This is a genomic window from Ruegeria sp. N10 (assembly GCF_056531545.1).
Window position 1 is genome coordinate 56549 of the sequence record NZ_JBQFLY010000014.1, and the last position, 56863, is coordinate 113411.

General features: G+C 56.4%; 55 protein-coding genes and 3 pseudogenes (2 of these 58 cut by a window edge). 28 read left to right on the forward strand and 30 right to left on the reverse strand.

Annotated features, from left to right (window positions below):
- The 3 genes in view from ACR0JI_RS16920 to ACR0JI_RS16930 are tightly spaced (at most 3 nt apart) and all read left to right on the forward strand, a layout consistent with a single transcriptional unit that may run on beyond the window.
- Nucleotides 1-392 carry the 3' end of a carbohydrate ABC transporter permease gene (locus tag ACR0JI_RS16920; protein WP_480477838.1) on the forward strand. It extends 526 nt beyond the left edge of the window, so only the last 392 of its 918 coding nucleotides appear in the window; its start codon lies beyond the left edge, outside the window; the stop codon is at nucleotides 390-392.
- Nucleotides 392-1273 (forward strand): carbohydrate ABC transporter permease, encoded by an 882-nt coding sequence (locus ACR0JI_RS16925; RefSeq protein WP_480495230.1) that lies wholly within the window; start codon nucleotides 392-394, stop codon nucleotides 1271-1273. Before ACR0JI_RS16920 ends, ACR0JI_RS16925 begins: the two co-directional genes overlap by 1 nt.
- 3 nt (nucleotides 1274-1276) lie before the next feature.
- Nucleotides 1277-2392 carry an ABC transporter ATP-binding protein gene (locus tag ACR0JI_RS16930; RefSeq protein ID WP_480495232.1) on the forward strand — a complete coding sequence of 372 codons (1116 nt, stop codon included), beginning with the start codon at nucleotides 1277-1279 and terminating at the stop codon, nucleotides 2390-2392.
- Nucleotides 2393-2494: 102 nt separating this feature from the next.
- On the opposite strand, the pseudogene ACR0JI_RS16935 reads toward ACR0JI_RS16930, so the two are convergent.
- Nucleotides 2495-3229 (reverse strand): annotated as a pseudogene (locus ACR0JI_RS16935) (IS5 family transposase).
- 566 nt (nucleotides 3230-3795) lie between these two features.
- Between ACR0JI_RS16935 and ACR0JI_RS16940 the strand changes: the two are divergent.
- Nucleotides 3796-5787 (forward strand): DEAD/DEAH box helicase, encoded by a 1992-nt coding sequence (locus ACR0JI_RS16940; RefSeq protein ID WP_480495234.1) that lies wholly within the window; start codon nucleotides 3796-3798, stop codon nucleotides 5785-5787.
- Between the two features lie 343 nt (nucleotides 5788-6130).
- Nucleotides 6131-8629: a hypothetical protein gene (locus ACR0JI_RS16945; RefSeq protein WP_480495236.1), complete on the forward strand. Its 2499-nt coding sequence runs from the start codon at nucleotides 6131-6133 to the stop codon at nucleotides 8627-8629.
- A gap of 517 nt (nucleotides 8630-9146) precedes the next feature.
- On the opposite strand, the gene ACR0JI_RS16950 is transcribed toward ACR0JI_RS16945, so the two are convergent.
- Nucleotides 9147-9377, reverse strand: a complete 231-nt coding sequence (locus ACR0JI_RS16950; RefSeq protein ID WP_480495238.1) for a hypothetical protein — start codon at nucleotides 9375-9377, stop codon at nucleotides 9147-9149.
- 372 nt (nucleotides 9378-9749) lie between these two features.
- On the opposite strand from ACR0JI_RS16950, the pseudogene ACR0JI_RS16955 reads away from it, so the two are divergent.
- Nucleotides 9750-10436: pseudogene (locus tag ACR0JI_RS16955) on the forward strand (IS6 family transposase); the annotation flags it as partial.
- Between the two features lie 28 nt (nucleotides 10437-10464).
- On the opposite strand, the gene ACR0JI_RS16960 reads toward ACR0JI_RS16955, so the two are convergent.
- The 14 genes from ACR0JI_RS16960 to ACR0JI_RS17025 form a co-directional block, all read right to left on the reverse strand.
- Nucleotides 10465-11481, reverse strand: a complete 1017-nt coding sequence (locus ACR0JI_RS16960) for a proline racemase family protein (RefSeq protein WP_480495240.1) — start codon at nucleotides 11479-11481, stop codon at nucleotides 10465-10467.
- Between the two features lie 20 nt (nucleotides 11482-11501).
- Nucleotides 11502-12257: an SDR family NAD(P)-dependent oxidoreductase gene (locus ACR0JI_RS16965; protein ID WP_480477854.1), complete on the reverse strand. Its 756-nt coding sequence runs from the start codon at nucleotides 12255-12257 to the stop codon at nucleotides 11502-11504.
- Nucleotides 12257-13018, reverse strand: coding sequence for an SDR family NAD(P)-dependent oxidoreductase (locus tag ACR0JI_RS16970; protein ID WP_480477856.1), 762 nt, complete (start codon nucleotides 13016-13018; stop codon nucleotides 12257-12259). The genes ACR0JI_RS16965 and ACR0JI_RS16970 overlap by 1 nt, the downstream gene beginning before the upstream one ends.
- A complete protein-coding gene (locus tag ACR0JI_RS16975) occupies nucleotides 13015-13812 on the reverse strand; it encodes a pyrroline-5-carboxylate reductase (RefSeq protein ID WP_480477858.1) in 798 nt (265 codons plus the stop codon). The genes ACR0JI_RS16970 and ACR0JI_RS16975 overlap by 4 nt, the downstream gene beginning before the upstream one ends.
- 2 nt (nucleotides 13813-13814) lie before the next feature.
- Complete coding sequence (locus tag ACR0JI_RS16980) at nucleotides 13815-15293, reverse strand: aldehyde dehydrogenase family protein (protein ID WP_480495242.1); 1479 nt, start codon at nucleotides 15291-15293, stop codon at nucleotides 13815-13817.
- Between the two features lie 10 nt (nucleotides 15294-15303).
- On the reverse strand, nucleotides 15304-16005 hold the full coding sequence (locus ACR0JI_RS16985; RefSeq protein WP_480495245.1) for an SDR family oxidoreductase: 702 nt from the start codon (nucleotides 16003-16005) through the stop codon (nucleotides 15304-15306).
- 20 nt (nucleotides 16006-16025) lie between these two features.
- Nucleotides 16026-17279: an NAD(P)/FAD-dependent oxidoreductase gene (locus ACR0JI_RS16990; protein ID WP_480477864.1), complete on the reverse strand. Its 1254-nt coding sequence runs from the start codon at nucleotides 17277-17279 to the stop codon at nucleotides 16026-16028.
- 67 nt (nucleotides 17280-17346) lie between these two features.
- Entirely contained in the window at nucleotides 17347-18237 is an 891-nt protein-coding gene (gene dapA, locus ACR0JI_RS16995) for a 4-hydroxy-tetrahydrodipicolinate synthase (RefSeq protein WP_480495247.1), read from the reverse strand.
- Nucleotides 18237-19778: a choline-sulfatase gene (gene betC, locus ACR0JI_RS17000; protein WP_480495249.1), complete on the reverse strand. Its 1542-nt coding sequence runs from the start codon at nucleotides 19776-19778 to the stop codon at nucleotides 18237-18239. Before betC ends, dapA begins: the two co-directional genes overlap by 1 nt.
- Nucleotides 19775-20728 carry an aminotransferase class IV gene (locus tag ACR0JI_RS17005; protein WP_480495280.1) on the reverse strand — a complete coding sequence of 318 codons (954 nt, stop codon included), beginning with the start codon at nucleotides 20726-20728 and terminating at the stop codon, nucleotides 19775-19777. Before ACR0JI_RS17005 ends, betC begins: the two co-directional genes overlap by 4 nt.
- Nucleotides 20729-20736: 8 nt before the next feature.
- Nucleotides 20737-21477, reverse strand: a complete 741-nt coding sequence (locus ACR0JI_RS17010) for an amino acid ABC transporter ATP-binding protein (RefSeq protein WP_480477870.1) — start codon at nucleotides 21475-21477, stop codon at nucleotides 20737-20739.
- 12 nt (nucleotides 21478-21489) lie between these two features.
- Nucleotides 21490-22563 (reverse strand): amino acid ABC transporter permease, encoded by a 1074-nt coding sequence (locus tag ACR0JI_RS17015; protein WP_480477872.1) that lies wholly within the window; start codon nucleotides 22561-22563, stop codon nucleotides 21490-21492.
- Between the two features lie 3 nt (nucleotides 22564-22566).
- Nucleotides 22567-23733 (reverse strand): amino acid ABC transporter permease, encoded by a 1167-nt coding sequence (locus tag ACR0JI_RS17020; protein WP_480477874.1) that lies wholly within the window; start codon nucleotides 23731-23733, stop codon nucleotides 22567-22569.
- 75 nt (nucleotides 23734-23808) lie between these two features.
- On the reverse strand, nucleotides 23809-24852 hold the full coding sequence (locus ACR0JI_RS17025; RefSeq protein WP_480477876.1) for a transporter substrate-binding domain-containing protein: 1044 nt from the start codon (nucleotides 24850-24852) through the stop codon (nucleotides 23809-23811).
- A 124-nt stretch (nucleotides 24853-24976) separates the two neighbouring features.
- On the opposite strand from ACR0JI_RS17025, the gene ACR0JI_RS17030 reads away from it, so the two are divergent.
- A complete protein-coding gene (locus ACR0JI_RS17030; RefSeq protein WP_480477878.1) occupies nucleotides 24977-25720 on the forward strand; it encodes a GntR family transcriptional regulator in 744 nt (247 codons plus the stop codon).
- A gap of 421 nt (nucleotides 25721-26141) precedes the next feature.
- On the opposite strand, the gene ACR0JI_RS17035 is transcribed toward ACR0JI_RS17030, so the two are convergent.
- From ACR0JI_RS17035 to ACR0JI_RS17060, 6 genes are all read right to left on the reverse strand, one after another.
- Nucleotides 26142-26819, reverse strand: a complete 678-nt coding sequence (locus ACR0JI_RS17035) for an aspartate/glutamate racemase family protein (protein WP_480495251.1) — start codon at nucleotides 26817-26819, stop codon at nucleotides 26142-26144.
- Nucleotides 26820-26826: 7 nt separating this feature from the next.
- Nucleotides 26827-27549, reverse strand: a complete 723-nt coding sequence (locus ACR0JI_RS17040) for an ABC transporter ATP-binding protein (protein ID WP_480477882.1) — start codon at nucleotides 27547-27549, stop codon at nucleotides 26827-26829.
- A gap of 3 nt (nucleotides 27550-27552) precedes the next feature.
- Entirely contained in the window at nucleotides 27553-28335 is a 783-nt protein-coding gene (locus ACR0JI_RS17045) for an ABC transporter ATP-binding protein (RefSeq protein ID WP_480495253.1), read from the reverse strand.
- Entirely contained in the window at nucleotides 28332-29303 is a 972-nt protein-coding gene (locus ACR0JI_RS17050; RefSeq protein WP_480478205.1) for a branched-chain amino acid ABC transporter permease, read from the reverse strand. Before ACR0JI_RS17050 ends, ACR0JI_RS17045 begins: the two co-directional genes overlap by 4 nt.
- A gap of 19 nt (nucleotides 29304-29322) precedes the next feature.
- Nucleotides 29323-30192, reverse strand: coding sequence for a branched-chain amino acid ABC transporter permease (locus ACR0JI_RS17055; RefSeq protein ID WP_480477886.1), 870 nt, complete (start codon nucleotides 30190-30192; stop codon nucleotides 29323-29325).
- A gap of 97 nt (nucleotides 30193-30289) precedes the next feature.
- Nucleotides 30290-31477 carry an ABC transporter substrate-binding protein gene (locus ACR0JI_RS17060; protein ID WP_480495255.1) on the reverse strand — a complete coding sequence of 396 codons (1188 nt, stop codon included), beginning with the start codon at nucleotides 31475-31477 and terminating at the stop codon, nucleotides 30290-30292.
- Nucleotides 31478-31706: 229 nt separating this feature from the next.
- On the opposite strand from ACR0JI_RS17060, the gene ACR0JI_RS17065 reads away from it, so the two are divergent.
- Nucleotides 31707-32417 carry a GntR family transcriptional regulator gene (locus tag ACR0JI_RS17065; RefSeq protein ID WP_480477890.1) on the forward strand — a complete coding sequence of 237 codons (711 nt, stop codon included), beginning with the start codon at nucleotides 31707-31709 and terminating at the stop codon, nucleotides 32415-32417.
- A 243-nt stretch (nucleotides 32418-32660) separates the two neighbouring features.
- On the opposite strand, the gene ACR0JI_RS17070 is transcribed toward ACR0JI_RS17065, so the two are convergent.
- Nucleotides 32661-33386 carry an SDR family NAD(P)-dependent oxidoreductase gene (locus tag ACR0JI_RS17070; RefSeq protein WP_480477892.1) on the reverse strand — a complete coding sequence of 242 codons (726 nt, stop codon included), beginning with the start codon at nucleotides 33384-33386 and terminating at the stop codon, nucleotides 32661-32663.
- Nucleotides 33383-34153, reverse strand: a complete 771-nt coding sequence (locus tag ACR0JI_RS17075; protein WP_480495257.1) for a DUF1365 domain-containing protein — start codon at nucleotides 34151-34153, stop codon at nucleotides 33383-33385. The genes ACR0JI_RS17070 and ACR0JI_RS17075 overlap by 4 nt, the downstream gene beginning before the upstream one ends.
- Nucleotides 34154-34280: 127 nt before the next feature.
- Here ACR0JI_RS17075 and ACR0JI_RS17080 point away from each other — a divergent pair, with 127 nt between their 5' ends.
- The 5 genes and pseudogenes from ACR0JI_RS17080 to ACR0JI_RS17100 all read left to right on the forward strand — a co-directional run bounded on the left by ACR0JI_RS17080 (nucleotide 34281) and on the right by ACR0JI_RS17100 (nucleotide 38339).
- A complete protein-coding gene (locus ACR0JI_RS17080) occupies nucleotides 34281-35624 on the forward strand; it encodes an NAD(P)/FAD-dependent oxidoreductase (RefSeq protein ID WP_480477896.1) in 1344 nt (447 codons plus the stop codon).
- A gap of 28 nt (nucleotides 35625-35652) precedes the next feature.
- A pseudogene (locus ACR0JI_RS17085) lies at nucleotides 35653-36069 on the forward strand (class I SAM-dependent methyltransferase); the annotation flags it as partial.
- Nucleotides 36062-36556: a hypothetical protein gene (locus ACR0JI_RS17090; RefSeq protein WP_480477898.1), complete on the forward strand. Its 495-nt coding sequence runs from the start codon at nucleotides 36062-36064 to the stop codon at nucleotides 36554-36556. The pseudogene ACR0JI_RS17085 and the gene ACR0JI_RS17090, both read left to right, overlap by 8 nt.
- Nucleotides 36556-37782, forward strand: a complete 1227-nt coding sequence (locus tag ACR0JI_RS17095) for an MFS transporter (protein WP_480477900.1) — start codon at nucleotides 36556-36558, stop codon at nucleotides 37780-37782. Before ACR0JI_RS17090 ends, ACR0JI_RS17095 begins: the two co-directional genes overlap by 1 nt.
- Entirely contained in the window at nucleotides 37779-38339 is a 561-nt protein-coding gene (locus ACR0JI_RS17100) for a DUF3833 domain-containing protein (protein WP_480477902.1), read from the forward strand. The genes ACR0JI_RS17095 and ACR0JI_RS17100 overlap by 4 nt, the downstream gene beginning before the upstream one ends.
- Nucleotides 38340-38779: 440 nt before the next feature.
- Here ACR0JI_RS17100 and ACR0JI_RS17105 read toward each other — a convergent pair whose 3' ends face one another.
- The gene (locus ACR0JI_RS17105; protein ID WP_480477906.1) at nucleotides 38780-38959 is read right to left on the reverse strand and encodes a MerR family transcriptional regulator; all 180 of its coding nucleotides are present in this window, start codon (nucleotides 38957-38959) and stop codon (nucleotides 38780-38782) included.
- A 235-nt stretch (nucleotides 38960-39194) separates the two neighbouring features.
- Entirely contained in the window at nucleotides 39195-39656 is a 462-nt protein-coding gene (locus ACR0JI_RS17110; protein WP_480495284.1) for a hypothetical protein, read from the reverse strand.
- On the opposite strand from ACR0JI_RS17110, the gene ACR0JI_RS17115 reads away from it, so the two are divergent.
- Entirely contained in the window at nucleotides 39588-39941 is a 354-nt protein-coding gene (locus tag ACR0JI_RS17115; RefSeq protein ID WP_480495282.1) for a hypothetical protein, read from the forward strand. The two genes, ACR0JI_RS17110 and ACR0JI_RS17115, sit on opposite strands and share 69 nt — an antisense overlap.
- 263 nt (nucleotides 39942-40204) lie before the next feature.
- Here ACR0JI_RS17115 and ACR0JI_RS17120 read toward each other — a convergent pair whose 3' ends face one another.
- The 4 genes from ACR0JI_RS17120 to ACR0JI_RS17135 all read right to left on the reverse strand — a co-directional run bounded on the left by ACR0JI_RS17120 (nucleotide 40205) and on the right by ACR0JI_RS17135 (nucleotide 43394).
- The gene (locus ACR0JI_RS17120) at nucleotides 40205-40405 is read right to left on the reverse strand and encodes a YgaP family membrane protein (protein ID WP_480477914.1); all 201 of its coding nucleotides are present in this window, start codon (nucleotides 40403-40405) and stop codon (nucleotides 40205-40207) included.
- A gap of 65 nt (nucleotides 40406-40470) precedes the next feature.
- Complete coding sequence (locus tag ACR0JI_RS17125) at nucleotides 40471-41112, reverse strand: Crp/Fnr family transcriptional regulator (protein WP_480477916.1); 642 nt, start codon at nucleotides 41110-41112, stop codon at nucleotides 40471-40473.
- A 399-nt stretch (nucleotides 41113-41511) separates the two neighbouring features.
- On the reverse strand, nucleotides 41512-42396 hold the full coding sequence (locus ACR0JI_RS17130) for an amidohydrolase family protein (protein WP_480477918.1): 885 nt from the start codon (nucleotides 42394-42396) through the stop codon (nucleotides 41512-41514).
- Entirely contained in the window at nucleotides 42393-43394 is a 1002-nt protein-coding gene (locus ACR0JI_RS17135) for an ester cyclase (RefSeq protein ID WP_480477920.1), read from the reverse strand. Before ACR0JI_RS17135 ends, ACR0JI_RS17130 begins: the two co-directional genes overlap by 4 nt.
- 160 nt (nucleotides 43395-43554) lie before the next feature.
- Here ACR0JI_RS17135 and ACR0JI_RS17140 point away from each other — a divergent pair, with 160 nt between their 5' ends.
- From ACR0JI_RS17140 to ACR0JI_RS17205, 14 genes are all read left to right on the forward strand, one after another.
- On the forward strand, nucleotides 43555-44604 hold the full coding sequence (locus ACR0JI_RS17140; protein WP_480477922.1) for an ABC transporter ATP-binding protein: 1050 nt from the start codon (nucleotides 43555-43557) through the stop codon (nucleotides 44602-44604).
- An 83-nt stretch (nucleotides 44605-44687) separates the two neighbouring features.
- Complete coding sequence (locus ACR0JI_RS17145) at nucleotides 44688-45914, forward strand: ABC transporter substrate-binding protein (RefSeq protein WP_480477924.1); 1227 nt, start codon at nucleotides 44688-44690, stop codon at nucleotides 45912-45914.
- A 65-nt stretch (nucleotides 45915-45979) separates the two neighbouring features.
- Nucleotides 45980-47008 carry a carbohydrate ABC transporter permease gene (locus tag ACR0JI_RS17150; protein WP_480495259.1) on the forward strand — a complete coding sequence of 343 codons (1029 nt, stop codon included), beginning with the start codon at nucleotides 45980-45982 and terminating at the stop codon, nucleotides 47006-47008.
- Between the two features lies 1 nt (nucleotide 47009).
- Entirely contained in the window at nucleotides 47010-47891 is an 882-nt protein-coding gene (locus tag ACR0JI_RS17155; protein WP_209507350.1) for a carbohydrate ABC transporter permease, read from the forward strand.
- Nucleotides 47892-48075: 184 nt separating this feature from the next.
- Entirely contained in the window at nucleotides 48076-49050 is a 975-nt protein-coding gene (locus tag ACR0JI_RS17160; protein WP_480495261.1) for a hypothetical protein, read from the forward strand.
- Nucleotides 49047-49211 (forward strand): hypothetical protein, encoded by a 165-nt coding sequence (locus ACR0JI_RS17165; RefSeq protein ID WP_480495263.1) that lies wholly within the window; start codon nucleotides 49047-49049, stop codon nucleotides 49209-49211. The genes ACR0JI_RS17160 and ACR0JI_RS17165 overlap by 4 nt, the downstream gene beginning before the upstream one ends.
- 132 nt (nucleotides 49212-49343) lie before the next feature.
- Complete coding sequence (locus ACR0JI_RS17170; protein ID WP_480495265.1) at nucleotides 49344-49874, forward strand: ester cyclase; 531 nt, start codon at nucleotides 49344-49346, stop codon at nucleotides 49872-49874.
- An 11-nt stretch (nucleotides 49875-49885) separates the two neighbouring features.
- On the forward strand, nucleotides 49886-51226 hold the full coding sequence (gene hisD, locus ACR0JI_RS17175) for a histidinol dehydrogenase (RefSeq protein ID WP_480495267.1): 1341 nt from the start codon (nucleotides 49886-49888) through the stop codon (nucleotides 51224-51226).
- A gap of 83 nt (nucleotides 51227-51309) precedes the next feature.
- Entirely contained in the window at nucleotides 51310-52359 is a 1050-nt protein-coding gene (locus ACR0JI_RS17180) for an ester cyclase (RefSeq protein WP_480477934.1), read from the forward strand.
- Between the two features lies 1 nt (nucleotide 52360).
- Nucleotides 52361-53128, forward strand: a complete 768-nt coding sequence (locus ACR0JI_RS17185) for an SDR family NAD(P)-dependent oxidoreductase (protein WP_480477936.1) — start codon at nucleotides 52361-52363, stop codon at nucleotides 53126-53128.
- Complete coding sequence (locus ACR0JI_RS17190) at nucleotides 53128-54147, forward strand: LacI family DNA-binding transcriptional regulator (RefSeq protein WP_480477938.1); 1020 nt, start codon at nucleotides 53128-53130, stop codon at nucleotides 54145-54147. Before ACR0JI_RS17185 ends, ACR0JI_RS17190 begins: the two co-directional genes overlap by 1 nt.
- Nucleotides 54144-55118: a nuclear transport factor 2 family protein gene (locus tag ACR0JI_RS17195; protein WP_480477940.1), complete on the forward strand. Its 975-nt coding sequence runs from the start codon at nucleotides 54144-54146 to the stop codon at nucleotides 55116-55118. The genes ACR0JI_RS17190 and ACR0JI_RS17195 overlap by 4 nt, the downstream gene beginning before the upstream one ends.
- Nucleotides 55119-55269: 151 nt before the next feature.
- Entirely contained in the window at nucleotides 55270-56232 is a 963-nt protein-coding gene (locus ACR0JI_RS17200) for a cupin domain-containing protein (protein ID WP_480477942.1), read from the forward strand.
- A 102-nt stretch (nucleotides 56233-56334) separates the two neighbouring features.
- Nucleotides 56335-56863: the start of a cobalamin-independent methionine synthase II family protein gene (locus ACR0JI_RS17205; RefSeq protein ID WP_480477944.1), read on the forward strand. 596 nt of this gene lie beyond the right edge of the window; 529 of the gene's 1125 nt are visible here — the first part of the coding sequence; it begins with the start codon at nucleotides 56335-56337; its stop codon lies off the right edge, out of view.

A 56863-nucleotide genomic window follows, 5' to 3' on the forward strand; every position in this document is an offset into this window, starting at 1 on the left:
TGGCGGCCGTCTGGCAAACCTCCGGGTTTGTCATGGCAATGTTTCTGGCCGGTTTGCGCGGCATCGACAACGAAATCCTCAAGGCCGCTCAGATGGACGGCGCATCGAACTGGAACCTGTATCGCCGTATTATTATCCCGCAACTGCGACCAGCATTCCTTTCGGCATTCGTGATCCTTGCGCATCTGGCAATTAAAACCTTCGACCTTGTCATCGCGATGACCGGAGGTGGCCCCGGCAGGGCGACGGAACTGCCTGCGACTTTCATGTATTCCTACACGTTCAGCCGCAATCAGATGGGGATCGGTGCATCCTCGGCCGTCATCATGCTGATGACGATCGCAGCAATCATGATCCCTTATCTCTATGCTGAGCTGAAGGAGAAGAAGTGATGGCCGTCGCAAGCCCTGACACCGCTATCCGAACGGGCCGATTCACTCGCACGCTGATCTACGTCGTGCTGATCCTGTTCGTGTTGTTCTACATGCTTCCGCTTTATGTCATGCTGGTGAATTCAGTGAAACCGCTGTCAGAAATCACCGGCGGAGGGATGATGTCCCTTCCAAATGCCTTCACGCTGGAACCATGGGCAAAGGCGTGGTCCACCGCGCAGGTCGGGGTCGAGCCGACAGGTCTCAGACCCTATTTCTGGAACTCAATTTCGATGGTCGTCCCGGCCGTTGCAATTTCAACGGTACTAGGGGCGCTGAATGGATACATTCTGACCAAATGGAGGTTTCGCGGCGACACGATCCTGTTTGGGTTGATGCTATTTTCCTGCTTCATCCCCTTCCAGATCGTACTGATCCCCATGGCTGCGATCCTCGGCGTTCTTGGCCTGTCCGGCAAGACCGCCGGACTGGTTCTGGTCCATGTGGTTTATGGCGTCGGTTTTTCGACGCTTTACTTCCGGAACTACTACGCGGCGTTCCCGACCGAATTGGTTCGGGCCGCTCAAATCGATGGCGCCGGATTCTTTCAGATCTTCTGGCGCATCTTGTTGCCATCCTCGGGCCCGATCATCGTGGTTTGTGTGATCTGGCAGTTCACCAACATCTGGAACGACTTCCTGTTTGGTGCCTCCTTCGCCTCGGGCGATGGCGCCCCGATGACAGTCGCCCTGAACAACCTTGTGCAAAGCTCGACCGGCGTTAAGGAATACAACGTCCATTTTGCCGGCGCGATCCTTGCCGCAATGCCAACCCTGCTCGTCTACATCGTTGCCGGACGCTATTTCGTGCGCGGCTTGATGGCGGGCTCTGTTAAGGGGTAACCGATGGGTTTTCTCGATATCGACAACGTCACCAAATCCTACGGCTCTGTCGAGGTTCTGCATAAAGTCAATATTGCCGTGGAAGAAGGCGAGTTTCTGGTGCTTGTTGGGCCCTCGGGTTGCGGCAAATCCACACTGTTGAACATGATTGCGGGCCTAGAGGGCATCACGTCGGGGGAAATCCGGATCAAGGATGCGCGCATGAACGGAGTACACCCGTCCAATCGCAATATCGCGATGGTATTCCAGTCCTACGCCCTTTACCCGAACATGACAGTCGGTCAGAACATTACCTTTGGCCTGGAAATGCATGGGGTTCCCAAGCCCGAACGTGAAAAGGCGATGGCAGATGTCGCCAAGCTGCTGCAGATCGAACAGCTGCTTGACCGAAAACCGGGCCAGTTGTCGGGCGGTCAACGTCAGCGGGTTGCCATGGGTCGGGCGCTGGTGCGCAACCCTGACGTTTTTCTGTTCGACGAGCCCTTGTCCAATCTCGACGCCAAGCTGCGGGTCGATATGCGCACTGAAATCAAGAAACTGCACCAGAACCTCGGCACAACCATTGTCTACGTGACCCATGACCAGATCGAGGCGATGACACTTTCGACCCGGATTGCCGTTATGAATGGCGGATATGTTCAGCAACTGGGCACGCCAAAAGAGATTTACGATACGCCGGCAAACCTGTTCGTCGCTACATTTATGGGCTCACCGTCAATGAACCTGATCAAGGCATCCGTACGGATCGAAGGGGCCTCGGTATATGCAGTTACATTTGATGATCGCGGCGACGAAGTGCGACTCGCGCTTTGTGCGTCTTCGGACGCTATAAAGGCATATGAAGGTAAAGATGTGTTATTGGGTATCCGCCCCGAAGCGCTTACCGATGTGGAAGGCGCTGATCATCGGTCAACGCACATTGTGTCGATCCGAAACACGGTGACGGTGACAGAACCCGCAGGCTCGGACACCTTTGTGGCCACAACGATCGGAGGCGCCGAATGTGTCGCCCGCATGCGCGCGGATGCTGAGGTTGCGCCCGGCCAACAGGCCGAGTTTGCTTTCAATATGGAAAAGGCCGTCGTGTTCGACCCGGTATCCGAGAACAGAATTGTGTAAATGCGCAAGAACAACTAAGGGAAGCACGAGGCGTGTTTTCGGCCAACTCGGGGTCGGTTGCGGCTGGGGTGAAATCCTGCCCTAGGCTTCAGACTCATTTATTTACAGCCGGAACAAGACGGTGGCTACGAGCGCGATGTCCGGGAGGAAGGCCTTTAGGCATCTGTCGCAACGGGTGGCCAAACGGGCCAGTCCTTCACGCGACCGAACATGATTTCAGTTCTATTTCTTCGTTTGTCGCGGCGCTTGTCGTGCCGGGCAGGCTTGTCGCGTGTCTTGCGGCCCGGGATGCAGGGCATTCCGCCTTTGTCTATCAGGGCTTCACGAAACCAATCCGCTTCAAAACCGCAATCACCAAGTAACCAATCATCCAATGGCAGGCTGTACACCAGAGCCCTGGCGCCTGTGTAATTGCTCACCTGGCCAGCGGATATGAAGAAGCGTATCGGGCGTCCGAGAGCATCGGTAATGGCATGCAACTTTGTATTCATACTGTCCTTGGTTCGTCCGATCAGTATGCCACGCCCCCCTTTTTCAGTTGCAGGCTTGAGGCCGTGCGGAGCGCTTTGAGTTAGGTCGCGTCAATCGCGATGGTCTTGTGATCGGCCCCTCCGCTGCCGCCCCGGCCATGATCCGAGCAAACTCCCATGTCGCTCCGCCGCTTTCAACGGTGGTACAGCGCCTTGGGCGGTCCATATTCGCGAGGGGCATCAGGTCACTGCAACCCATTGCTGTTAATAAAGATAATACCACTCAGGACACGTCGGTCTTCAACCCTCGGCTTGCCATACTCTTCGGAGCGTAAGGCTTCAGACGCTCCCACTGTTCGTCATTCATCTAGAATAGATTGCTTGTTACACGCCCCAAAAAATCTGGGACATGAACCAAGCAGTCTAAGTCCTGGCAACCGATTTAATGGGTCCAGAACCTAGATTGGCCGGTGGAAACACAAGCCACTGAAAAAACAGGTGGCAAAGCACAGGCTATTTCCCGCAAAGCAAAGATAATCAGGCCTACTACCCGTCTGTCGCCCGGGCAAAAAAGGTGCGTGAAATCGTGTTAAGTACCTATTCTCGCCTCGCGTCATCGCTCAACCACTATCATTCGGCGGTCAACAAGGCCGCGGCACTAATGGCGTCGACCCAAATCTGTGATAGGTGGCGGCACGAGCGTCAATCGCTTAACGACTGTAACAGGTCCAAGCCGGAATCTGCATGATCGTCAATCCAGACACAAAAGCTTGCGACATATCCTTGACGCATTCGGGCGCGCGTTACGGGCTATACATCTGAACCAAAAACCACTATCGCCAGATCTTTCCCGGCAATTGGTGACCCATGAATGATTTCTCTGCCCTCCCGAAAACCCTGTCCGCAGCTCTGTCCCAAAAAGGCTATAGCAACTTGACGCCTGTACAAGAGGCTGTGTCAGATGAAGCGCTGGCAGGAAAAGATCTGCTTGTCTCTGCGCAAACCGGTTCCGGCAAGACCGTGGGCTTCGGGCTGGCGATGGCAGAAGAACTTCTCGACAAGCACGGCCGTTTTGACCGACCAGCAGCGCCTTTGGCCGTGATCATCGCACCCACGCGCGAACTGGCTCTGCAAGTGCGGAGAGAATTCGACTGGCTGTTTGCCGAAGCCGGGATCGTTACTGCATCGGCTGTCGGTGGTATGGATGCGCGCACAGAGCGCAGGGCGCTTGAACGCGGCGCACATGTCGTAGTCGCCACACCTGGGCGGCTGCGCGATCATATCACACGTGGGGTGATCGACCTGAGCGATCTGCGGACCGTCGTCCTCGACGAAGCCGATGAAATGCTGGACATGGGGTTCGCCGAAGATCTTGAATACATCCTTGATCAAACGCCCGAAAACCGGCGCACCCTGATGTTCTCTGCCACTGTTCCACGAGGCATTGCCAGGCTTGCCCAGACCTACCAGAAAGAGGGTGCGCAGCGGATTAAGGTCGGAAGCGCAGATGTCCAGCATTCGGATATAACCTATAGTGCCTTGAACGTAGCTCCGTCGGATATTGAAAAAGCGATCATCAATTTGCTGTGTTATCACGACGTTCAAACCACGATTGTGTTCGCCAACACCCGGTCTATGGTGGCGCGCCTGACCGCGAAACTTTCCAATCGGGGGTTTTCTGTCGTCTCACTGTCAGGGGAACTCAGTCAGGCAGAGCGCACCAACGCGATGCAAGCCCTGCGTGACGGGCGCGCGCAGGTTTGCGTTGCGACCGACGTGGCCGCCCGCGGCATCGATCTTCCAGGGTTGGAGTTGGTGATCCATGCGGATCTGCCCTCAAATGCGGAAACTTTGTTGCATCGCTCTGGACGGACAGGCCGTGCCGGACGCAAGGGAACATCCATTCTGATCGTGCCGGCTCGGCAGCGTTCAAAGGCACAACGATTGCTGAAAACCGCCAAGCTGGAGGCCGAATGGGGCGCACCACCCTCAGCCGATGAGGTGTTTAAACGGGAAGAGGAACGCATCATTTCCAATCCCGCCCTGGATGAGCCGCCAAGTGCTGAGGAAACGGCTTTTGCCGAGCGGCTGCTCAGCGGAAGAACTCCCGAGCAGATCGCCGCAGCCTATATGCGCCTCTACCGAGAGCGCCACTCGGCACCCGAGATCCTTGGAACGGCACCAGAGTCTGGAAAACGCGACACTGATCGGCGCGTGGCGTTTGGGCCAAGCACATGGTTCTCACTTTCTTTGGGACGCAAACAGCGTGCGGAGCCGCGTTGGTTGCTGCCAATGCTGTGCCGCAACGCGGGTTTGTCCAAAGACGCTATCGGCGCAATCCGCGTTCAGTATCAAGAGACCTTTGTCGAGATCGCCAATGATGCTGTGCCCGCAATGAAACAAGAACTGGGCGCTGATCTCATCATAGAACAAGGTGCGACGTTGACCGAGCTGGTGGGCACGCCAGATTTCGATGCCTCGCCCAAAGGCCCGCCTGCAGCCCCACAATCATCGGACGAGCCCGCCAAATCCCGAGGGCTTGATTCAGGCAAGCCGTCGAAAGCTGCGCCTGGCTTCGAGCGTTCTGACCAAGATGTCCGGACTGAATCCGAGCGCCCTAAGAGCAAAGGAAAATCTGCGGCACGCACGTCGAACAAACAAGCAAGCGAAGACAAGAAAAAACGGGACTCGGCTCCGCAAGCGCGACCGACGCGTGAGCGCGGAAATGCCAAACCACAGCCCGTCGCAACGGATAAGAAGCGACAAAAGCAAGATAAGAACGCTTCTGACACATCCAAATCTCTGAAAGCACAAAAGGCGCGTTTCAAGACCGACACCAAAGACCAGAAAGCGCCGCGTTCAAAAAGCAAAAACGGCAAGGGCGGAGAAGCAAGGCCTTTCCGCAAGCCTTCAAAGAGAAACTGAGCGCTCGGGCAAGAGACATTCATCAAGGACACCGGTACAGTGGCGCATCGTCCTAGGCGGTCCTTAATCCTTCCACCCAATCCGCTTGAGGGCGAAGGACACGGACGGCCAAGAGCAGACATGGATCGCGTTCAAATGCGCATCGATGTTTCTTCGCAAGGCGGACTTTCATGTGTGTTGCAGCCCTTCGGGCTCAATTGGCAAGGTCATCCGTCGCGCAGAACGCTCTGACCGGTCAGCTTTAGCGCCTTGGTTCACACAATTGTTTGTGTATCATGTCACAAAACGGTGCCGCTTTAAAGATTTACACAACCCTTGGCCACACTTCTGCGGAGTGTAGTTAGTGCCCGCCAATAATGATCTCTCATGGCCTGAAGCGTTTATCGAGCTTTTGCCACTGGTTGCTGACAAGTGGTCAGTAGAGGATGAAATTTATTTTCACCGTCAGCTAAGTGCCGGTAAGTCCGGAGCCCTTGTTTATATTGTCGACATTACATGCGACGCGTTCAGCGGCCACGCCATTCTTAAGTTTGACGCTCTTCCCGATCCGGAATGGAATGAAAAGGCCGAAAACCAAAGGCATCGGGAGGCGTTCGAAGCAGTTCCCGCGTTTGGATCAAGGCATTTGGCGCGCATCGTCCACTCTTTGGAATACGACGGTAAGATTGCGATACTTTCCACCGTTGTGGCTCAAGGGCTTGAATACTCACTTCCCTGGAACGATTGCGGCTACGAACTGGCCTTGAACGTACTTGAGCGGCTGTCGACAAGCCTGCTTGATGACTGGAACGTTGATTACAGCATGGCGCCTGGTTTGCAATCGCCTCGGGATCTGCTTTCGGGATGGCTCGGCTATAGATTGGATCCTAAGCTAGGTCGGCTTCATCACTTTCTTTCGGGTATTTGCGGTCATGACCCGAATGAACGTTGTCTGATGTTTGAAGGACATTGGTACCCGAACCCACTGGCTTTTGCCTGTGACGAGCATCTTCCAAGCCGGTTGAGCGTAAGAGCAGCAAAAGGTCGAGTGCACGGGGATCTGCATGGCTACAATGTACTGGTTCAAGCGCACAAAAGCCGCGATCCAGATTATTTTCTAATCGATTTGGCACTGTACGAAGACAAGCAGTTCTTATTTTATGATCATGCCTATTTCGAGTTGGCATACCTCTTGGCGCGGCGCGGAAATTGTGTACCTGCCCAATGGGATGCTATCCTTGATGACCTTGGCCTCTTTCATTCAAAACACCACACATTAGGGCTTTGGCAGGATGACGTCGGCATCGTCGAGTTTGTCAGAACTCTGCGGCGAGGCGCTATGAGTTGGGTTGAGCGCCACGAAAGCCACCGGCTCAGCTTTATGGAAAGCCAATACTTGCTGGCCCGTGTCGCAGTGGGACTGAATTTCGCACATAAGAACCTCAGCGTCGGTGCGCGCAGCCACGCATTCTTGTATGCAGCTCACAATCTCAAAGACTACATGACGCTCAACAATGTTGAATGGCCCAGGCTCGGACCTGTGTTCCGTTTTCCAACAACGCTGGAACCTTTGACCGAACCTCGACCTGAGGCCGAAACACTTGCACCAATAACCAAACCTCCCGCCGAAAAAGACCGACTGTATGATCAGATGGTTACCCAGCTACCGACGCCACAGAAGCCGGTCATTGCGGTGCTGCCGTTTGACTGCATTAGTGGACAAAGCGACACCAACGGATTTGTGGCTGGCATCAACCATGAACTCGTGACCGAACTTGCCAAAGTGGATTGGCTGTCAGTCGTCTCACCTTCCTCCACCAAGCTCCTCAAGGATGCTTCTTTGCTCGGAGAAGAGATCGCGCAACGTCTCGGGGCTCACTATTTGGTTGAGGGCACCGTCCGTTATGACGATCAGCGCGTTCGCGTAACTGCCCATCTGGTAGATACATCGACCGGGCATGATCTTTGGGCCGATCGCCTGGATCACAAGACAGAAGATGTCTTTTCCTTGCAGGAGGAGATCGCATCAGCCGTTGTGGGGCACATAGATTGGGAGTTGCGGTTCGACGTGCGTGAGCAAGCGCGGCTAAAACGTGGCGAAGTCAACGTATGGGACAGCGTTCAAAAAGCACTGTGGCATCTGTTCAAATTCACAGATGAAGATACTCAGAAGGCAAGGGATATTCTAAACAGAACAATAGATATCGCACCAGACTATGCACTTGCGCACGCGGTGATGGCAAATGCCGAGCTTCGGAAACTGTTCTTCGTACAGGTCGATAATCGAAATGAGGCCAGAGAACGCGCGCTTTATCACGCAGAGCGCGCTGTGGCGTTGGATGAACAAAGCAGTTTTGCGCATGCCAGTCTTGCCCGTGCCTACACGCAGTTCAACAAACACGATGCCGCTATTGCGGAGGCACAGCTTGCCGTCAGCCTCAACCCAAGCGCGGCAAACGCTCACTTGGTTCTTGGATATGCGCATCTCGCGAACGGGCAAGCAAAGCTAGCGCTATCGCATTTCGAGACCGCAACCCGGTTTGGACCATCGGGTCCTTATTTCAAGGTGAAATTGTTGGCTAAGGCCTTTTGCCTTTACTTTCTCGACCGCTTTAGCCAGGCCGAAACTTGTGCGAGAACGGCATTGGAGGGCAAATCGGTTGATCCATTCGGCCGTTATGTGCTGGCGGCGATACTGATACGGCAGAAAGCCACAGACGAGGCGAGACGAATAATTGTACAGAGCCAAGAAAAACGCCCTGACATGACCTGTTCCCGTGTCTGTCTGGCATTCGAAAACCTGCAACAAAGCAATCTTGACAGGTTTGCCGGAGATCTTCGGAAAGCTGGGTTGCCGGATTGAGCTTGGCCCTTTTCGATCTGCGCGGTGCGGCAAAGCACTTCTTTCAAATCGTTTGGCCAGAAAAGGAACCCATCGCACGCTGGGTGCATGGTCAAATGATCTAGAAACCGCTTTGGAGGGTTTCGCTCGAGCAAAAACTTCGCGGCAAAACCTCTGGGATTTTGGCAGATCATCCAACAACATCGGGCACAGCAAGTTTCCTGCCTGCGGCCCGGCCCAGAGGTAATCAACCCATTGATCGGTCGACTCGTTGTACCACCGGTACCGTTCGATCTTGTCATACAGCCCGTTGACGATGGTTTGCTGTTCTGAAATCGGAAAGCGCACCCAATCATCTTCAGTGATAATCATGATCTGAGACTTATAGGACAGGTCAGGCAGGTATTCGTCCAACGCCACAGCTTCGGCAAGGCTGGGGTCTGATTGGCGTGATACCTGATCAGCTCTGCGGCCACTCCAAGAACCTGTGCAAAGAAATGATCAGGGTTCACGACGTACCGCTCGGCCTGGTCGACAATCATCTGCAATGCTTCTTCCAGGTTATGCGCTCACGGATAATCCGGTTCAGACTTTCGGCGCTCAGCCCCGTGGTAGAATACTGATCATCGAATTCGCGAGGACCTGCATCTGTAACCAGTACGATAAGCCGACGCCCAAAGTCGCTCCAGTCCATGTCTTCCAATGCGTATTCAATACCGCGATAGCTGTCTTCGCGAAAATTCTTGCTGCTGGATTCCGCTTCTTGCATCTGATCGATGCCACTCAGGAAGTTGTCAACGTCAAGGCCCTGCTGAAGGTCCGCGAAAGTCCGAAGGTCATACCCAAGGCCCGGAGCTGCCTCGAGGCGGTCACGATAGCCGACAAGCCCGAAACTGATCGCGTCTGCTGCCCCGCTGATCCCGCGGCCTCTCGATAAACCTCCTGCAGTGCTGCACGGGTAGCGCGGATATACCGCTCCGTGGATATCGTGGTGTCCACGACAAAGACCACTGCTGTTTTTAGGTCACCCGACTTCTGACTACCCGATGGCGCCGGACGGTACGGGGGGTGTTGTCACGTTAACTGTGTTTTGTTGCTCTTGCCCGCAGTTGGACGTAGGTGACGTCGATGAAGTCATCGTCGATCAGTTACAAGCGCCACCAGTTTCCACTTGATATTCGCGCACGCGGTATGGCTGTACGTTCGCTTCAACCTGAGCTTCCGGGAAGTTAAAGCGATGCTGCTGCAGAGCGGAATCAGTGCATCATACGAGACGGTCCTGCATTGGATCATCAAGTTTGGGCCGGCGGTAGCTCGAAACCTGCGGCAGAGACAGAAGCGTTCAGGTGAGATCAGGCATTTGGATGAAGTTGAGGTGAGAATCTCAGATTGCAAGTATCGGCTTTGGCGCGCAGTCGATCAGCATGGCCTCGTGTTGGACGAAGTCCTCCAGCCGAAATAGGGCAAACGGGCGGCCATTCGGATGTTGCGCCGCCTTATTAAGCGTCTTGGTTTCCTTCCCAAGCAGATAATCACTGACAAACTGCGTTCATATGGTACCGCCAAGCGCGAGCTGGCGCAGGAGTTGGATCACTGGTCGCTCAAAGGCTTGAACAATCGAGCCGAGAACAGCCACCTCCCTTTCCGAAAGAGGGAACGGACGATGCAAGCCCAACGCTCTTCAGGAGGTTTACCGAGGTTCATTGCCACCCATTCAGCCATTCGGAGTTATTTCTGTATTCCCTCTCGCCGCCGCTCCGCCTTAACAATCCGATGTCACCGCCTCGAGGCACTTGACGTCTGGAATGCTGCCACTCAAGCTGCTTGAAGTCCGAAAGTTCCTTGCAACTTCCAATCTAACCGCCCCAAGTGTCTGATAGACGAAAACCCTGAGGGAAAGGGTCGGTCGGATCCAAGCCGATCTGGGTTAACCCGTAGATCCAGCACTGCCCCGACACTCGGTTCCGGATCGCCGCATATGATCCCACGTTGGTGATGTCCAAAAGCTCGGTGGTGAACTCGCCTCCGATGATCGAACGCGACACCACAATGTCGCCCGGTGATGCCAATCCTGCCGCATGACGCACCGCCATGTTGGCGTTCGATCCAGTGCCGCAAGGCGATCGGTCAGCGCGCCCAGGGCGCAGCGTTGTGCAGGTCCGCACCGCACCATCCGAGTCCGTTGACCGGAACATGACATAGGCCAGACCGTTCAGAGCCGGAGTGGTCGGATGCGGCGCATCTTCGGTTTCGGCGATCATATCACGTAGGGCGACTCCGCGCGTGGCAAGCTCGCGGGCGTTGCCCGGAGTGATCGACAACCCGATCTGGTCCACATCCACCAGTGCATAGAATACTCCTCCAAAACACAGATCATAGCGGATCTTCCCCCAGTCCGGGATATCGATTTCACTGTCCTTCTTGGCAACAAATGAAGGCGGCATATCCAGCGACACTTTGGTCACCTTCCCGTTGGAACAACGGGCCACCGCGCGCACCAGACCAGCAGCGGTATCCAGCGTCACGGTTGTTTCGGGCTCGACCATAGGGATCATGCCCGTTTCAAGCAGGGCCGTGACTGCACACATTGCATTGGATCCCGACATCGCATGGGCCTGATCAGGTTGCAGCACGATGAACCCAATGTCTGCCGCAGGGTCGCAAGGCGGGACCAGCAAACAAAAAGACCCGGCCGGGGCCGAACGCGGTTCCGAGCACAAGAGCTGGCGCAGGCTGTCATCGACCTTGTTCAAATGATCCAGCTTATCGGCCATGGTTGCCCCGGGAATGTCCAGCACTCCTCCGGTCACGACACGGCCGATTTCGCCGGCGCAATGCACGTCGACCGTTTGTAGAATTCGGGACCAGCGCATGAGTTTGTCCTTTCCGTTTTCTAAGCCACAGCCTGCGCACCGGTGATTTCCACCACCGAGCCACAGAGGTATTGCGCCTCGTCCGAGGCCAGAAAAGCGATGAGGGCGGCAATCTCATCTGGCTCTCCAATCCGGCCAAACGGCACAAGTGCATTCAGATCGGCAAGACTGCGCCCTGAGCGTGCCAGATTGCTTTCCAGCATCGGCGTCCGGACTTCGCCCGGGGCAACGCCATTCACGCGAATATTGTCCGGCGCATAGTCGCGAGCAAGGTTCTGGGTGAAAGCAACAACAGCCGCCTTGGCAGTGTTATAGGCGATGTGGCCTGGCGCCGGGTGAATCCCCCATTGCGATGCCGTATTGACGATAGCCCCACCACCCTGACCCTGCATCACCGGGATGACGGCCTGACACACATGAAATAGTGCATCGACATTGACGGCGAAGGTTTGTTGCCAGTCTTCAGCAGACAGTTCCATCAAAGCGCCCCGCCGCATCAGCCCGGCATTGTTGCACAACACGTCTATCCTGCGCCCTGCGCAAGTCCAGTCCCGGACAAAGCCCCGAATCTTTGCAGGATCGGTTAGGTCAAACGCTTGGGCTTCCGCCTGACCTCCAGCCGCCCGTATGTTCCCGGCGACGGTTTCCGCCCTGGTCAAATTTGCATCGGCGACACAAACCAAAGCCCCTTCATCTGCAAACCGCTGACAGATCGCGGTGCCAATACCCCCTGCTCCACCGGTGACGACAACAGATTTTCCTTCAAAACGCTGCATCATGACCTCATCTGACTTGCGCCATTTATATCCAGAACCGCACCTGTAAGCGAAGCCTGCGAGGGCCGAAGAACAAAGGCTACTAGTTCGGCAATTTCCTCCGGCTTGGCCATCTGACCCAGCGGGATGCCCGAAAGGGCAGCAGCTTCGCCATGCGTGTGGATGAAATCCTCGGACATCTCGGACCGCACCCATCCCGGCGCAATAGCCACCGCCGTAATCCCGTCGGCGCCGAAGCCTCGCGCGATGCTTTGGGTCAGGTTGATCAGGGCCGCTTTGGTCGCGCCATAAGACATCGCCTCGGCCCGATATCCGCCCTGCCCTGCGCGCGACGCCATGTTGATGATCCGCCCGCCGCCTTGCGCCCGGAAATGCCGAATGGCCGCGCGGCTCAGATCAGCGGTGGCCATCAGGTTGACCTGAAGATCGCCATGCCAGACCCGATGCCAAGACTCTAAAGGATCATCCACGGATGAAGCCGTTAGAATGCCCGCGTTATTGATTAGCGCATCTATCCGGCCTGCTTGGGTTTCGGCGGCTTCCCACAGCGCATTTGGCCCCAAAGGGTCGGACAGATCAGCGGCAAGTGCACTCGCCCCTTGCCCAATCTCTGTTGCCAACGCCTCGGCACGGGCCGCGTTGCTGTGATAGTGCAGCAAAACACGTGCACCCACTGTTGCCAATTCGCGTGCGATAGCCTGGCCAATGGACCCGGTGGCCCCTGTCAACAGAACGGTTTTATCTTGCAGAGAACGAGTCAATCCGCCCCTCCCTCGGTCGCTTGGCGCGCATTGCTCAGCCGTAGCAATACGATGTCGAGCCCCGCTTTCAAGGCCTCGGGGCCACCTGCATTTGCAAAAACCTCGAACAGTTGCGCATTCAGTCCTGCGGGCGTCGAGTGTTCGACCCGCAGCAATTCATAAGGTTTGTCGCGATCTTCCATTGCCGTATGCGCCAATCCGGAAAAAACTCCGCTCAGATAGTGTTGCGCATCCACCCGCCCAATCCCATTGGATTGCATCCAGTCTGAGACAGCACCCAGAAAACCAAAATACGTTCCCATCACAGCACTTGCAGCGGCGAAAGCATCAAACTCTTCCACTGTTCGGGCGCTGACCACGGCCCCCAGCGGGCCAAACAGCGCTTCGCCAACCGGGTCATGCGGAAACAGAACCGTCACGCCACGATGATGGGCGACCGAGGGCAAAGGAATTGCACGGAACAGGCGCACAGACGTGCCGATCCAGTCTTGCAGAGCCTCGTGGGTCACCGTAGCGATCAGGCTGCAAACATGCTGCCCCTCGGCAAATCGAAAGGACGATAGCACCGCCTGCGCGTCCTGCGGGCGGATAGCTAGAAACACCAGATCGGACCCATCAACAACGGCCTGCGCGTCTGTGCAGACCTGCACCTTTTCACTCACCGCTGCCAACCGCGCCGAGATGGTGCGATTGCGTTCGGTGACGTAGATTGCAGTGACATCAACATCTGACGCCAGCAATCCGGTCACCACCGCTTCGGTTATGACGCCAGTTCCGATGAAGCCAAGTCGCATCCCTACTCCTTGATATACCAACCCCAGGGTTTAGAGCGGTCATAATACGTGATTTGTTTGGTTTCGAGGTAGTTGTTCAGGCCCCAAACTCCCAGTTCCCGCCCGATGCCCGATTTTTTGTATCCGCCCCAAGGCGCTTCAGTGAAGGTCGGTTGCGAGCAGTTGATCCAGACAATGCCAGCCTGAAAGGCCCGGGCAACACGCTCAGCGCGGTCGGTATCGGCGGACATGACGGCTGCAGCCAGACCAAATTCCGATGCGTTGGCAAGCGCGACCGCTTCTGTTTCTGTGGTGAAGGAGCGGACACAGACCACTGGTCCAAATATCTCTTCGTTCCAGACAAAACCATCCAGCGGTGCATCGGCAAAGATAGTGGGTTCAACATAGCAGCCCTGCTCAAAGCCTTCTGGAACGCCACCGCCACAGACCAGCCGGGCACCCTCGGCCTTGCCCTTCTCGATCGCGGCCAGAATTTTCCCTTGCTGCACCTTGTTGACCTGCGGGCCTAGCAACACGCCATCCTCCAGCCCATGGCCAATCTTGATCTTGCCAGCCTCTTCAACCAGCCGGGACATCACCGCATCATAGATCGGAGCCTCGACCAGCACACGCGAGGTGGCCGAGCACACCTCACCCTGGTTCCAGAAGATACCAAACATGATCCACTCGACGGCTTCTTCGATGGGCGTATCTGCAAACACAACCAAAGGCGATTTGCCGCCCAGTTCCAATGAGATGGTTTTCACATTCTGCGCCGCTGCCGCCATGATGCGCGATCCGGTTGGCACCGATCCGGTAAAAGCAAGCTTGTCCACATCCGGGTGTTCAGCCAGCCGCGCGCCTGCATCCGGGCCGAAACCGGTGACGATGTTCAATGCTCCGGCAGGCAGACCTGCCTTAAGTGCAATATCCCCAAGCTCAAGCGCTGTCAGCGGTGTGATCTCCGAGGGTTTAAGCACAACCGTACACCCTGCGGCCAACGCTGGGGCCACTTTCCACGAGGCCATCAGCATCGGAAAATTCCACGGGATGATCGCACCCGCCACCCCAACAGGTTCCTTCACAGCCTTTGAGGTGAACCCCTCCATGCCCAAAGGAATTTGTTCTTCGGCATTATTGTCCAGACGTTCCGCCAGATCCGCATAGAAGTGAAAGACTCCGGCCGTGTCTTCGATATCCCACACCGCCTCGGGTAGGGGTTTGCCGTTATCCATCACCTCCATCCGGGCCAGCTCATCCGTGCGCGCAGAGATTTCGTCGCCCATCTTGCGCAAAACAGTGGCGCGCTCGGCACCGCAAAGTTTTGGCCAGGGGCCGGTGTCAAAAGCCGTACGGGCCGCTTTGACCGCCGCGTCGACATCGGCTGGACCACCTTTGGCGACTTTGTGCACGACCTCATTGTTCGATGGGTCCACCACGTCGAACACCTCGCCAGAGGCGGCAGCAACCCATTCGTTGTTGATAAACAGTTTGTCCCGCATGGCGTTTCCTTTACATATTCCGGGTGACGCCGCCGTCGACGCGCAGAGATTGACCGGTGATGTAGCTGCTGTCGTCACTCAGCAGAAACGCAGCCGCTTTGGCCTGTTCCTCGGCCCGAGCCAGACGGCCAAGGGCCGACATCTCGGCGAATTTATGCGGCAAGTCGAGGCTGTCGGTGAAACCGGGCAGCAGGCAGTTCATGCGGATATTGGCCGGGCCATACCGGTCCGAGAATTGCTTGGTAAAGCTGGAGACACCAACGCGGTAGACGCTGGAGGTCGGAAAGGTCAGAGATGGCTCAAATGCTGAAAAGGTTGTGATGTTGACGATTGAGCCACCACCCTGCGCCTCCATCACCGGCGCCAGCAGCTTCGCCATGCGGATGACCGGTTTCAGAACCATCTCATGGGCGCGATCCCAGTCCTCTTCCGGGATTTCAAGCAGATCTCCTTTAGGCGGGCCACCCACATGGATCAGGCAAGCGTCGATGCGCCCAAAGGTGGCCATGGCAAGGTCAAAGACCGCCTGCGTATCCTCTGCGTTTTCGGCCTTACCTCGGTGGGCAACGCTGCCTAGCTCCTGAGCCAGTAACTCGCAGGACTCCGATGGTGACATCAGCGCCAGATTGTATCCCCGCGCGTGCATTTCGCGCGCCGTGGCTGCGCCCATTCCGCGCCCACCACCAATGATAAGACATATCTTTTCGGTCATGGTCCGCTCCTGTTTTCAAATTAAAATCGGTCGACCCTATAGGGGTGCAGATCGACATCGGGTATCTCTCCGGAAATGAGCTGCCCCATCAACCGGGCCGCAGTCGCAGCATAGGTAAGACCCAGATGTCCATGTCCCGTGGAATAGAACACCCCCGGCATCTTGCCTGAGGTTGACATCACCGGGATCGTATCCGGCAAGGCCGGCCGGTGTCCCATCCATTCGGATGTTTCATCAAGAGATAGCCCCGGTAGCGCCAGACGTGCCCGCGCGACAGTGATCCTGGCGCGGCTATAATTGGGCGCGGCCTCAAGACCCGCCATCTCGACGGTTCCGCCAATACGAATTCCACTGGCAGTCGGGCTCACCATGAACGCCTTGGCAGGCCAGATGATCGAATGGCCCAGTGTGACCCCCGGAGACATGATCTGCGTGTGATAGCCACGCTCTGTCTCCAATGGCAGCGGTTCACCCAGCATTTTGGACAGACGGGCCGAAAAAGCCCCAGCACAGATGACCACATGTTTCGCACGCAAACGAGCGCCGTCACCAAGACACACGGTCTTTTCTTCGCCCGTTGCCTCAAACCCGATGACATCGCCCCGAACGATCTGTCCGCCCCTGGCTGCAATAATCTCAGCAAGCCGGGACACGATGTCGAACGGATTTCGAACAGTCCGGTTATCCGGCAACAGGACCGCTTTTTGAATGACCGGAGCAATGTCTGGCTCCAGTTCGCGCAACCGATTGCCGCCGATCACTTCATAATCGAAGCCGTACCGGTCGAGCATGTCCAGCCGCTCGCGATCCGCCTCGAACTCCTGATCGTTGGCATAAAGCGACAAGCACCCCGTTTCGCTGACATCATCCGCAAGGCCTATCTCAGCCATCAGGGCCTGCATGTCCGGCAATGCACGTTCACACAGCGCCGCTCCGTTCGCCTCCAACTGCCGCAGCCGCGATGGCAAACCAGCCCTGAAGAACCGTAGGAACCACGGGACAAGACGTGGAGCATAAGCCGGAGCCACGCGTATGGGTCCTTCGGGGTCCAATAGCCAACGCGGCGTTTGCATCCAGACAGAAGGGCGCGACACCGGCATAAATTCGGTCACGGCGATCGAGGCCATATTGCCGAAAGACGCACCGTTTCCAGGCGTCCCACGATCAATGAGGGCCACCCTGTGTCCCCGTTTCTGAAGCTCATGGCCAAGCGCAGCACCGATGATACCGGCGCCGATGATGGCTGTGTCAAACTGATGTTCGGTCTGGGGCATCGCAGTTCGCAAACTTGAAGGACGACCGGGCGCGAACGGCATGTAGCCAAGCGTACCCTGGGTGGGACTACCAGTTCAGGATTGGCTCCATCGCCGCGCGCATGTCTGCCTTTTCTTCATCCGTCAGCGGCCCCCACGGTGCGCGACATTCGCCCAACGACAGGCCCTGAAGTTCGCAGCCGTATTTAATTTTTTGAACGAACTTGCCGGATTCCAGGATATTCATGGCGCGATAGAGTTTCTTCATCATCTCGCGCGCCTTGTCCAAATCTCCTGCCCGATAGGCACGGTCCAGATCGCAGCAGGCCCGGGCCATGCAGTTCGACGGTCCGCAGATCCAGCTGTCCGCGCCCCAGAACATGAAGTCTAGCGCAATGTCGTCCGAACCTGAGATCAGCTGAATTTTGCCCTCATACCGGCTGGCAATGTCGACGGCGCGTTGCAGCACGCCCGAACTTTCCTTGATGCCGATCACGCGTGGATTGTCGGCGAAATGATCCATGAGCTCGAAGCTGATATCAGCGCCATCCTTTGCCGGATAGCTGTAGAGAACTAGATTGACATCCACCTCCTCCAGTACGGTTTCATAATGCCGGATCAGTTCGTCCTGCGTCGGGCGTGTATAGAATGGCGGCGCAAGCAGCACGATGTCATAGCCGATTTCCTTGGCCATCGCCGTTTGCGCGATCACCTCACGCGTTGCAGGGGCATTTGTTCCTGCGATCAGGATCTCGCCGTCGTTGGCAAAGTCTTTGACGAATTGCAGGACGGCTCGGCGTTCTTCATTACTCTGCGAGAAATACTCACCAGTTGAACCATTTGGGACCCAACCTGCGACGCCAGCCTCGCGGAGATGCGATAACAGCTTTTCGAACGCGTCGAAATCGATCTTGTTATCGTCGCCAAACGGCGTCACCAGGGCTGGCATGATGCCAGAGAGTTTCACGTTGTAGCTCATTAGTCAGAGTCCTGTGATTTGTTGTAGTAGAGGTATCCACGCCGCTCGACGGTTGGAAACGCGTCGCCCCGACGGACATAGTTGGTGTTCTGGGTCAGGGGACGCGGTGTAAAATCCCAAATTTCCTCACGCCCTGTTGACAGTGCAGTGTCGATCAGCTTGCGGGCCACCTGGCTGGCCACGACGTCGTCCAGCAAAGTGTCCAGCGGCCAGGTCTCCTCGGCCAGTTGGGTTAGGCGTGCCTCGTCAGGATCGCCCTGCCCCGCGATGTTTGTCTGTTCCAGCGGGTCGTTGGACAGGTCATAGAATTGTGGCGGATAGGCGCGCGAGAGTATCAGTTTTTTCTCACCCTCGCGGATGCAGACACGCGGGGCTGACGTGCCGCCGTCGATATGTTCGGAAAAAACCGGACCGCACTGGGGCTCTCCGCGCAGCGCTGGCAACAGGCTGCGCCCGTCAAGCGGTGTCCGTATATCCTTGGCGGGCACGCCACTGATATCGAGGAGGGTTGGAAAGATATCCAACAGCGATACCGGGGCAGAAACGCGACCCGGAGCGTGTTCGGGATGGGCAATGATCAACGGTACCTGAATCGCGGGGTTGAACAGGGTTTTCTTAAACCACATCCCGCGCTCGCCGATCATGTCGCCGTGATCCGAGGCGAACATTACAACTGTGTTGTCGGCGTAGCCACTGTCCTCCAGCGCCTGCATCAGCCGACCGAACAGATCATCCACATATGAGATCATGCCGTAATACCCGCGCCGGGCATTGCGATAATCGGCATCGCTCAGTTCGCACTTGTCCTGACCATAGTGGTAGTAGAGCGATTGGCTGTGCGCGTCGCGCTGATCGACTGGGATATGTGGCACGCGTGGCGCGTCGATGTGTGCGTCATCGTACCTGTCCCAATAGTCTCGGGTAATCACATAAGGATCGTGCGGATGAGTCAGTGAAACCGTCATCATAAACGGGCGGTCATCGTCGCTGCGGGCTCGGGTGTAAAGCTCTCGCACCGCGTGGTGAACAACATCCTCGTCGTAGTCGATCTGCATCGAACGGGCGACCGGGCCTGCGTCGCGCACTGTGTCGATGGTCGAGACGCCAAAAGTATAGGCGCGTTCTTCATCCTTGTTGAAATCGCGGAAATCCGCATCCGGCGTCCAGGACATGTCGGCTGGGTAAATCTCGGTGGTCAACCGTTCCTCGAACCCGTGATACTGGTCCGGGCCCACGAAATGCATCTTGCCCGAGATGCAGGTATAGTAGCCGTTCAGCCGCAGATAGTGGGCGAAGGTCGGTGTGGACGCGGTGAATTCGGCCCCATTATCATAGGCCCCGATGCGCGACGGCAGCCGTCCGGCCATCATGCCGAAACGCGACGGTGCACATAAGGGATAGGGGCAATAGGCGTTCTCAAAAACCTTGCCACGCGCGGCAAGCGCGTCGATATTGGGCGTTTTGCAGACCGTTCCCCCATAGGCATTCAGCACGAACGAGGTCAATTGGTCGACCATGAACAGGATGATGTTTGGTTTCATGACGATCGTCCGCGCTGGGATTTCTGGGTTGCCACGTTATTGGCGACTAGATCTTTGTAGAGCTCTCGGATTTGCCGAGTGACCGGACCTGCGCCACCTTCATCGCCAATCGTCTTGCCATCGATTGAGGCTACAGGCGTCTGCGCCCCGAACGTGCCGGTCAGAAACGCCTCATCCGCACCATAGGCCTCGTATAGCGAAAAATTCTTTTCAAAGACCGGAATGTCATTCTGGCGGCACAGCGAGATGACCTTGGCGCGGGTTACACCGTTCATGCAGTAGTCCCCGGTCGATGTCCAAACTTCGCCTCGCCGGACGATAAAGAAATTGCAGGCGTTGGTGGTGTTTACAAACCCATGCGGGTCCAGCATCAGACCCTCATCCGCGCCGGCCTGCTCCGCCTGAAGACAGGCGATCACGCAGTTGAGCTTGGAATGGCTATTGAACTTCGGGTCCTGGCTGGTCGGCAGCCCTCGGACCTGCGGCACGGTGGCCAGCCGGATACCCTGCGATTGCAGACCCTCAGCGGGTTTGGAGTGTTCAATAATCGCAACAATCGTTGGGCCGAACCTGCTGAGGCCCGGATGCTGAAACGGTTTCGCCTTGCGACCGCGTGTGATCATCAGACGGCAATGGGCGTCGGAGATCATGCCATTGGCCGCTGCCGTCTGATCCAGAATGCCCCGTATGTCCTCGGGGCCCATGCCGATATCGATCGAGACCGATTTGAGTGAATTGAAGAGGCGATCCATATGTTCGTCGAAAAAGGCCCATTCGCCATCATACAATCGCAAACCTTCCCACATGCCATCGCCCAACATGAAGCCGCTGTCATAAACTGAGACACTGGCCTCTTCCTTGCGCACAAGCTCGCCGTTTACGTAGATCAGAAGCGCGTCATTGCGTGCGTCCACTTCGGCGTCATGGGTGGATATGTCGTGAGAATCCATCGCCATGATCAGTGACCGAGGACCTGACCAAGAAAGGTTTTGGTGCGTTCGCTTTTTGGGTTCTCGAAAAACTCGCCGGGCGGGGCCTGTTCGATGATTTCGCCCTCCGCCATGAAGATCACCCGATCCGCCACCTGACGTGCGAATCCCATCTCATGCGTCACGCAGACCATGGTCATGCCCTCCTCGGCCAGTCCGACCATCACATCCAGCACCTCGGAAATCATCTCGGGATCCAGCGCCGAAGTCGGCTCGTCGAACAGCATGATCTCTGGCGCCATGCACAGGGCGCGGGCGATGGCCACGCGCTGCTGCTGGCCACCCGAAAGCTCGCCGGGATATTTGTGCGCCTGTTCTGGGATCTTGACCCGCTCCAGATAAGACATGGCAATTTGCTCGGCCTCTTCGCGGGACTTTTTGCGCACAAGCGTCGGAGCCAGCGTGCAGTTTTCAAGAATGGTCATGTGCGGGAACAGATTGAAGTTCTGAAATACCATTCCCGCCTCGCGCCGGATTTCGTCGATGTTGTCGACATTGTCATCCAACGGAATGCCGTTAACTTCTATGGTTCCAGCCTGATATTCTTCAAGCCGGTTGATGCAGCGGATCAGGGTGGATTTTCCCGACCCCGACGGGCCGCAAATGACCACTTTCTCACCCCGACCAACGTCAAGATCGATGTCCTTCAGCGCGTGAAAGCCGCCATAGAACTTGTTCATGGCACGGATCGAGATGGCTTGCTCAGACATGTGATTTCCTCCTCAACGGCTGCCAACGCTCATGCGGCGTTCCAGATAGGCGCCATAGCGGGACAGTGAGAACACGAAGACAAAGAAGATGAGGCCGACAAACACGTACATTTCGATCGTCGCAAAGCTCCAGTCGGCGGTACCAGCGGCGGCACGGCCCGAGGCCAAGATATCGAAGAAGCCGATAATGGTGACCAGCGAGGTTTCTTTGAACGTGATGACGAACTGGTTGATCGTCGGCGGCAATGCGTTGCGAAAGGCCTGCGGCAGCACGATGTACCCGATCCGGTGCCAGTAGCCCATGCCAAGCGCCTTGGCGGCCTCTTCCTGACCAGCCGGAATAGCCTGCATGCCGCCACGTATGATCTCGGCCTGATAGCAAGCAAAGAAAATCGCGTAGCCAATGATCACGCGGTACAGCTTGTCACCGATCGCCCAGCCCGGCAGCACGAATGGCAAGACGATGGCGAAGGTGAACATGATCGACAGCAGCGGCAAGGACCGGATGACGTCGATCACCAGCGCCATGGTTTTGGCGATCCAAGGCAGTTCAGACCTACGCAGCAGGGCAAAAACAATCGACAACGGCATGCCCATCAAGCAGACGGCGGAAAATATGAACACCGTCAGGGATAGCCCGCCCCAGTCACGCTCGACCACGGGTGTCAGGCCAAAGACACCACCGCGCATCAAAATGTAAAAGGCTCCGAACCCGGCGACCCACAAAATCGGCAGGCGCATTGCATTCCAGAACACCGGAACACAGGACAGGATCGCGACTACCAGCATGACGATACAGGCAAGCGCCGAGCGCCACTGTTCCTCGAACGGGTAGAGGCCGAACAGCACGATCCGCCAGCGCGTCGCAACAAAGGACCAGCAGGCCCCATGCTCGTGCGCGCGGCACTCCTCGTTCTTGCCATAGCCCCAGATCGCCTCGAGAACCGCCCAGTTGAAAAGGTTCCACAAAACCCAGGCCGTGAATGCTGCAAGAAGAACGGTGATCGCGCTATTCAGTGGGGTCGCAAAATAGTGTTTCTTGATCTTGCCGAACGCAGGCGTGTTTGGAATTGAAAGATCGGTCATCATTCAGATCCTCAGCTGCGTGCCCTTGAGCTTGATCGCATCATTCACGCGATTCAGAACCCAGGCCATCGAATAGTTGATGATCAGAAAACCACCCATCAGTATCGCGATCAGTTCCAGCGTCTGCCCCGACTGATTGATCGCAGTGCTTATCACCATGAAGAAGTCGGTGAAGCTGATAGCGATACCAATCGTAGTCGCCTTGAACAGCCAGACATACTGGTTGATCAGCGTTGGCATCACGATGCGGATGGCCAACGGAAGGCGAATGCGACTGAAGATGTACCACGAGGACAGACCTAGGGCGCGTCCAGCCTCGGACTGACCTTTCGGAATGGCATTGAAGCCGGCCCGAACGATTTCAGCAATGTAGGCTGCGCCGTAAATCGCGATGGCAATGAGACAGGCCATCAGTTCCGGTGAAACGCGGATTCCACCGCGGAAATTCAAACCGGCTGCTTCGGGAACACTTACCAAGGGCGTCTCGGGAATGCGCCCTAGCCACATCGCTGTAATGGCCGCAACCAGAGCCGCAGACCACAACAGTTTTCTCTCCTTGCTGGCTTTTCGCAAATGCAAATCCGGCCAGCGCTTGGCCCCCAGCCACAGCGCTGCCGCAAACGCGGCGACGATGACCAGAACGGAGACAAAAACAGAAGCACCGGTTACATTGAGCCCCGGAATATAGATGCCGCGCCCTGTCAGGGCGATACCGCCCAGCATCGGTTCTGCATTTCGGGGGCTGGGCAGAGACAAAAGCAGCGTGTACCAGAACAACAGCTGCAGGATTAGGGGCGCATTACGGAACAGCTCGACAAATGTGGTGCCGACCAGCTCGGCCATTCCGTTGCCCGATGTCCGCATGACCCCTACCGCGACACCCATGATCGTGGCGATCGGCAGGGCAATAGCGCCAAGGAACAGGGAATTGAGGATTCCGACCAGAATTGCCCGCGCATAGGTCGAGTTCGTGCTGTAGTCGATCAGAGAAAAGCTGATACGCCAGCCTGTGGCCCGTTCAAGAAACCCGAACCCCGAAGTCATTCCCTGCGCCTCGAGATTGGCGCGGCCAACCAGCACCATGACAATCAGCATTGACGCAATTCCGCCTACAAATGCGAATTGCAGTCCGGTATCCCGGAACTTTCTGCTTTTGATGAGTGATTGCATCGGCTTATCCCCCAAGCGGCAACCTGACCTGAGCCGGGCGCAATCCAAAGGCTGCGCCCGGTAGGCATCGACGTATTAGTCGATGATCATCGGATAGAAGACACCGCCCGCGTTATAGAGATTGTTGATCCCACGCGGCAGGTTATAGGGAGAGCCAGATCCGATGTTGCGGTCGTAGATTTCGGCAAAGTTGCCGACCTCTTTGATCATGTTGTACGCCCAGTCATCCGACAGACCCAGGCGCGCACCATATCCCGGGTTTACTCCCAGAAATGTACCAACCGTCGCTGAAGGCGGGTTGGCGCGCATGTCGTCGATGTTCTCCGACGTGATTCCTTCCATTTCGGCGAACCACAGCGAGGACAGCATCCAGTTCTGGACGTCCAGCCAATCCGGGTCGCCTTCCGGGACAATGATGCCTTCCGCCTCCAGTGCGATCACATCCGGCAGGATGACATGAGCATCCGCGCCGTCCGGCGCATCGACACGCCCTGCGGCAAGGCTGGGCGCCCATTCGATAATACTGTCGCAGCGGCCCTCATAATAGGAATTGCGTAGTTCGTCGCCATTCTCGAAAGTCAGCAATTCGGCGTCGATCTGATGCGTGTCGAGATAAGTTGCAGTGGCGCGCTCGGTCGAAGTACCGGCAGCAACACAAATGGACCCTCCGGCCAGATCCGCTATCGTCTTGGCGCCGAGATCCGTGCGCGTCATTGCCTGAAACGCACCAATGAAATACGGGCGGCTATAGGCCAGGTTGAGCTCCGTGTCCCGGCTTTGGGTCCAACCGGACACCTTGATGACAACGTCAATGTCACCGGATTGCAGAGACGGCCAACGCTGGGCCCAGCTTATCGGAACAATCTCAAGGTTACCTTCGGACGTTCCAAACAGACCTGCCGCAAGTGCCTTGCACAAATCGATGTCCACACCGCGCCAGTTCCCCTGATCGTCAACCTCGGCAAATCCAAGAAACGAACCGTTGTGGCCGCTACACAGAAGCGAACCGCGTTCGAGGACTGTGTTCAGACGGCTGTCTTCAGCGACCTGCGCATGCGCCATCTGAGACGCAGCAACAACCGCCACCGCTGATGATGCAATAGCCTTGGCAAATTTCATTTTCACCTCCCTGTGTCGACATTTTGTCTGCATGATTTCTGTCGACACGATGGCGACATGTCAATAAAAACTTAGTCGAAGCCGAACTACTTGACCCAGGCACTTCATTAGGGACTAAGAAAAAATGGTTGATTCACAGCAACTTCCTCAACGGCACGCAAAGGGTCGTGGATCGAAGTTTGTCTATGGCGAACTCAAGAGGGAGATTCTGACACTCGAGCTAAAGCCGGGATCGCCACTGGATGAAACCAGCTTGTCGGAACGATTCGCCATGTCGCGCTCACCCGTGCGCGAAGCGCTGGTTCGGTTGTCCGCCGAAGGTTTGGTAGTGATGCTGTCGAACCGCTCAACCCTGGTTGCACCAATCGACTTTGAAGGCTTTCCCCGCTATGTCGAAGCCCTGGATTTTCTACAGCGGATCAACACGCGTCTGGCGGCGCAAAACCGGACCGAGGACGAAATCCAGAATATGACGAAAAAGGCCCAGGCCTTTGATCGCGCCTGCGCCGAAAACAACTATCTAGAGATGTCGGCGACGAACTACGACTTTCACATGGTGATCGCCGCAGCAGGTAGAAACCCCTACCTCGGACGTGCCTATGGTCAGCTTCTTTCGGAAGGACGTCGCATATTGCACATGCATTTTGATTATCTGGCGGAATCGGCGACCGAACATCTTCTGAGCCCGGATCACTACGACATGATTGACGCAATTCGCGACAGGGATGTGCCGGAGGCCGATAGACTGGCCCACGCCCACACGAGGCATTTCCACGACCGGTTTGTTATGTTCATGAGCGCCAATTATAGCGAAGACTTTGACTTTGATCTTTCCACGCGCAAAGGATCGATGGGTTCCGGCCCCTAAATTGGGCACTGTCGCAAAGTATTGAGCAAGCCGAACTTTTTCAGCGATCTTACAAGGATTGGTTTGGTGCTTAGTCACGGCATCTTGTGGAGCGGATTCTGCAAATGTGGGCGAAGCTGATCGGGGGTGTTGTCCAAAGGCAAGAGTGGTTGCCATTGGAAGACAACGACAATCGCATACTCCCTCAAGATAAAAATTGGTTGAAGGCATCTTGTCGCCTACCGTCTGCCGCTTACTCTAAATCGCGACCGCCTTTGGTTTAAATTCAAGCTCCGAGCACAGTATTGTGCTGAAAGCCTGCGACCACCGTATTTCTGCTTCGACGGCATGCATGACAAGTCGCTCCAGCGACGACGTGGTCCCAAAGCCCCTATCCGATTCCAAAGAATTTATCACACCATCAAACTCTGGGAACAAGCACCTAGGAATAGGAACAAAGTTTCGAAGTCGTGAGCTTGGCTTTGACCAAAGCTTCGGCAAAGGTAACGGCACAGGCAACGCCATCGACAACGGGTAGTTTGAATTCTTCCGATAGGTGCGCCATGAGGTCGGTCATTCCCGCACAGCCCAAAACAATTGCTTCCGCTCTATCCTCCTCAATTGCGGCGCGAATTTCGACCCTTATTTTGTCGATGGTCGCCGGATCGTTTTCCTCAAGCTTCAGAACCGGTACATCCGATGCCCGAACCCGAACACATCTGCGATCCAAACCGTAGCGCAGCAAATTTGCTTCCAATCCTGCGAGAGACCGGGACAAGGTTGTAATTACACTGAATTTTGGGCTTATCATGGAGGCCGCGTGGTAGGCCGCTTCCCCGACGCCGATGACCGGCGCCGAAGTTATACAGCGCACAGCGTCGACTCCGGTGTCGTCGAAACACGCCACAACAATGGCGTCCACGTCCGGGTGTGCCTTCACCACATCCAGCAGACCCGGAACGCAGGTCGAAACATCCAGATACCCCTGAATACTGGCCGGGCCATCTTGCGAGTTCACTGCTATGATCTCGGTCTCGGGATGTGCACAAGCGTGCGCCGCTTTCGCAATCTTACGGGTCATGGAACATGTAGTGTTGGGATTGACGACCAGCAGTTTCACAACATACTCACACTTCCCCGCCTAGATAGGCGGCTTTGATACGTGGATCGGTCAAAAGCTCTTTGGAATTGCCGGAGATCACCACATTTCCTGTGGTTAGTGCATAGGCGCGGTGCGATATCGACAGCGCCATGCGCGAGTTCTGTTCCACCAGCAGTACAGACACACCTTCGTCCCGGTTGATAGCCACAATAGACCGCGCAATGTCCTGCACCAGTTTGGGCGCAATTCCCAACGACGGCTCATCCAGCAACAGCAGGCGTGGCTTAGCCATCAGAGCGCGCCCGATCACCATCATCTGCTGCTCGCCACCCGACAAGGTTCCTGCCGACTGGCTGTAGCGCTCTTTCAGACGCGGAAACCGTTCCAGAACCGAATCCAGAGTGCGTTGAACATCCGCTTTGTCTGAGCGGGTAAACGCCCCCATCAGAAGATTGTCTTTTACCGACATGTACGGGAAGACGCGCCGCCCTTCTGGAACCATTGCGATGCCTTTCGAGACAATCTCGGCCGGGTTGGTTCCAGCGATATCTTCACCTTCAAACGCCACCGATCCGGATTTGATTTTCGCCAGCCCGGTAATCGCCCGCAGGATCGAGCTTTTGCCTGCCCCATTGGCGCCGATCAGAGCAACTGTTTCGCCTTGCTCAAGATCAATTGATACCCCTTTAAGGGCATAGACGTGATCGTAGTAGAGCTCGACGTCCTTGAAATCTAACATCTTGGTCATGGCTCAGATCCCAATCTCGTCGTCGGCGCTGCCCAGATAGGCTTCGATAACTTTTTCGTTGTTCTGGATTTCTACCGGTGTGCCCTCGGCGATCATCTCACCGAAGTTCAGCACGACGATCCGGTCCGAGATATTCATCACCGCAGGCATGTCATGTTCTACCAGTAGAACGGTCACCCCCCGGTCATCCCGCACCTTGCGCACCAGATTGACCATTTTCATGGTCTCGTCATGGTTCATCCCGGCGAAGGGTTCATCCAGCAGCAACACCTTGGGATCTGTTGCCAGACCAATCGCGATCCCCAACGCCCGCAGGTTTCCCTGTGGCAGGTTTGAGGCCTGTTCGTTGGCGATCTCGGTCATGCCGAGGAATTCGATCAGATCGTCGGCATATTGCCCGAAACTGTCGACATCCTCATGCGCCGTTTTTGTGCCCCAGAAATACCCGGCCAGCGAGGCACGGGCCCGTAAGTGCTGCGCGACGATGATGCTTTCGCGCACTGTCATGGATTTGAAGATCGTCGTTTCTTGAAACGTACGGACAACGCCTTTACGCGCCACTGCGTGCGGTTTCAGGTTTGAAATCCTCTCACCCTTGAACAGCACCTCTCCGGTCGTGGTTGGCAGGAAGGACGAAATCATCTTGAACAGAGTGCTTTTGCCCGCACCGTTCGGTCCGATCACCGACAGGATCTCGTTCTCATTGACATTGAACGAGATGTTGCTGTTCGCGGTCAGACCACCGAATTTCTTGGTGACATGGCGGACTTCCAGAAGATGGCTCATTTGTCCTCTCCTTTCTTGCCGGGCAGACGCAGGCTGAGCAGCCCGTTGGGCAAGAACAGCATCAGGATGATCAGCAAGCTGGAATAGGCCAGCAGTTGGAAGCGACCCAATTCGAACAACAGGTCCCAGCCAAAATACAGAACCAGCGTGCCCAGCATCGGGCCAAACACATATCCCAGACCACCGAGGAAGCAGTTCAGCATGAAGTTTACACTGTCGGCGACCTGAAAGCTGGACGGATAAACCGATTGTGCAATCGATCCGAACATCGCGCCGCCAATGCCGCCCAGAAAGGACGAGATGGCAAAGACGATGACCCGGATATACGAGATGTTCACACCGATGGAGCTGGCCAGTTCCTCATTCTGCTGCATCGAGCGACAAAGATGGCCAAGGCGCGAATTCACCAGCCGGTACATGGCGGCAAAGGTCAGGACCATCAGAACACAGGCCGTGTAGTAGAAGGCCAGCCTTGGGTTCTCCAGCGTTCCGAAATCGGGTATCAGAGGGATACCAAGGATCGACACCCCACCCGGAAGCGGGATCGAAGTGATGCCCTTGGCACCATTGGTGACGGGCAGGGCCAGCGCAGTCAAGGTGACGACCTGTGTCAGCACCAGCGAGATCATTGCAAAATACACACCCCGCAGCCGCAGGATCGGCAGACCGATCAGAACCGCCACACCAGCTGCAAAGAGGCCCGCAAGCGGTAGGGACAGCCAGAACGAAATGCCAGTCTTTGTCACCAGAATGGCCGAGACATAAGCTCCGATCAGGGCAAAGGCACCCTGCCCGATGTTAATGCGGCCGATATAGAAGGTCAGCCAGACACCGGCACTGGCGATCGACAGCAGTGCCACCGATGTCAGCGTGTAGTACAGGTCAGACCGACCGGACGCGGCGACAAAGCCGGGAACCGCGATGAAGATGGCCAGCAGGAAGACCGCCACACCGGCCCATTGAATCATTGATAGTTTTGGCACTGCGTTATCCCCACGGTTTGCCCATCAGGCCCTGCGGGCGGATGGCCAGGAAAATCATCAGTGAGACGAAGATCAACAGGTAAGTGATATCGCCATATTGAGACAGGACAGCCAGACCGATGGCTTCCATGAAACCAAGGATAATTCCGCCCGCGATTGCTCCGGAAATCACGCCTGCACCGCCGATCATCACCATCATGAATGCTTTGATCGAGGTTGGCCCGCCCATGCCTAGATTGACGCCTGTGATGGTCACCAGCAATCCTCCGACCAATCCGGCCAGCATCGCGCCCAAGGCAAACCCAATCATGGAGTACTGAGCAACATTGACGCCCATCAGTTGGGCAGCGGTTCTGTCCTGCGCCAGCGCACGCAGGGCGCGGCCAGTTTTGGAATATTGCATAAACAGGATGAAAGTGACGATCGACAGGATAGCCAGCACGCAGATCAAAATACGATCATATGGCATGATCAACTTGAAATCCCAGTTGAAGACTCCGTTGACGATCTTGGGCACACCGCGCTGTTTTTCTCCAAAGACCAACAGGATGACCGCATCAAACAGAAACGCCAGTCCCGCTGCCAACAGCATTGTGCTTTCTTCGCGCGACGATCGTCGTATGACTGGGGCGAACAGAAACCGTTCTATCAGCGCCCCAAGTACGGCCAGAGTGATACAGGACGCCAGCAGCGCAAGGATGAAAGGCCAGCCAAGTTGTCCGTAGAAGGTGTAGGTCACAAAGCCGCCGAGAACGTACATCTGTCCATGAGCAAAATTCAGTACGTTCATCAGGGCAAAGATCAGCGTCAAACCTAAGGCGATCATCGCATATTGCGCGCCCAGGTAGATGCCGTTTGCTAGTATCTGTTCCATGATAGTCCCGCGTTGGGTTCGGGTTTCCCGGGCCGATCATCAGCCCGGGAGTTTGAGTGGCTCGTTAGGCTTTCGCCTTGTCTTGGGGAGTTCCGCCTCAGTCTACTTCAGCGACAAAGAGTGTTTCAAACTCTCCGTCCTGGTAGACATTCACTACCAGCGGGACCGCAATCTGACGCTTTTGTCCGAAGGAGGTTGTTCCGACATAGCGCATCACGGCGTCACCCTTCATGAAGGGGTTCGGTGCTTCGAACGTGTCCATCGTGGTCTGAAACGCCTTGACGTCGTCAATACCCGCCGGGTTGGCGTTCAAAGTCGCCAGAATATACTCCAGCGCATAGACCTTGGTATTCGATTCATCGTTATATTCGCCGAACATATCGGTGTAACGCTTGACGAATTCCTTCATGTCGTCCGATGCGATTTCAGGTGTAGATGCACCGCCGACCGAGATGAACCCGTTGGCCAGATCGCCCGCACCTTCGCGCAGAACCGTCGCATCCTGCGCGGTCTCGGTCGAGATTATGCCCTGATACCCCAGTTCGCGCGCAGACCGGATCAACTGAGGTGCATTGGCCGGGGAGACGCCGGACAGAACCAGAAGATCAGGCTGCGTGCGCATTACAGGCGTCAGAACCGGGGTAAAATCAGTCGTGTCCACCTGATAGGTTACGTTGTCGGAAACAACTTCCAGACCCAGCGCATTTGCTGCCGCGATACCGCCGTCGCGCTGGCTTAGCGGGTCGGACTCGTTTGCCGCAACAAAGGCCACGGTCTTCACGCCTTTTTCGTCGCGCAGGTATTCGTAAATCGCCGGGCCGGACTGATAGTTCGCGACCATGCCCAGAACCGCGTTTGACGCGGGCGCTGTATAAAGCTCTTTCGGGAAGGCATATGGGAAATACATGATCCCTTGAGCCTCGGCCACAGGGCGCACGGCAGCAGCGCCGTCATCCACATTCGGACCAACCACATAGTGGATGCCTTCCTGTGCCATCTTCTCCATGCCCGCGATTGCGCGCTTGGGGTCTTTCTGGTCATCGAACGAGACGATTTCGATATCGTAAGTGGTATCACCGATCTTGTAGCCGCCGGATTCATTGATCCAGTCAGCGCGTGCTTCCATCGAGCGCTGGTTCGAGATGCCCCAGGCCGCTGCCGGACCTGAAGTCACACCAACAAAGCCAATCTTGAGAACCGGGTTTTCCGCCCAGGCGGTGGAGCCCAGAACGGATATGGCCAGCGCCAGGGCCGCCGATGATTTCATCAGATTTCTGCGTTTCATTTTTTCCTCCCTATTGAGGTTCGGGCGCCTCTTTCGGGCGCTTGCAAAGGTCATTGAGTCACAGGTCGAATCCCGGTGATGTTGCCAAACTCAACATTGTTAACAATCTATGTCAACATTTTTTAATGAATGGCAGTGTTGATATTGTGAACAAATACTCAATATATTGTCAGTCAGAAGCCGTGCGTCTAAGAAAAACGCACAAGAATTCCAGTCGAATTGAAACCAGATGACAGACGCACAACAAATACTCGACACCGTCCAATCTGATCCGGATGAGCAATTGATCGTTGATCGAATTTATTCCGCCGTAATGGAACAAAAGCTGGCTCCACGAACCAAATTGAGTGAACAAACCTTATGTGAGACCTTTGGCGTTGGTCGCATGCGCGTCCGCCGCGCATTGTTGTTGTTAAGTAGCCAAGGCATTGTTGAACTTCATTCCAACCGCGGTGCATTCATTGCTTGCCCAAGCCCCGAAGAAGCCCGAGACGTGTTTGAGGCCCGCTTGATGATCGAAACCGGTATCGTTCGGGATTTGACGCGAGAAATTAGCAACGCGGGGGTCAAAGCGTTGCGGCTTCATATCAAAAAAGAAGATGAGGCTAGGGCAAGGAACGACCAAACAGAAATTATCAGGCTCTCTGGTGAATTTCATGTCGAGTTAGCTAAATGCCACAACAACGCAGTTCTCACTCGCGTCGTCAGGGAACTGGTGACCCGGTCTTCTCTGATCGTGGCGCTGTTTGGAACCAACAAGGACTCATCTTGCCCCGATGATGAGCACGCGTCGATCATCAATGCGATCGCGAGTGGTGACCCGCAATCTGCGGTAGACAGCATCCAACACCACCTTCTTCACGTTAAAAACAGCCTGGATCTGGAAAAAACCCAAAAGGTTGAACCTGATCTGGCTAAGATACTCACCGGACGCATGTAATTGGTTCTGTCACAAACTCCGTCCGAACAGGATCGTTGAACTAAAAGGGCATTCTGGCCGGGCCTTTCTGAAAACGTGCCGCCGAAGGAATTCGAGCGATCCGTGCAACACGGTCGCTTCCCGTCACGCGACCAGCCCGGAACTAAGGACAATAACCTGTTCGTCGTGGCAGGGCACCGCCAACAATCTGGGGCTGCTGAAAACTCGGCAGCCCCATCGTTTCGGAACAAGTTGGAAACGGCGTTACTTCCCGCGATAAACCAGCCAGTCCGGCAGAATTGCGAGCGCGCGGATCACCCAGGAAAACGGCGCCGGGAAATCCGTGCGGAAACGGCGCCTTGTCATGGCCTTCAACACACGGGTCGCGGCATCTTCGGGCGTCATCAACATGGGCATACGGAATTTGTTTTTCAGGGTCAGGCGGGTCTTGATGAAACCGGGATTGATCAGACGCACAAATACTCCGCTGTCTCTAAGATCAAAACGCATGGTTTCGGCAAGGCTGATCAATGCAGCCTTGCTGGCGCCATACCCGATCGCGGCGGGAAGACCGCGATATCCCGCCAGTGATCCGATCAGGGTAATGTCGCCCCGATCCTGCGCAACCATCCTTGGCACCACTTCGCCCAGGACACGCATCGCCCCGGTGAAATTGACATCCACCATGGTCAACGCGGTTTCGCTGTCCCACTCTGTTGTGCCCATGGGCTCGTAGGCGCCGACATTATAAATCACACCGTCCACATCACCCACCGCCTGCGCCGCGCGACGCACGGAGTCGCCATCGGTCACGTCCAGCGCAAGCACGGTTGCACTGGTCAACTCGGCATTCAGGGCATTCAGTCGCTCGCGATTACGCGCCGACAAGATCAGGTGCGCACCTTCTGCGTCCAGTCGCTTCGCAAGGGCTCGCCCCAATCCTTCGCTAGCTCCGATGAGCCAATATGTCTTGTTTAGGAAATCGGTCATTTGCCGACGTCACCTAACGGCTGGCTTTCGCTTATAAGAGCCGCGGGCGCAGGGCGTTTCCGAAGAAACGGCGCGCGTTTCAGATACAGGATCGCCGCCTGCCAATGGATCAGCGCCAAAACCCGCACCGCACCCAAGGGTCGGCGGACGGCGGCCCAAAGGAGCGACCTGTTTGTTGCCGCACGCCGCTCTCCGGATAGCGTAGCCAGAACGCCCTGGTCTTCATTTTCAAAGGAAATGCGAATGTCGATCCGTGTGTCACTGAAGCCGAAATTGAACCGGTAGTGACCAGCAATTCTCTGAAACGGAGACACGTGCATGAGTTTCTCGGCAACCAGAGTGTCACTACGTGCGATCGGGCGAAATCCTTCGTGTGCGCAAAAATAGCAATGTCGCTGGCCGAAGGTGCTGTTAACCTCGGCAACAAAGGCCCTCGGGGTGCCATCAAGCAGCGCAATCCAAAAGCTGACCGGGTTGAAATGAAACCAAAGGAAGCTTGGCTGGGTCAGAAGCAAAAGTTGTGCGTCCTTGGTTCGAAACCCACGCTCTTGCAGAACCTGCTTGAACCACGCCAACCCGCGCCCGTCACCCCGTGTTCCGCCATGCTGACGATCCCACAGTGACCATAGATTGAACCGGTTTCGCGACAACAGCCAAGGCGCCTTAACACCAAGATCGGTCAACACAAAATCGACACCGTAGCTGAAGGTGTTCTTCAGCTTTCCGCGTCGGGCATGCAGGGTTTGGGCCTGAATATGTTCCAGCATCATGTGTCCTATACGCGGCTGCGCGGCTCATGGATCAGAACGCGTTAAAAACTATTCTCGTGCTTTTCTGATCCAATCTGACCGGCGCCGCGTAACAGCCTCATAACGTTGTAAAGATGAGGACGGCATGTTCGATCAGATTCACGGCCCAAGAAAGAAAATCGCAATTGTCGGCGGTGGTATATCGGGCCTCTCGTCCGCCTATTATCTGGCGCCCTACCATGACGTCACCCTGTTTGAAGCAGCCCCGCGTCTAGGCGGGCATGCCCGAACCGTGATGGCGGGCAAGAACGGCGACCAACCGGTCGACACCGGATTCATCGTGTTCAACTACGTAACCTATCCCTACCTGACGCGGCTGTTCCGTGATCTCGACGTTCCGGTGATCAAGAGCGTGATGAGTTTCGGCGCCAGCATCAATGATGGCTGGCTGGAATACGGTCTGAACAACGTGGGATCGATCACTGCGCAAAAACGCAACCTGCTGAGACCGCAGTTTTACAAGATGATTGCGGACATCATTCGCTTTGGAAAGCGTGCCGAGGCTGCCGCTACGGATGACAACAAGACCATTGGTGAACTGGTCGAGGAGCTGGGCCTCGGCGATTGGTTCCGCAACAACTACCTGATGCCGATGTGCGGAGCGATCTGGTCAACCCCGGTTGAAGATATAGACCAATTCCCGGCGAAATCGCTGGTACAATTCTTCCGCAACCACGCACTTTTAGCCGGCTCTGGCGAACATCAGTGGTGGACGGTGAAAGGTGGCAGCATCGAATATGTCCGCCGGTTGGAATCCGCGCTTCTGGCTCGCGGCTGTGTCATTCGCTCCGATGCACCGGTTCGGCATGTCCAGCGCGACACGCATGAAGTGCGCATCTTTGCTGACAAGGGCCTATCGGCTTCTTTTGACGAGATCATCATGGCTTGCCATTCGGACCAGGCCCTCCAGATCTTGGGGCAAGACGCGACACACGCCGAAGCCGCCGCTCTTGGTAACATCCGCTATCAACCCAATACGGCTGTTCTGCATTGTGATGAAAATCAGATGCCCCGGCGGCGCGCCTGCTGGTCGAGCTGGGCGTACCGGTCGCAGGATGGCGACATCGGCCTCACTTATTGGATGAACAGGCTGCAGAATATCCCTGAATCCGATCCCCTGTTCGTCACCCTGAACCCGTCGACCGAGATCCCTCAGGACAAAGTTTATGACGTAGCGAACTTCGCCCACCCGATGTTTGACAAGGCAGCGCTCAAGGCACAGCGCGACATTCGGGAAATGCAGGGACGCAACCGGACATGGTTTGCCGGAGCATGGAACCGGCACGGGTTTCACGAGGACGGTATCGCCAGTGCAATGCGCGTCGTGCGCGCCCTGAATGAACGTCACCTAATCACAGGAATGGAAAATGCGCTTAATCAACAAGGCTCTGAAATCGAATTTTCTATCGACCTGCGAGCGACTGCATGACGGGCAGCTGATCCTGCGCACCCCCGAGGGCGAGCGCTACTGGCCCAGCTACTTTGCCATGCTCAAGCGCAGCTTGGCCGAGGGTGGGCGCGTGTTGTTGCAAGCGATCACCGTCAAAGACAGCTTTTTTGACACATACAAGTCCTCGTCCGATTACATCCGCCAATACGTTTTCCCTGGCGGCATGCTGCTGTCGGACCGTGTTATCGAGGCCCAAGCCAGTAACGCTGGGTTCGCAGTTCGCGACAGCTTTGCTTTCGGGCGGGATTATGCCCGAACCTGTCGGAACTGGACCAAAAACCTTACCGCGCAAAAGCGTCGCGTTTCGGAATTGGGATATGGCGAGAGCTTCTTCCGCAACTGGCAGTACTATCTCGAGATCTGTGCCGCGTCCTTTGCCGTGGGGCACACCAATGTCGTTCAGGTGGAGATGGCCCATGCGTAGTTTTGTCTTTGCTTTTGCCTTGCTCGCTTCGCCCACGGGTACGCAGGCGTCCGCAATCAAATCTGTGCTGCCCGATGCCGAAACGCGCGGCACGGCAACTTTTCGTTATATAGGCTTCCCGCTCTACGAAGCTCAGCTCTTCACCAAGTCCGGAGCACCTCTGGACTGGAGCAAGGATTTCGGCCTCGAGCTGAAATACTTCCGCAACCTGACAGAACTTGATCTGGTCGAAGCCACCATGCGCGAACTGAACCGTACCGGGGCCACTCTGCCAGTGCGCGGCCAGTTGGAAAAGTGTTTCAACGATGTACGCAAGGGTGACCGCTATGTCGCCATCTCCAAGGGGCCAAACCAAATCGGATTCTGGCACAATGGAAAACGGGTTTGCACGCTAAGCCATCCAAGGATCAAGAACAGGTTCATGTCGATCTTTCTTGGCGAAAACACACGTTCGGAATCCTTCACCCGGAAACTGAAGGGCGAGTGATGCTTTACCCGCGTGTCAGCCTCTATGCGCTGATGCTGGCCGCGGCTGGCATTCCGCTTTACATCCACTTGCCGAGGTTTGCTTCGGTCGAGCTTGGCATCGGGCTGGGGGCAATTGGCACGATCCTGTTGGTCATCCGGCTGGTCGATCTTGTTCAGGACCCACTGATTGGCTGGGCAATCGACCGCTGGCCACGGGCACAAATCCTGTTTGCCAGCGCCGCGGCGCTTGGGCTGGCCATCGGCTTTCCATTGCTATTCACCGCTCAACCGGGGCCAAACGCGATGCCACGTCTGGTGGCAGTCCTTGTTCTGCTCTTCTCGGCCTACAGCCTTGGCATGATCCTGCTCTATGGACGCAGCGCCACTTTGGCAGCCAAACCGACGCCACGCTCTCTGATGACGCTGGCGGCGTTTCGTGAGGGTGGCATGCTGGCTGGCGTGGTGATTGCTGCCATTGCACCGGCTTTCCTTGTCACCTTTGGGGCCACCGGTCAGGGATACGAAGCGTTTGGCCTGTTTCTTGGAGCGCTGGCCCTTGTCGTTGCCGTGATCACCCTGCCGATCTGGCGTCGCGAACCCATCGAAGGCGACCGTATGTCCCTTGGTGGGCTACGCCAAACTGGCGCTCTGAGACTTCTCGTGTTGGCACTGGTCAACAGCCTACCTGTTGCCATTACCTCGACATTGTTTCTTTTTTTCGTGGAAGACCGCTTACAACTGCCGGGCAAAGCCGGCCCCTTGTTGATCCTGTTCTTTCTCAGCGCAGGTTTCAGCGTGCCGCTATGGGCCCGTCTGAGCCAAAGAATGGGCTCGAAGGCCACGCTGTTGGTCGCCATGCCCTTGGCAATCCTCGGCTTTGTCGGGGCCGCGTTCCTAACACCCGGCAGTCAGGTTGGCTTTGCGGTGATCTGCCTGGCATCCGGCGCCGCCTTGGGGGCCGATATGGTTATCCTTCCGGCTATGTTTTCGGTGGCGCTGACCCGGGCGGGTCTAAAGGCATCGTTAGCTTTTGGCATCTGGTCCTTTGCGGGCAAACTTGGCCTTGCTGTGGCCGCTTTCGCGGTTCTGCCCGTGCTGGAAAGCAGTGGCTTTAGACCCGGCGCGACAAACAGCACTGAGGCCCTGAATACATTGAACATCTCTTATGCCGTCCTTCCCTGCATCCTGAAACTCGGCGCCTTGGCGCTTGTCCTGGCGCTTCCTACGGAGAACCCAACCCAATGAAACTCCTTACTGCCCTGCTCATTCTTGCCGCTCTGGTCATGGCGGCAAAGTCCATGTTTCTCAGTTTTCGCGCACAAACCCCGTCAGACTATGCCGATACAAGCCCTGCCTTTTCGCTCAAAACCCACCTGAGCGGTGAAATCCTCTCCGAAGGTCTGATTTATGGCCCAACCGGAAAGATGACGAACAGGTTCGTTGCCAGAATGGTCGGTGAATGGGACGGCGACACTGGTACGCTGAGCGAAGAGTTCACCTATTCAAATGGCAGAAAGCAAAGTCGCAAATGGTTCCTGAAGCTCAGCGACGGCAACACGTTCACCGCCACCGCCGACGACATTGTCGGCGAGGCACGAGGAGTCGTTTCTGGGTCAACAATCAAGATGGAGTACCAGATCATTCTACCGGAAGATGCTGGCGGTCACACGCTGACAGCAACCGACTGGCTTTACCTAACCGAAAGCGGCGTCATCATGAACAAATCCGAGATGCGCAAATTCGGCATCAAGGTGGCCGAGCTGATCGCGACCATGCGCCCGGACCACGAAGCACGACGCTGAACCGGGATGGGACCCGAACAGAAGGACCTGTCCTGATGAACAAAATCTACCCATTCTTGCGATGACAGTTGCACTGGCGTCTGTTGTGTTTGCGCCGTCTCCGTTGATGACAAATGAATTCGCAGGCTACCGGCCCGAACAGTTTCCTGTCACCATGGACATCTGGCCGGATCAACCCCCGGGGTGGGCTTTGGCATCTGGGGTGTGATCTATATTGTCTGACGTCAGCGCTAATGGGACAGTTTAGGTTGATTTGATAAGAGTGGGTTTCTGGCACATCGTAACCACCAAGGAGTAGAGATGAGACAGACACCCGGAATCAAGCAGAGCCATGGCGAGATGGTCGTCAAGTCGCCGCCTATGCGCCAACAGGACAGCTTTGCGCTCAGGGACCTTGCCGTCGCCAGATGCATAGAGCTCTGCAAAAGATCGCATTTTCGTCAAAGGCACTCCTGTCGAGCGAAGTGACGCCAATAACTCCAACCAATCGACATCTGTCTTCTTGAACCTGCGTTTGCCATCCGAGCCGCGTTGGATGAAGGGCATAGCCCCGATTTCTCATGAAAGCGAATTGTCGAGATGCTGAGCCCGGTGAGTCCGGCAACTTCTGAAATCATCATACTATCAGACCCTTTCGCCCAGGCTCCTACAGTCCTGAAGCTACTTCAGGTCAAGCGTCTTTTATAGAGTTTCTCAGCAATCGGCTTTCGACGACAGTGCAGCATAGGATAAATAGGACTCTCAACTTCAATTAGATTGGTCGCCGCATGCCCTACTGCCAGATGGTAGCGCTCAGGCAAAAAGGCCAGTTGCAAACAAATCAGGCGTTCGCCCACTGCCCGCAATGGGTTTCTTTCAACGTGCCCTGTCCGGCGTGTCTTCCGGTTCACGTGCAATCAGGGCTTCGATCTGCTGCGTGACAGGTTCCGGCAACGCACCGTGCGAGAGAGCTTCCACAAGTCCTTCGATCTGTTCGACGGTGCGAGCGCCTGGAAGCCAGATCGTTTTCATCGGCACGAAGGGCGAATTGGACGGCGAATGGCTGTCCATCACGGCAGTTGGAGCATCATGGCTACCCTTGCCGCGTTTGGTGTGGCGCTGTTCAGCGCGCGCGATTTGCTGGCGGCCGCACGCAGCACGCGGTTGAATGCCGTCAACGCGGCCTCTCTGGTCACGCAACTCGCGCCCCGACAACATCTGCTGATCACGGGTGGCACCGGTTTCATCAGGCAACGTCTGGTCGAGGCCCTGGTTGCTGATGGCCACCACGTCACCGTCCTGACCCGCAACCTGCAAAAGGCCGACGCATTGCCCCATCCGGTACGCCTGATCACCTCACTCGAGCAAATTGACAACACAGAGCGCTTTGACGCCATCGTCAATCTGGCAGGTGAGCTGGTGGCAAACGCGCATTGGACGCGTCGGAAACGCGCGCATCCTGCAGTCTCGGGTCGTGATGACGAAAGATTTCGTCGCACTGATCCGCAGGCTGGATCAAAAACCATCTTGCCTAATCACCGGTTCCGCCGTGGGCTGGTATGGGCCGCGGCAAGACGAGATCCTCACCGAAGACGACACCTACCACCCCGTCTTCATCCATGAGGTGTGCGACACATGGGAGCGCGCCGCTGCGCCAATCGTGGGTATGGGCATCCGGGTTGTGCAACTGCGTAGCGGTCTGGCGCTAGGGGTAGAAGGCGACATGCTGGCCCGAATGCTGACACCTTTCGAATTTGGTGCCGGTTGTCAGCTGGGGGATGGACAACAGTGGATGCCCCGAGGAACGCCGCGCCTGACCCACGCCCGCCGCACAACGCCGGAACCCAGACGAATCCCAGTGTTGCGCGAGGCAAGGGTAGGACGTGTTACGGCTTGGCTTGCTTGTTGGTGCACAGACCCAGAAGCGCATAAATCGGGCAGAATTTCATGAAGGCCGTCACCACAAACACAGCTCCAAGCCAACCCCAGGGGCCGATGGTGCCGGTCAGTGCCAGAAGGATCAGCACGCCACCGAGGATCAGGCGCAGAACCCGGTCGACAGAACCAACATTAGACGTGAATTGCATGGTCGAATCTCCTTGATTATCTGGTCCAAGATTCGCTGTTTTCCAAACCGTGTTATGTGACGAGGTCACACAACTCCCGTTCTGGCATGGTGGTGCAGGGCTGGGCGATCCTGCAGATAAATCACACCTCGCTCAAGCCTGACCCATCCCCGATGTTCAAAATCCTTGAGGATACGGGACATGACTTCGCGTGCGCTGCCCAGTTCGGCCGCAATGCGCTGGTGCGTGGTGTGGATATCGCCCGAATGTGCGCCTTGATCGAAAAGCCACTGCGCCAATTTCAGGTCCATCCGGTTAAGTAGAAGATCATCGATAACCTCGGACAGTTCAACAATGCGTTGTGAAAACGCCATGAAGACCGCACCTCGAAATTCTGCATCTGTGGCCAGCAACGTGTTGAACTTGTCCCGCCCGATGGCCAGCGCCGTCACCGGCCCCTCGGCATAACCGAACCCTGAATAGGGGATGTCCGACAACATGCACGAGGTCGTCATAACGCAACTGTCGTACGGGCCAACCCGATAAAGAACAACGGTCCGCCCTGACGGGCTGGTTTGTTCCACTCGGACGATGCCCGAACGAATGATCAAAAACACCTCACCGTAAGCGCCCGGTGCAAACAGTTGGTATCCGTCTGGTATGGCCAGACGACTTCCTTCGGACTTGAGCCGGTCGAGAATTGCCTGGCTCCAGTTCTGTTGGGTCACTGCTTTACCTCCGTATCACGCTCTCTTCCGGGTTTTTTGCCTTGGGACCCTCGCGGGCAAACCCAATTAATCTGTGACGAACCCATCTGCACAGGATCAATGTTGAAGATTCTGTCAATTCAAGCCTTGAATACCAACACCTCATGGGTCCGAAACGAGCTCCATTATCTTTTGGAAGGCTTCCCCATTCCTACGGGTTCCCCGGAACGACTGTCCCCGTTGCGTTTGAGTGCCGGAACGTCAAAGTCATCGCTGTCAGATGGGCGGAAGTCGAGATGACTCCTGAGAGCCGAATACCGGCCTAACAACTGGCGGGAAAATCGCCTCTCCAGCTCCGTCTGTGCAGTTCTCAAAGAAATCTGCGACAGAACCTTATTGTTTCAAGGATGAATATCATTCTCAGGGCACCTCGAGATCATAGAAGTGTTCTGCGGTTTCTCTGAACACAGCCGATTGGGCCTCAGCCGGAACCAGATCACGGTAAGCCTGTACCAGCGATGTGTAATTGCCATAGAGTTTGTCGACCGGGAAATTCGAGCCAAACATGACCCTCTTTGGTCCGAATTGTTCAAGGCAAATCTCCACGATCGGGCGAATACTCTCAGGCGCCCAGTTGTGATCGAACATGCCCAGACCTGAGAGCTTGCATGAGACGTGCGGCAGATCAGACAGAGCGCGCAGTCTTTGAGCCCAGCTTTTCAGGCCCGCCGGAGTGCGGTCATATGGTGATCCGGCATGGCATAGAGCGACTCGTGTATTCGAGGCTTGAGCGAGAATTCTGGTGGTTTTTACGATCAAATCAGGAATGAGCTGCAGATCAAAGCTGAGGTCACGCCGTCCAGCCTCCTTCAATCCGTCCAGAAACCGCGGATCATCCAGCAGGAAATTGGTGCCCGTCTGCGCGTCCTCTCCGGGTGCGCGCCCGACGATCTGGCGCACACCGCGTACAGTTGGAAGAGCCTGAAACGTATCAAGCTGGGCGTGTAGGTCAGCCGAGGTCAGGTCACAGAACACAACCTGCGCCATTGGCCAGTCTGGATTGGTTTCGGCGACAGCTTGAACCCACCGGGCTTCGTCCAGACCGTTTTTGGCCCCCACCTGGATATGGATCGAGGCACCGACTCCGCAGGGCGCGGCTTCGGACCGGAACTCGCGCAGTAGATAATTCCGTTGAATCGGCGTCGGGTCGCCAAAGAACCTTTCCACCCCGCGCGCCATCAGCCAGGGGTAGTTTACAGCTTCAAGGTCCCAAAGGTGGTGATGGGCATCGATCCAGCCGGTCATGTTCGCGGTACTTTCGCCATGCGCCCCAATACATCGACACCCTGTTGTTTCCAGAAATGCAGCAGATCGATGAAAACCCAGTTCTCGGCCAGCTTGTCACCCTCGCGACGATAGATGTCGATCACGCGGAAATCACCGGCCTTGTCGGTGGCGGGCATACCCATGAACCCGCCGGTGGGCCGCGCCGTGAAATTCGGCCAGCCGAAAAAGCCACCATAGTGACCCTCAGCCAAGCGGCAAATGTGCTTGGTCTTCGAACGGTCCGTTAAGGATGCGCGGAACGGGCCTGAGTGCTGCTTTGCATAACGCTCAATCGTATAGGTCGCGCCGATCCCGGCGGGTCCCCACCAGATCATGTCTTCGCTCCATGTCTGGCGCAATTCTTCCTCAAGGCTCAGGCCGCTGTTCCATTGGCCGAGATCGGAAATCATAGCATTGATCGTGCCGAGAGTTTTCTCGCCTTCTTCGGCAGGCTGCGGGTTGAACATCAACCCGTCATGCGTCATTGGTCCGGGTTGCACCAGGTGGGCTGCGGTTTGGGGCGGGAAGGGCTGCAACCCGACTTGCATCATGAAATGCGGGATGTCGAAATACATCGCCGTTTCGGCGATCTTGCCATTCTCGATCCTGTTGAACTCACAATAGCGCAAAAACGCCATCTTGCCCGTAGGGGCGATGCCCAGCCACGCATTGTCGAACAGGCCCATAAGGTGCCCCATTGAAACAACCCAGACCGAGGTGAATCCGTCCATCTCGTTTTTTCCGGCCATGAACACGTCCATCCGGCGCTGCATATTCCCTAGGCTTTGCTTCAGGGGATGCCAGAATGCCTGCGCTACGTCATGGGTGCCCCGAAGCTCATCAAACGGGTGGAAACCGCGCCAGAGGTAGTCTTCTGCGCAGAACTCAGACAACATGTTGGCGATATCCGATTCTTTTACGCTGCTGAGCGCCGAGTAGTAATCCAAGATGATCGCTTTTGGGATTTCATAGGACATTATTACTTTCTTTCAGTTCTTTAGTCGCTGTCATGGGGCGAATTGCGAAGAAGATGAAGTCGACGTTTGCACACGCATGCAAAAAAAGCTTGCCAGATGTTTCTTTTGTTGTCTATGGTTTTGCAAGCGTATGCACGATGCGTGCAGCAGGGAGGACAGAATGGCCGAAATTCAACTTCGCAATGTTGGAAAGCGTTGGGGATCGTTTGTTGGAGTTGACAATTTTGACCTGACAATAGCCGACAAGGAATTTCTGGTACTTCTTGGGCCGTCAGGTTGCGGAAAGACCACGACAATGCGCATGATTGCTGGTCTCGAGGACGCGTCTGAGGGCGATATCCTGATCGATGGCGCCCGAGTAAATGACATGGAGCCCAAAGACCGCGATGTCGCGATGGTGTTCCAGTCATACGCGCTCTATCCGAATATGAATGTATATGAGAACATTCGCTTCCCGCTGAAAGTTCGCGGTATTGACCCTGCTACCCATGACGAAAAAGTGCGGCGCGCTTCGGCGATGGTCGAGCTGGATGACTTCCTGCACCGCAAACCGGCGGAACTGTCTGGCGGTCAGCGTCAGAGGGTTGCCCTGGCTCGTGCCATTGTGCGCGAGCCCAACGTGTTCCTGATGGACGAGCCACTATCCAACCTTGACGCAAAACTGCGCGTTTCCACCCGCGCGCAGATCAAGAACCTGAGCCACGAATTGGCGGTCACCACGATCTATGTGACCCACGACCAGATCGAGGCAATGACCTTGGCTGATCGGGTGGTGATCATGAAACAAGGTGTGGTTCAGCAGGTTGGCTCCCCAACCGATATTTACGATGAACCTGCAAATACATTTGTGGCCAGCTTCATCGGCAACCCGGCAATGAACCTTGTCGATGGCGAGGTTCAGGGTGGCGTGTTCCGCGCCCAAAGCACAGAGGTGCACGGGTTGAACGCGCCGGACGGTCCTATCACGCTGGGGTTTCGCGCCGAGGACGCCAATGTTGTAGAAAGCGGCGGCGAGATCAATGCACTGATCTATACACAAGAGCTGTTGGGCGACAGCACCATGGTTTCGGTTCGGATCGGTGGAGCGCTGGTCTCTGTCAAGGCCGACAAAACCTATCGGGCCGAAATCGACGATCAGGTCTCGATTCATATCCATACCGATCACTGCCATCTGTTTGATGCGAAAACCGGGGCTCGCCTGGAAGGCTGAGAACCGCAAACAACACCCGTTGGGACGGGGTAACTAGGGTGCAGACTTCGAAGATGCACCCATCCATCTAGGGAGGAATATTGATGTTTCTGAAGAAAATTGCATTGGCCGGCTCGGTAGCCGCCTTTGCCGCAAGCGCGGGATATGCCTGCGAAATCGGCGCACGTGTCAACATAGTCGGCAATGAATTTGCGGCCATCCAGGCCGTCGCAGCCGGAGCGAAGGAATGCACCGGGGCGTCGGTAGAATCCAACCTGACATCCGAGCACCAGACCATCAACGTGGCTGGCCTGTCGGGCAATCCGTCGGAATATACGACCGCAATCATCGCCAATAGTTCGGTTGTGGCACTGATGAACGAAGACGTTATTCGTCCGCTCAATGATCTGGTGGAAAAGTATGGCCAGGACCTGCAGCCTGGGCAGCTGATCAAGATTGGCGACAACATCATGGCTATCGCCTTTATGGCGAACGCGCAGCATCTGATGTTCCGCAAGGACATCCTTGAGCAAGCCGGTGTGGAAGTCCCGACTACCTATGAGGAAATGCTCGAGGTGGCCGAGGCCATTCGTGCGCAGGGCATCATGCAAAACCCGGTTGGTGGGGCCTATGCATCGGGTTGGAACCTGGCGCAGGAATTCAACAATATGTTCCTTGGTTATGGCGGCAGCCATTTTAAACCCGGTACGGCCGAACCCAACGTGAATTCTGAGGCCGGTGTCAACGCCCTGAACATGATGAAGGCTTTGTCGGAATACATGAACCCCGACTTCCTGACTCATGACTCCAACGCCACCAATGCCGAATACCGTGCTGGCAACGTTGCAATCATGAATATGTGGGGTTCGCGCGCATCGCAGCAAACCACCACCGAAGGTGTGTTGCAGGAGGTAATCGACGGCCATGCGATTGGCGCGCCGCTGACAGTTGGTGGCGGAGATATCCCTGCAACGACCCTGTGGTGGGACGGTTGGACAGTCGGAAAGAACATCTCAGATGAAGAGGCCGAGGCCACCTTCATCGCAATGAAACATGGCATCCGTCCTGACATGCTGAACGATGAAACCACTCCGTTGGCGGTCTGGCTGATTGAAGGCTACCAGCCGGGAAAAGATGCCGAGGGCGTGTTTGCTGCGGCCAAAATGGGCACACCACCCTATCCGATGCTACCCTACATGGGGCTCATGCACAGCGCACTTGGCAACGAACTTGCTGATTTCATGCAGGGCAAGGAAAGCGCGGAACAAGCGTTGGCTGATGTAGAAGCCGCCTATCGTGCCGCCGCCATCGAGCAAGGCTATCTGCAATAAGAAGCCCATTGCGCGGGTGCCTTTGATACCCACCCGCGCAATCCTACTCACGCGAGGATTGCAACATGCGCCATAAGACATTCCTTTGGTTCTTCCTGCCCACAGGACTCGCGATGCTGCTGTTCATTGCAATGCCAATTGTCTCGGTGGTGACTCAATCGATCTTCGCGCCCCACCCGGCCGTTCTGTTAGAGGTCGAAAACTGCACCCCGCTTATCGGATGCACAACTGAGACCACTGTTGATCAAGAGGCCACTGCAGCACTTCGCGCCGAGAAACCTCTGGGCCGATTTGTGGGATTGGACATTTACTTTAACCGAGGCCATCTGGCGATACAGGAAATTGGTCAAATCTGGGCCGCGAATGAAACATGGGGCGGCTTCTTCACCGAGCTTGGTAATCTACCCTTCTACCGGGCGATGGCATTCACGCTGACCTTCGTTGCTGTCGTGACACCGCTCACAATTGTATTGGGGCTGTTGATTGCGTTGGCGGTCAACTCCTTGCACCGGCAACTCAAGGGTCTGATGATCTTTTTCTCTCTTCTGCCCATGATTGTGACCCCGCTGATCGGTTCGCTCATCCTGTTTTGGATGATTGACAGTCGCGGGGTGATCGGAAACGCCCTCGTATATCTGGCCGGAGATCCGAATTTCAGCCTAAAAGCCTCAACAGGGCTGATGTGGGTAGCACTGATGGTCTATGGTGTTTGGCACGCCGCTCCTTTTGCCTTTGTCGTGTTCTATGCTGGTCTGCAAACCTTGCCCCAAGACCAGATCGAGGCTGCCCAGATCGACGGGGCTACGCGCTGGCAACAGGTCAAATTTGTGGTTGTTCCCCACCTCATGCCTCTGGTCACATTTGTTGCGCTGATCCAGTTGATGGATAACTTCAAGGTGTTTGAACCTATCATCGGCTTCAGCGCACAAGCGCATGCGCAATCACTCAGCACCTTCATCTTTTACGATCTCGGTGGCGAGACTCGGCAACTGTCTTCCGCTGCCGCTACCTCTGTGATGACGATAATCGGGGTCGCCATTCTTCTGTCGCCCGTGCTTGTCCGCACCTGGCGCGATTTCAAAGGAGCGAGATAATATGGCCAGCCGCGCGCAAAGAATGCCTACAAGCCTTCGGATCGCCTCATCCCTGTTTGTGCTCCTATGGTTTATCCTGGCCGCCTTTCCGTTCCTCTGGACGGTTTGGGGGTCGTTCAAGGTCGAGCTGGATTTCTTCTCGATCGCTGACTGGACCAACGCCCTGACCGGTGCCCGAACCGAAGCGGTTTATGGCTCGCCGTTCACCACCACCGGATATGAGGGTGCTTGGATTCAGGAAGAGTTCTGGCGCAATGTTCTGAACACCGGGATCGTCTGTTTCTTTGTTGTTACCATCTCACTGACTATCGGGACTTTAGGGGGCTATGCCCTTTCGCGGTCTACTTACAACTACACATTCTGGCTTTTGATCACGGCGTTGATTTTCCGTGCAATGCCGCCAATCACTCTGGTCTCAGGATATCTTCTGCCCTTCTTTGAATGGAATGTTTGGGGGATTCTTCCGACCACCATTATCGTGCTGGTGGCAATCAACCAGCCGTTCACCCTGTGGATGCTGCATTCCTTCTTCAAGAACATCCCGAGCGAGTTGGATGAAAGCGCCAAGGTCGACGGGTGCAACCAATTCCAGGCATTTCGTCGCGTGATTATTCCGGTGATGTGGCCAGGCGTCATCACGACCGGGCTGTTCTCGTTCCTTTTGGCCTATAACGACTTTGCCGTCGGGGCGATGCTGCTGTCCGAAAGCAACCGCACCATGGTGCCTGCAATCGCCGCCTTCCTCGGTACAACACAAACCGAGGGCAACGTGATGTTCGCCGTTGCGGCGGTGGTTTCAGCCACAGTTCCACTGTTCATCCTGGTGATGTTCTTCCAACGCCAGATCGTCGGCGGCCTGACCGCCGGGGCTGTGAAAGGCTGACATAAATGGGGCGCACTCATCCTCAGTCCGTATCTGCCCATGCGCACGCAGCCAGCCTGAACTTGGCTGCGCGCCGGGCCCGACGGCCGGGACGAATTCCATTTGCCTTGATGCGGGCGGGTCCGGCTTGCGTGACGTCGATCACACGCAAGCAAACCTGAACCTAACAAGAGGACCAAAACAGATGTCTTCCGCCAAAACCACCTACTTCGCCTATTCCGATGCGTTGCAGCATCCCGGCGATTTCGCCGCCGCCGCGCAGCGTTTCTTTGCAGCAGACGCGAATATCAACATCGTGCATCCCATCAATGAGATCGCCGGGGCCGACGCCTATTGTGAGCATTTCCTGAAACCTTTGCAGGCGGCATTCGAGGGCCTTTACCGCCGTCACTACATCGCCATGACCGGCGAGTTTGAAGGCGCCACCTGGGTCAGCGCTACCGGCTACTATGTCGGCCATTTCGCCCGCGACTGGATCGGTATCCGCGCCACCGACAAGCTGACCTATCTGCGGTTCGGCGAGTTCTTCCGGCTGGAAGATGGCAAGGCGGTCGAGAGCTACATCTTCCTCGACATTCCTGAACTGATGATCTCCTGCGGGCAGTGGCCGCTCAGCTATGTTCCGGGCAATGAGTATGGCCATACCGGGTTGGTTCAGGGGCCCGCTTCGCAGGACGGCGTCATGCGTGGCGAGATGGATGCCGATGCGGGGCGAAAAAGCTATCAGATCGTCACCGACATGCTGTCGGGACTTGCCACTGAAGACGAGGCCTGGCGACCGTATTGGCACGAAAACATGATGTGGTATGGCCCCGGTGCCTGGGGCTCCTTCATTGGTATCGAACATTTCCGGTCGTTCCAGGTGCCGTTCGAAAGCCAGTTCGAAGGCTGGTCTGGCGGGTCTGCGAACAATGGCATGACAAGGCATTTCACCCGCTACGGAGAGGGCGATTACACCTGCTCCGGGGGGTGGCCTTCGCTGACTGGTGTAAATGTCAATCCGTTCATGGGCTTCGGCCCGACCAATGAACGCGTGCTGTTCCGGGTCTGTGACTGGTGGCGGCGCGAGGGCGATCTGCTGGTAGAAAACTGGGTGTTCGTCGATGTCCCCCATGCGTTGTTGCAGTTCGGATTCGACGTGCTGCCGCCGGTCAAATGAGCGGCGGCCGGCCAAAGGTCACCGGGGTGCGGGTTATACCGTTCCCCGGACTCGCGCCGACAGGCCGAATCGTCGAAAGCCGGTCCATGCTCGACATCCCGCAGGTGCCGTTGCAGCTGGGTTACGACCTTGTTGCCGAAATCGCGGAACCAGCCGCATGAGCTGTTCCGCCAGACATAACGCCATTGCGCGCCACCCGGCGCTCAACCGGATGCCAAGGGATTTTCTGACAGCAGGCTGACCTTCCCAGTCGACACAGAAAACCCCTTGGTAACCATAAAAGGAAAAAACACATGAAGGGCTCCCGCCCCGAACAGGCCGTGCTGACCAAAGACACGGACATGAGCAAGACAGACGAAACCCGCGCCGTGATCGAGGGCATGGTCGATGGTTTGAATGATCACCGCATCGACGATATCGGCGAATTCTTCGCCGAAGGGTTCCGCTGGATCGGCAACCAGGGCTGCGGCACCAAAACTGGGCTCAAGGAGTTTCAGAACAACTGGCAGCGCCCGTTCCAGGCAGCATTTTCTGATAAGACCTGCATCGACGAGGCCCGACTTTACATGGGCGAGTGGGCTGCCGCTTTTGGCCGACAGGAGGCGACTCATTCGGGCGAGTTCTTGGGCATCGCTCCGACGGGAAAGCGGGTCGAGATCCGTTACATGGATTTCTGGAAAGTCGTCGATGGCAAGATCATCGACAATTGGGTGAATGTCGACTTCGCCCATGTCGCCACGCAGCTTGGCGTTGATCTGTTCAATGGCGAAGGCTGGGAAGCATTTGACCGGGGAGAAAAAACTCCACCCCGGCCTGAAAACTGAGGATAGAGACAATGGCTATTGAATACCTGAAACGCGGCAAACCAGAAGCTGACCGAGCAGAAGACGATGCCAAAACCCGAGCTGTTGTCGAGGCAACGCTGGCGGATATCGAAACCCGCGGCGATATCGCAGTGCGTGAGCTGTCAGAGAAGTTCGACAATTACTCGCCGGAATGCTTCCGTCTAAGCCAGGATCAGATCGACGAATTGATCAACTCGCTGACTGAACGCGAACTGGCCGATATCAAATTCGCGCAGAAGCAGGTGACGAACTTTGCGCAGGCACAACGCGACTCGATGCTGGATATCGAGGTTGAAACTCTGCCAGGAGTGATTTTGGGTCACAAGAACATCCCTGTGCAGTCGGTTGGCTGCTACGTGCCGGGCGGCAAGTTCCCGATGGTGGCATCGGCGCATATGTCGGTCGCAACAGCAAAGGTTGCGGGTGTTCCGCGCATCATCGCATGTACCCCGCCGTTTCAGGGCAAACCCAATGCGGCCGTAATCGCAGCGATGCATCTGGGCGGTGCCCACGAGATCTACGTGATGGGTGGGATCCAGGCTATCGGCGCCATGGCGATCGGGACTGAGACCATTGATCCGGTTCACATGCTGGTTGGCCCCGGCAACGCCTTTGTGGCCGAAGCCAAGCGCCAATTGTTTGGCCGGGTAGGTATCGATCTTTTTGCCGGGCCGACCGAAACCATGGTGATCGCAGACAAAACTGCTGCGGACGCCGAGCTTTGTGCGACCGATTTGCTGGGACAGGCCGAGCATGGCTATAACAGCCCCTGCATTCTCGTCACCAACTCGCACAAGCTGGCCCAAGAAACACTGAGCGAGATCGACCGTATCCTCGGAATCCTGCCCACCGCAGGTACCGCCAAAGTCAGCTGGGAAGAATATGGCGAGGTCATCGTCTGCGACACCTATGACGAGATGCTGCAAATGGCCGAAGACATTGCCTCCGAGCACGTTCAGGTCATGACCGACCGCGACGACTGGTTTCTGGAAAACATGACCTGTTATGGCGCGCTGTTCCTGGGGCCGCGCACCAACGTGGCCAACGGCGACAAGGTGATCGGAACCAATCATACACTGCCGACCAAGAAGGCCGGGCGCTATACTGGCGGGCTCTGGGTCGGCAAATTCATGAAAACCCACAGCTATCAGAAAGTTGTCACTGATGAGGCCGCGGCGATGATCGGCGAATACGGCTCGCGCCTGTGCATGCTGGAAGGCTTTGTCGGCCATGCCGAACAATGCAACATCCGCCTCCGGCGTTACGGGGGCATCAACGTGCCCTATGGTGAAGGCGCACCATATCGCGAGACGGCCGAGGCGTCCTCGTAAGCGGGACGAATCTTGCGCCCGGAATCGACCGTGGCGCTACAGAATTTTTTGGATAAGAAGTTAACACGATGCGAGATTTCGCAATGGATACTCACTCTACCCACAAGGCCCTGATCGCGCCCCTGCGCGAGGCTATGTATAAATTCGACGAAGCCGGGGTACGAGATGCGCTGGAGGCGGTAATCGCGCCCGATGCTGCCATCCACATGATGTATCCATTCGGAGATCTGACCGGCCCGCAGGAACTCTATGACACCTGTTATACGCCGATACTAAAATCCATACCCGATCTTGAGCGTCGCGACTGGATCGTCATGGGTGGTCGGACAGAACAGGGCAGCGACTGGGTCGGCTGCGGCGGCCACTACTTCGGCACCTTTGTCGCCCCCTGGCTGGACATCCCGCCGACCGGGCATTTGGTCCATATGCGGTTCCACGAATTCTACCGTTTCGAAGAAGGCAAGGTTGTCGAGATCCAGACACTCTGGGATATTCCCGAAGTCATGATGCAGGCGAATGCCTGGCCAATGGCCCCGTCTCTGGGGCTGGAGTTCTGCATTCCCGGCCCGGCGTCTCTGGATGGCGTTGTATCGGGACCGTGGGATGAGGTGAAATCTCTGGCCTCGTGCAATCATATCGTCGACATGCTGAAACATCTTGAGAAACACCCCAGCCAGGGTGGGCCCGAAGTGATGGAGATGGAGCGGTTCTGGCATCCGCGCATGAACTGGTACGGCCCCGCCGGGATCGGGACAGCGCGCGGTATCGCGGGATTCCGAAACTGGCACCAGATTCCCTTCCTCAACGGAATGCCCGATCGTGGCCAGCACGCTGACGAGATTACCTTTCACTTTTTTGGTGATGGAGACTATGCCGCTGTGACCGGCTGGCCGAACATGATCCAGACCGTCACCCATGACGGCTGGATGGGGATTGCGCCTTCGGGCAAACGGATCACTTTGAAGTCACTTGATTTCTGGCGTCTGGAAGGTGGGCTGATCCGCGAGAATTGGGTGTTGGTCGATCTGCTGGACGCGTATCGGCAATTGGGCGTAGATGTTTTTGCCCGACTGCGTGAGTTCAATAAGGCGCGTGTACCGGGCACCATCCCATTCCCGGTCGGCGAGGTCTGATATGCCACATTTTCCCAGCACCCCCAGTTTCGACCTGAGCGGCAAGCGAGCTTTGGTCGCCGGAGCCTCGTCGGGCATAGGCATGGCCTGCGCTGTGGCGCTGGCGGAACATGGTGCTGAGGTCACTTTGGCGGCGCGCCGTGCTGGTGCGCTGCAGGATATTGCAAAAGATATGTCGGCGCAGGGATGGTCTGCCAGGGTTCTGGAACTGGATGTTTCGGACGTGGCGGCAACCGCTGAATCTGTAGCGCAAAATGGGCCGTTCGATATTCTGCTGAACTCAGCCGGGCTTGCCCGACACGGCAAGGCCGTGGAAACACAGCCTGAAGATTTCGATGCGGTGATAGGCGTCAATGTCAAAGGTGCATATTTCCTGACCCAGGCTGTTGCCAAAGGCCTGCTCGACGTCGGCCGTCCCGGTTCACTGATCAATATCTCTAGCCAGATGGGCCATGTTGGTGGTCGCGAACGCGCGGTTTATTGTGCGTCGAAATTCGCGGTTGAAGGCTTCACCAAGGCGATGGCGCTTGAGTTCGGACCGTCAAAGATCCGGGTTAACACGATTTGCCCCACCTTCATTCTGACGGATCTGACAAAGTCGACTTTCGACGATCCGGATAAGCGGGCCTGGATTCTGGACAAGATAAAACTGGGTCGCCCGGGAGAGATTGAGGACATCATGGGGGCGGTGGTTTATCTGGCCTCGGACGCGTCGGCGCTGGTGACGGGCACGGCATTGATAGTTGACGGAGGTTGGACGGCAGACTGATGGCGACACAAAAAGTTACATCACTGGAAGTTGCCCGTCTCGCCGGGGTCAGCCAATCTGCGGTCAGCCGTGTGTTCACCCCCGGCGCGTCGGCGTCGAAAAAAACCGTCGAAAAGGTGCGCAAGGCGGCCAAGGAACTGGGCTATCGCCCGAACGTTCTGGCCCGCGCTGTGGTGTCCGGGAAAAGCCGGATCATCGGGCTTGTCGTGGCCTATCTGAACAACCAGTTCTATCCCGAGGCGCTGGAGAAGCTGACAAACACGTTACAGGAACGTGGATACCACGTGCTGATATTCATGGCTTCGCATGAGTCTGGAAACATCGACAATGTGGTCGAAGAAATACTCGACTTTCAGGTCGAAGGGATCATCGCCGCTTCGGTGGCTTTGTCCTCAGATTTGTCAGACCGCTGCCGAACGGCCGGTATACCGATGGTATTGTTCAATCGGGCACAAGACGACACGGCGATGTCGTCAGTTACATCTGACAACGTTGCCGGTGGTCGAAAGGCGGCTGAGTTCCTGTTGGCAGCTGGGCACCAAAAGATCGGATATATCGCCGGGTGGGAAGGAGCTTCGACCCAGCGTGACCGCGAAACAGGGTTTGTTGCCGCCTTGCAGAAAGCCGGGGTTACGCTGCACGCCCGTGAGGTAGGAAATTTTTCGACGGAAGAAGCCCGGCAAGCCACGCTGAGGATGTTCGAAGCCGATCCGCCTGATGCTGTGTTTGTCGCCAACGATCACATGGCCATTTCCGTGATGGACACGCTGCGGTTCGAATTAGGGCTGAATGTTCCGGGCGACGTTTCGGTCATCGGGTACGACGATGTCACTGTCGCCTCATGGCCAGCCTACAACCTGACCACCATTCGACAGCCTGCCAATCGCATGGTCACCGAAACTGTCGATATTCTGCTTGGCAAGATTGAGGACCCCGATGCCGGCCCGCGTCGGGTCGAGATTGACGGGCCGCTGATTGTTCGAGGCTCCGCCCGCATACCTGAAGGATGGAAGACATGAAGGGATTTAATCCCAAATTCAAAGACTTTCCCGATTACATAATAGGAATCACCAAAGAAATCTGGGAAGATCGCGGCATTGCGACGCTGCACGACTATTATGCCCCGGACATCGTCGTGCGTTCGCCTGGGTCGGTGGTTGTCGGAAATCAGAATGTCATTGCTGCCACTATGGCGACCCTTGCAGAGTTCCCTGATCGTACACTGTTGGGCGAGGATGTGATCTGGTCGGGAACGCCAGAAGAGGGCATGCTGTCGTCGCATCGCCTTTTATCCACCGCGAGCCATCTCGGTGACGGTGTTTATGGCAAGGCGACTGGCAAGAAACTGATCTACCGCATTCTTGCCGACTGCCACGCAATAAACAACCAGATCAACGATGAGTGGCTCATCCGCGACCAGAGCGCGATCGTGCAGCAGATGGGCTGGGATCTCAAGGAATACGCCCGCGATCTGATCGTGCGCGAGGGTGGGCCAGACGCCTGCGTGCAGCCCCTCACGCCCGCGAACGATAGGCCCGGCCCCTATAAAGGCCGTGGCAATGACAGTGAATGGGGCCAGAAATACGCGGATATCCTGACCCGGATCATGAATGCCGATATGAGGGTGATCGAGGCTGAATACGACCGCGCTGTTCTGTCAGAATATCCCGGCGGCACGACCGGCCACAGTTGGGGGCCGGTTGATAGGTTCTGGATGGGTCTGCGCGCAGCGTTCCCACGTGCCGAATTCAAGATCCACCATCAGATCGGCCGTGACGACCCGATGATGCCGCCGCGCGCCGCGATCCGCTGGTCTTTGCACGGCAAGCATGACGGCTGGGGCGTGTTCGGCGTGCCCACAGGGGCCGAGGTCTTTGTTCTGGGCATCAGCCAGGCCGAGTTCGGTCCGTGGGGTCTGCGAAAAGAATACACCTTGTTTGACGAAACCTCGATCTGGAAACAGATTCTGCTGAAGACCGGTGATCTCTAGAATGTCGCACCGTATCTCAAATCTGGATGCCGGGCAGGCGTTGCGGCGGTACCACGCCCATCGCGCCAGCCTGCGCGCCCGGCGGCTGAACAATCGCCCGCCGGGTGGTTTGGATTGATTTCATCAAACCCAAATCAAAAGGAGAAAAGATATGAGTACCATCGAAAGCCGCATCGTCCGTTATGGCGAACTGAAGCCTTGTAAAACCGCGTTCATCGACGCCCACACGCCAGGTTCAGACCAGAAAGAGAACTTTACAATCATTGGCGGCGGCGTCAGCGAAAGCCCGGATCAGCACGTCCACATCACCGACAAGATCGGGTTCAACATCGGCGCAGCGGGGCAACCGCCGAAATGCCGCAACTCACTGCACAGTCACACTACCGCCGAGGTGTTCTTTGTTGCTAAAGGTCGATGGCGGTTCTTCTGGGGTCGTTATGGCACGGCGGGCGAGTTCATCGCTGAAGAAGGTGACATCTTCAACATCCCGACCGGCATCTTCCGCGGGTTCGAGAATGTCGGCCAGGACTATGGCATGATCATGTCGATGTTGGGGGGCGACGATGCCGGTGGCGGCGTGACCTGGGCGCCTCAGGTGATCGAGGACGCGCAGGCCCATGGCCTGGTGCTGGGCAACAATGGCGTTCTCTATGACAGCAAGAAGGGCGAGGAACTGCCGCACAATGTGCAGCCCATGCCATTGCTGACCGAGGAAGAACTGAAAGCCTATCCCGAGGTTCCCGTTGAGGCGGTGATCGGCAAATATGTCGCCCGCTACTGGGACCTGATGGCGCTGGCGGCGGACAAGCCTGCGGTTGTGATCGGTGAAAACGGCCTGATCAAGGACAAGCCAGGGTTCGAGGTTGATTTCCTGGCCCGTGGCTCGGCCGTGGCCGAACAGATCAAGGCGGACAAACCCGTGGTTCTGATGCCGGCCAGCGGCCATTGGCGCATCAGGATCAATGAGGTCGAGACCACCCTGTCCAACGGCGACACCGCACTGGTTCTGCCCGGCGAAAGCTACAGCGCCGAGCCGTCGATGACCGGAGAAGCGGGGCTGTATCGTATCACCGCAACCGACGATCCGGCAGGCGCGACCTGGACGGGTGCATAAAGCCAAAATTGCGTGTCCCGGTTTCATTCGGGGCGCGCTTAGCGCATCCAGCGCCGGGTTTCCGGCCCGGTGCTGGATCAAGATTTGGAAGGAGATGAAGACATGACCCGCGTTTCAACCACCCATGTGGGAAGTCTGCCACGAAATCAGAAGGTCGTTGATTTCATCTTTGCTCGCGAGCGAGAGGAACCGTTCGATCAGGCTGCATTTGACGCCTGCATGACCGCTGCCGTGTCCGAGACCGTGCGGAAACAAGCCAAGGCTGGGGTAGATATCGTCTCGGACGGTGAGACCTCAAAGATTTCTTACGCCACTTACGTCAAGGACCGGTATACCGGTTTTGCAGGTGACAGCCCGCGCAATGCGCCTGCGGACCTCAAAATGTTTCCCGGATATCTGCAACGTCTGGCGGATGATGGCGGCACGCCCCAATATGCACGGCCCATGTGCGTGGGCGAGGTGCGCTCAATAGGGCAAGTTGAGCTGCAGAAGGACATAGACAATCTCAAGGCGGCGATGACCGAACACGGGGTCGCGCGCGGTTTTATGAACGCTGCCAGCCCAGGGGTAATTTCCCTTTTTCTGCAGAATGACTTCTACCCAACGCGCGAGGCCTATCTGGCCGCGCTGG

Bases quoted from the DNA above. Each gene is read 5' to 3' on its own strand.
- ACR0JI_RS16925 (WP_480495230.1), top strand. From the start codon at position 392: ATGGCCGTCGCAAGCCCTGACACCGCTATCCGAACGGGCCGATTCACT.
- ACR0JI_RS16930 (WP_480495232.1), top strand. From the start codon at position 1,277: ATGGGTTTTCTCGATATCGACAACGTCACCAAATCCTACGGCTCTGTC.
- ACR0JI_RS16950 (WP_480495238.1), bottom strand. From the start codon at position 9,377: ATGCAAGAAGCGGAATCCAGCAGCAAGAATTTTCGCGAAGACAGCTAT.
- ACR0JI_RS16960 (WP_480495240.1), bottom strand. From the start codon at position 11,481: ATGCGCTGGTCCCGAATTCTACAAACGGTCGACGTGCATTGCGCCGGC.
- ACR0JI_RS16965 (WP_480477854.1), bottom strand. From the start codon at position 12,257: ATGCAGCGTTTTGAAGGAAAATCTGTTGTCGTCACCGGTGGAGCAGGG.
- ACR0JI_RS16975 (WP_480477858.1), bottom strand. From the start codon at position 13,812: ATGCGACTTGGCTTCATCGGAACTGGCGTCATAACCGAAGCGGTGGTG.
- ACR0JI_RS16980 (WP_480495242.1), bottom strand. From the start codon at position 15,293: ATGCGGGACAAACTGTTTATCAACAACGAATGGGTTGCTGCCGCCTCT.
- ACR0JI_RS16985 (WP_480495245.1), bottom strand. From the start codon at position 16,005: ATGACCGAAAAGATATGTCTTATCATTGGTGGTGGGCGCGGAATGGGC.
- ACR0JI_RS16990 (WP_480477864.1), bottom strand. From the start codon at position 17,279: ATGCCCCAGACCGAACATCAGTTTGACACAGCCATCATCGGCGCCGGT.
- dapA (WP_480495247.1), bottom strand. From the start codon at position 18,237: ATGAGCTACAACGTGAAACTCTCTGGCATCATGCCAGCCCTGGTGACG.
- betC (WP_480495249.1), bottom strand. From the start codon at position 19,778: ATGAAACCAAACATCATCCTGTTCATGGTCGACCAATTGACCTCGTTC.
- ACR0JI_RS17005 (WP_480495280.1), bottom strand. From the start codon at position 20,728: ATGGATTCTCACGACATATCCACCCATGACGCCGAAGTGGACGCACGC.
- ACR0JI_RS17010 (WP_480477870.1), bottom strand. From the start codon at position 21,477: ATGTCTGAGCAAGCCATCTCGATCCGTGCCATGAACAAGTTCTATGGC.
- ACR0JI_RS17015 (WP_480477872.1), bottom strand. From the start codon at position 22,563: ATGACCGATCTTTCAATTCCAAACACGCCTGCGTTCGGCAAGATCAAG.
- ACR0JI_RS17020 (WP_480477874.1), bottom strand. From the start codon at position 23,733: ATGCAATCACTCATCAAAAGCAGAAAGTTCCGGGATACCGGACTGCAA.
- ACR0JI_RS17025 (WP_480477876.1), bottom strand. From the start codon at position 24,852: ATGAAATTTGCCAAGGCTATTGCATCATCAGCGGTGGCGGTTGTTGCT.
- ACR0JI_RS17030 (WP_480477878.1), top strand. From the start codon at position 24,977: ATGGTTGATTCACAGCAACTTCCTCAACGGCACGCAAAGGGTCGTGGA.
- ACR0JI_RS17040 (WP_480477882.1), bottom strand. From the start codon at position 27,549: ATGACCAAGATGTTAGATTTCAAGGACGTCGAGCTCTACTACGATCAC.
- ACR0JI_RS17045 (WP_480495253.1), bottom strand. From the start codon at position 28,335: ATGAGCCATCTTCTGGAAGTCCGCCATGTCACCAAGAAATTCGGTGGT.
- ACR0JI_RS17050 (WP_480478205.1), bottom strand. From the start codon at position 29,303: ATGATTCAATGGGCCGGTGTGGCGGTCTTCCTGCTGGCCATCTTCATC.
- ACR0JI_RS17055 (WP_480477886.1), bottom strand. From the start codon at position 30,192: ATGGAACAGATACTAGCAAACGGCATCTACCTGGGCGCGCAATATGCG.
- ACR0JI_RS17060 (WP_480495255.1), bottom strand. From the start codon at position 31,477: ATGAAACGCAGAAATCTGATGAAATCATCGGCGGCCCTGGCGCTGGCC.
- ACR0JI_RS17065 (WP_480477890.1), top strand. From the start codon at position 31,707: ATGACAGACGCACAACAAATACTCGACACCGTCCAATCTGATCCGGAT.
- ACR0JI_RS17070 (WP_480477892.1), bottom strand. From the start codon at position 33,386: ATGACCGATTTCCTAAACAAGACATATTGGCTCATCGGAGCTAGCGAA.
- ACR0JI_RS17075 (WP_480495257.1), bottom strand. From the start codon at position 34,153: ATGCTGGAACATATTCAGGCCCAAACCCTGCATGCCCGACGCGGAAAG.
- ACR0JI_RS17080 (WP_480477896.1), top strand. From the start codon at position 34,281: ATGTTCGATCAGATTCACGGCCCAAGAAAGAAAATCGCAATTGTCGGC.
- ACR0JI_RS17090 (WP_480477898.1), top strand. From the start codon at position 36,062: ATGCGTAGTTTTGTCTTTGCTTTTGCCTTGCTCGCTTCGCCCACGGGT.
- ACR0JI_RS17095 (WP_480477900.1), top strand. From the start codon at position 36,556: ATGCTTTACCCGCGTGTCAGCCTCTATGCGCTGATGCTGGCCGCGGCT.
- ACR0JI_RS17100 (WP_480477902.1), top strand. From the start codon at position 37,779: ATGAAACTCCTTACTGCCCTGCTCATTCTTGCCGCTCTGGTCATGGCG.
- ACR0JI_RS17105 (WP_480477906.1), bottom strand. From the start codon at position 38,959: ATGATGATTTCAGAAGTTGCCGGACTCACCGGGCTCAGCATCTCGACA.
- ACR0JI_RS17110 (WP_480495284.1), bottom strand. From the start codon at position 39,656: ATGGGGCAATGCGTCGGCCTTTTGCAGGTTGCGGGTCAGGACGGTGAC.
- ACR0JI_RS17120 (WP_480477914.1), bottom strand. From the start codon at position 40,405: ATGCAATTCACGTCTAATGTTGGTTCTGTCGACCGGGTTCTGCGCCTG.
- ACR0JI_RS17130 (WP_480477918.1), bottom strand. From the start codon at position 42,396: ATGACCGGCTGGATCGATGCCCATCACCACCTTTGGGACCTTGAAGCT.
- ACR0JI_RS17135 (WP_480477920.1), bottom strand. From the start codon at position 43,394: ATGTCCTATGAAATCCCAAAAGCGATCATCTTGGATTACTACTCGGCG.
- ACR0JI_RS17140 (WP_480477922.1), top strand. From the start codon at position 43,555: ATGGCCGAAATTCAACTTCGCAATGTTGGAAAGCGTTGGGGATCGTTT.
- ACR0JI_RS17145 (WP_480477924.1), top strand. From the start codon at position 44,688: ATGTTTCTGAAGAAAATTGCATTGGCCGGCTCGGTAGCCGCCTTTGCC.
- ACR0JI_RS17150 (WP_480495259.1), top strand. From the start codon at position 45,980: ATGCGCCATAAGACATTCCTTTGGTTCTTCCTGCCCACAGGACTCGCG.
- ACR0JI_RS17155 (WP_209507350.1), top strand. From the start codon at position 47,010: ATGGCCAGCCGCGCGCAAAGAATGCCTACAAGCCTTCGGATCGCCTCA.
- ACR0JI_RS17160 (WP_480495261.1), top strand. From the start codon at position 48,076: ATGTCTTCCGCCAAAACCACCTACTTCGCCTATTCCGATGCGTTGCAG.
- ACR0JI_RS17165 (WP_480495263.1), top strand. From the start codon at position 49,047: ATGAGCGGCGGCCGGCCAAAGGTCACCGGGGTGCGGGTTATACCGTTC.
- ACR0JI_RS17170 (WP_480495265.1), top strand. From the start codon at position 49,344: ATGAAGGGCTCCCGCCCCGAACAGGCCGTGCTGACCAAAGACACGGAC.
- hisD (WP_480495267.1), top strand. From the start codon at position 49,886: ATGGCTATTGAATACCTGAAACGCGGCAAACCAGAAGCTGACCGAGCA.
- ACR0JI_RS17180 (WP_480477934.1), top strand. From the start codon at position 51,310: ATGGATACTCACTCTACCCACAAGGCCCTGATCGCGCCCCTGCGCGAG.
- ACR0JI_RS17185 (WP_480477936.1), top strand. From the start codon at position 52,361: ATGCCACATTTTCCCAGCACCCCCAGTTTCGACCTGAGCGGCAAGCGA.
- ACR0JI_RS17190 (WP_480477938.1), top strand. From the start codon at position 53,128: ATGGCGACACAAAAAGTTACATCACTGGAAGTTGCCCGTCTCGCCGGG.
- ACR0JI_RS17195 (WP_480477940.1), top strand. From the start codon at position 54,144: ATGAAGGGATTTAATCCCAAATTCAAAGACTTTCCCGATTACATAATA.
- ACR0JI_RS17200 (WP_480477942.1), top strand. From the start codon at position 55,270: ATGAGTACCATCGAAAGCCGCATCGTCCGTTATGGCGAACTGAAGCCT.